Source organism: Flavobacterium phragmitis, from assembly GCF_900112575.1.
In the GTDB taxonomy this organism is placed as follows: domain Bacteria; phylum Bacteroidota; class Bacteroidia; order Flavobacteriales; family Flavobacteriaceae; genus Flavobacterium; species Flavobacterium phragmitis.
Map to the genome: position 1 here is coordinate 519,043 of NZ_FOMH01000003.1, position 53,030 is coordinate 572,072.

Annotated in this window: 51 protein-coding genes, 1 tRNA gene and 1 rRNA gene (1 of these 53 running past the window's edge); 27 read left to right on the top strand and 26 right to left on the bottom strand. The window is 33.2% G+C overall.

Translation table 11 applies throughout. The features are described 5' to 3' along the window. The 3 genes in view from BM289_RS07850 to BM289_RS07860 are tightly spaced (at most 60 nt apart) and all read right to left on the bottom strand, a layout consistent with a single transcriptional unit that may run on beyond the window. Positions 1 to 1,406 carry the 5' portion of an LTA synthase family protein gene (locus tag BM289_RS07850; RefSeq protein ID WP_091492235.1) on the bottom strand. 526 nt of this gene lie to the left of the window's left edge, so the window shows 1,406 of its 1,932 coding nt (coding positions 1-1,406); the start codon lies at positions 1,404 to 1,406; its stop codon lies beyond the left edge, outside the window. A gap of 60 nt (positions 1,407 to 1,466) precedes the next feature. Next, positions 1,467 to 1,694, bottom strand: a complete 228-nt coding sequence (locus BM289_RS07855; RefSeq protein WP_091492236.1) for a hypothetical protein — start codon at positions 1,692 to 1,694, stop codon at positions 1,467 to 1,469. Between the two features lie 53 nt (positions 1,695 to 1,747). Beyond that, complete coding sequence (locus tag BM289_RS07860) at positions 1,748 to 3,133, bottom strand: MATE family efflux transporter (protein ID WP_091492238.1); 1,386 nt, start codon at positions 3,131 to 3,133, stop codon at positions 1,748 to 1,750. Between the two features lie 190 nt (positions 3,134 to 3,323). Here BM289_RS07860 and BM289_RS07865 point away from each other — a divergent pair, with 190 nt between their 5' ends. After that, positions 3,324 to 3,845, top strand: coding sequence for a hypothetical protein (locus tag BM289_RS07865; protein WP_091492239.1), 522 nt, complete (start codon positions 3,324 to 3,326; stop codon positions 3,843 to 3,845). 169 nt (positions 3,846 to 4,014) lie between these two features. Here BM289_RS07865 and BM289_RS07870 read toward each other — a convergent pair whose 3' ends face one another. Beyond that, complete coding sequence (locus tag BM289_RS07870) at positions 4,015 to 4,893, bottom strand: PPK2 family polyphosphate kinase (RefSeq protein ID WP_091492241.1); 879 nt, start codon at positions 4,891 to 4,893, stop codon at positions 4,015 to 4,017. A 236-nt stretch (positions 4,894 to 5,129) separates the two neighbouring features. Here BM289_RS07870 and BM289_RS07875 point away from each other — a divergent pair, with 236 nt between their 5' ends. From BM289_RS07875 to BM289_RS07910, 8 genes are all read left to right on the top strand, one after another. Continuing rightward, complete coding sequence (locus tag BM289_RS07875) at positions 5,130 to 5,624, top strand: hypothetical protein (RefSeq protein ID WP_091492242.1); 495 nt, start codon at positions 5,130 to 5,132, stop codon at positions 5,622 to 5,624. 29 nt (positions 5,625 to 5,653) lie between these two features. Next, entirely contained in the window at positions 5,654 to 6,490 is an 837-nt protein-coding gene (locus tag BM289_RS07880; protein WP_091492244.1) for a DUF6929 family protein, read from the top strand. Positions 6,491 to 6,844: 354 nt separating this feature from the next. Beyond that, on the top strand, positions 6,845 to 7,345 hold the full coding sequence (locus tag BM289_RS07885) for an RNA polymerase sigma factor (protein ID WP_091492245.1): 501 nt from the start codon (positions 6,845 to 6,847) through the stop codon (positions 7,343 to 7,345). A 2-nt stretch (positions 7,346 to 7,347) separates the two neighbouring features. Then, complete coding sequence (locus BM289_RS07890; RefSeq protein WP_091492247.1) at positions 7,348 to 8,313, top strand: hypothetical protein; 966 nt, start codon at positions 7,348 to 7,350, stop codon at positions 8,311 to 8,313. A gap of 71 nt (positions 8,314 to 8,384) precedes the next feature. After that, positions 8,385 to 10,511 (top strand): vWA domain-containing protein, encoded by a 2,127-nt coding sequence (locus tag BM289_RS07895; RefSeq protein ID WP_091492248.1) that lies wholly within the window; start codon positions 8,385 to 8,387, stop codon positions 10,509 to 10,511. 55 nt (positions 10,512 to 10,566) lie between these two features. Then, positions 10,567 to 11,154, top strand: a complete 588-nt coding sequence (locus BM289_RS07900; RefSeq protein WP_091492250.1) for an LURP-one-related/scramblase family protein — start codon at positions 10,567 to 10,569, stop codon at positions 11,152 to 11,154. A gap of 114 nt (positions 11,155 to 11,268) precedes the next feature. Continuing rightward, positions 11,269 to 11,985: a 3-ketoacyl-ACP reductase gene (locus tag BM289_RS07905; protein WP_091492253.1), complete on the top strand. Its 717-nt coding sequence runs from the start codon at positions 11,269 to 11,271 to the stop codon at positions 11,983 to 11,985. A gap of 123 nt (positions 11,986 to 12,108) precedes the next feature. Next, a complete protein-coding gene (locus tag BM289_RS07910; RefSeq protein WP_091492255.1) occupies positions 12,109 to 12,615 on the top strand; it encodes a hypothetical protein in 507 nt (168 codons plus the stop codon). A gap of 164 nt (positions 12,616 to 12,779) precedes the next feature. Here BM289_RS07910 and mtaB read toward each other — a convergent pair whose 3' ends face one another. Then, entirely contained in the window at positions 12,780 to 14,114 is a 1,335-nt protein-coding gene (gene mtaB / locus BM289_RS07915) for a tRNA (N(6)-L-threonylcarbamoyladenosine(37)-C(2))-methylthiotransferase MtaB (RefSeq protein ID WP_091492256.1), read from the bottom strand. A gap of 487 nt (positions 14,115 to 14,601) precedes the next feature. On the opposite strand from mtaB, the gene BM289_RS07920 reads away from it, so the two are divergent. Continuing rightward, entirely contained in the window at positions 14,602 to 15,120 is a 519-nt protein-coding gene (locus BM289_RS07920; RefSeq protein WP_091492335.1) for a hypothetical protein, read from the top strand. Between the two features lie 68 nt (positions 15,121 to 15,188). Here the strand turns inward: BM289_RS07920 and BM289_RS07925 are convergent, their stop codons facing one another. The 12 genes from BM289_RS07925 to hisS all read right to left on the bottom strand — a co-directional run bounded on the left by BM289_RS07925 (position 15,189) and on the right by hisS (position 26,251). After that, positions 15,189 to 15,719: a GNAT family N-acetyltransferase gene (locus BM289_RS07925; RefSeq protein WP_091492258.1), complete on the bottom strand. Its 531-nt coding sequence runs from the start codon at positions 15,717 to 15,719 to the stop codon at positions 15,189 to 15,191. 6 nt (positions 15,720 to 15,725) lie between these two features. After that, on the bottom strand, positions 15,726 to 16,547 hold the full coding sequence (locus tag BM289_RS07930) for a Cof-type HAD-IIB family hydrolase (protein ID WP_244165341.1): 822 nt from the start codon (positions 16,545 to 16,547) through the stop codon (positions 15,726 to 15,728). 56 nt (positions 16,548 to 16,603) lie between these two features. Beyond that, positions 16,604 to 16,822 (bottom strand): putative signal transducing protein, encoded by a 219-nt coding sequence (locus BM289_RS07935; RefSeq protein WP_091492259.1) that lies wholly within the window; start codon positions 16,820 to 16,822, stop codon positions 16,604 to 16,606. 11 nt (positions 16,823 to 16,833) lie between these two features. Then, positions 16,834 to 17,649 (bottom strand): alpha/beta hydrolase, encoded by an 816-nt coding sequence (locus tag BM289_RS07940; RefSeq protein WP_091492261.1) that lies wholly within the window; start codon positions 17,647 to 17,649, stop codon positions 16,834 to 16,836. Positions 17,650 to 17,732: 83 nt separating this feature from the next. Continuing rightward, positions 17,733 to 18,392 carry a DEAD/DEAH box helicase gene (locus tag BM289_RS07945; protein ID WP_091492262.1) on the bottom strand — a complete coding sequence of 220 codons (660 nt, stop codon included), beginning with the start codon at positions 18,390 to 18,392 and terminating at the stop codon, positions 17,733 to 17,735. 50 nt (positions 18,393 to 18,442) lie between these two features. Then, the gene (locus BM289_RS07950) at positions 18,443 to 19,606 is read right to left on the bottom strand and encodes a sigma-54-dependent transcriptional regulator (protein WP_091492264.1); all 1,164 of its coding nucleotides are present in this window, start codon (positions 19,604 to 19,606) and stop codon (positions 18,443 to 18,445) included. Between the two features lie 203 nt (positions 19,607 to 19,809). After that, positions 19,810 to 21,126 (bottom strand): ABC transporter permease, encoded by a 1,317-nt coding sequence (locus tag BM289_RS07955; RefSeq protein WP_091492265.1) that lies wholly within the window; start codon positions 21,124 to 21,126, stop codon positions 19,810 to 19,812. A gap of 71 nt (positions 21,127 to 21,197) precedes the next feature. After that, positions 21,198 to 22,142 carry an ABC transporter ATP-binding protein gene (locus BM289_RS07960; protein WP_091492267.1) on the bottom strand — a complete coding sequence of 315 codons (945 nt, stop codon included), beginning with the start codon at positions 22,140 to 22,142 and terminating at the stop codon, positions 21,198 to 21,200. Between the two features lie 160 nt (positions 22,143 to 22,302). Beyond that, on the bottom strand, positions 22,303 to 23,409 hold the full coding sequence (gene dnaJ / locus BM289_RS07965) for a molecular chaperone DnaJ (protein ID WP_091492268.1): 1,107 nt from the start codon (positions 23,407 to 23,409) through the stop codon (positions 22,303 to 22,305). Between the two features lie 68 nt (positions 23,410 to 23,477). Next, positions 23,478 to 24,056: a nucleotide exchange factor GrpE gene (locus BM289_RS07970; protein WP_091492270.1), complete on the bottom strand. Its 579-nt coding sequence runs from the start codon at positions 24,054 to 24,056 to the stop codon at positions 23,478 to 23,480. 410 nt (positions 24,057 to 24,466) lie between these two features. Further along, a tRNA-Trp gene (locus tag BM289_RS07975) sits at positions 24,467 to 24,537 on the bottom strand. 286 nt (positions 24,538 to 24,823) lie between these two features. Further along, positions 24,824 to 26,251 (bottom strand): histidine--tRNA ligase, encoded by a 1,428-nt coding sequence (gene hisS / locus BM289_RS07980; RefSeq protein ID WP_091492338.1) that lies wholly within the window; start codon positions 26,249 to 26,251, stop codon positions 24,824 to 24,826. A 188-nt stretch (positions 26,252 to 26,439) separates the two neighbouring features. On the opposite strand from hisS, the gene BM289_RS07985 reads away from it, so the two are divergent. Next, positions 26,440 to 27,684, top strand: a complete 1,245-nt coding sequence (locus BM289_RS07985; protein WP_167365401.1) for an ABC transporter permease — start codon at positions 26,440 to 26,442, stop codon at positions 27,682 to 27,684. Between the two features lie 65 nt (positions 27,685 to 27,749). Here the strand turns inward: BM289_RS07985 and prmC are convergent, their stop codons facing one another. Both prmC and BM289_RS07995 read right to left on the bottom strand, forming a co-directional pair. Then, positions 27,750 to 28,604 carry a peptide chain release factor N(5)-glutamine methyltransferase gene (prmC, locus tag BM289_RS07990; RefSeq protein ID WP_091492273.1) on the bottom strand — a complete coding sequence of 285 codons (855 nt, stop codon included), beginning with the start codon at positions 28,602 to 28,604 and terminating at the stop codon, positions 27,750 to 27,752. Positions 28,605 to 28,689: 85 nt separating this feature from the next. Next, positions 28,690 to 29,175, bottom strand: coding sequence for a GNAT family N-acetyltransferase (locus BM289_RS07995; protein ID WP_091492275.1), 486 nt, complete (start codon positions 29,173 to 29,175; stop codon positions 28,690 to 28,692). A gap of 131 nt (positions 29,176 to 29,306) precedes the next feature. Between BM289_RS07995 and ribD the strand changes: the two genes are divergently transcribed. The 3 genes from ribD to BM289_RS08010 all read left to right on the top strand — a co-directional run bounded on the left by ribD (position 29,307) and on the right by BM289_RS08010 (position 31,754). Then, positions 29,307 to 30,356: a bifunctional diaminohydroxyphosphoribosylaminopyrimidine deaminase/5-amino-6-(5-phosphoribosylamino)uracil reductase RibD gene (gene ribD, locus BM289_RS08000; RefSeq protein WP_091492276.1), complete on the top strand. Its 1,050-nt coding sequence runs from the start codon at positions 29,307 to 29,309 to the stop codon at positions 30,354 to 30,356. Then, positions 30,349 to 30,951, top strand: coding sequence for an HAD family hydrolase (locus BM289_RS08005; RefSeq protein WP_091492278.1), 603 nt, complete (start codon positions 30,349 to 30,351; stop codon positions 30,949 to 30,951). Before ribD ends, BM289_RS08005 begins: the two co-directional genes overlap by 8 nt. A 170-nt stretch (positions 30,952 to 31,121) precedes the next feature. Next, entirely contained in the window at positions 31,122 to 31,754 is a 633-nt protein-coding gene (locus tag BM289_RS08010; RefSeq protein ID WP_091492279.1) for an IMPACT family protein, read from the top strand. Between the two features lie 24 nt (positions 31,755 to 31,778). Here BM289_RS08010 and BM289_RS08015 read toward each other — a convergent pair whose 3' ends face one another. Next, positions 31,779 to 32,192 (bottom strand): acyl-CoA thioesterase, encoded by a 414-nt coding sequence (locus tag BM289_RS08015; protein WP_091492281.1) that lies wholly within the window; start codon positions 32,190 to 32,192, stop codon positions 31,779 to 31,781. 187 nt (positions 32,193 to 32,379) lie between these two features. Between BM289_RS08015 and dnaA the strand changes: the two genes are divergently transcribed. The 10 genes from dnaA to scpA all read left to right on the top strand — a co-directional run bounded on the left by dnaA (position 32,380) and on the right by scpA (position 42,642). Continuing rightward, positions 32,380 to 33,807, top strand: a complete 1,428-nt coding sequence (gene dnaA, locus BM289_RS08020) for a chromosomal replication initiator protein DnaA (protein WP_091492283.1) — start codon at positions 32,380 to 32,382, stop codon at positions 33,805 to 33,807. An 8-nt stretch (positions 33,808 to 33,815) separates the two neighbouring features. Then, complete coding sequence (locus BM289_RS08025) at positions 33,816 to 34,283, top strand: low molecular weight protein-tyrosine-phosphatase (protein ID WP_091492284.1); 468 nt, start codon at positions 33,816 to 33,818, stop codon at positions 34,281 to 34,283. Between the two features lie 61 nt (positions 34,284 to 34,344). Next, positions 34,345 to 35,058: an SAM-dependent methyltransferase gene (locus BM289_RS08030; protein WP_091492340.1), complete on the top strand. Its 714-nt coding sequence runs from the start codon at positions 34,345 to 34,347 to the stop codon at positions 35,056 to 35,058. A gap of 12 nt (positions 35,059 to 35,070) precedes the next feature. Further along, entirely contained in the window at positions 35,071 to 35,604 is a 534-nt protein-coding gene (locus BM289_RS08035; RefSeq protein ID WP_091492286.1) for an energy transducer TonB, read from the top strand. Beyond that, a complete protein-coding gene (locus BM289_RS08040) occupies positions 35,597 to 36,724 on the top strand; it encodes a methionine aminotransferase (protein ID WP_091492287.1) in 1,128 nt (375 codons plus the stop codon). The genes BM289_RS08035 and BM289_RS08040 overlap by 8 nt, the downstream gene beginning before the upstream one ends. A 77-nt stretch (positions 36,725 to 36,801) precedes the next feature. Then, positions 36,802 to 37,683, top strand: a complete 882-nt coding sequence (locus BM289_RS08045) for an SDR family oxidoreductase (protein WP_167365402.1) — start codon at positions 36,802 to 36,804, stop codon at positions 37,681 to 37,683. 253 nt (positions 37,684 to 37,936) lie between these two features. Then, complete coding sequence (udk, locus tag BM289_RS08050) at positions 37,937 to 38,545, top strand: uridine kinase (RefSeq protein WP_091492289.1); 609 nt, start codon at positions 37,937 to 37,939, stop codon at positions 38,543 to 38,545. A gap of 202 nt (positions 38,546 to 38,747) precedes the next feature. After that, the gene (locus tag BM289_RS08055) at positions 38,748 to 39,080 is read left to right on the top strand and encodes an FtsB family cell division protein (RefSeq protein ID WP_091492291.1); all 333 of its coding nucleotides are present in this window, start codon (positions 38,748 to 38,750) and stop codon (positions 39,078 to 39,080) included. A gap of 14 nt (positions 39,081 to 39,094) precedes the next feature. After that, a complete protein-coding gene (locus tag BM289_RS08060; RefSeq protein WP_091492292.1) occupies positions 39,095 to 40,459 on the top strand; it encodes a methylmalonyl-CoA mutase subunit beta in 1,365 nt (454 codons plus the stop codon). A gap of 41 nt (positions 40,460 to 40,500) precedes the next feature. Continuing rightward, complete coding sequence (gene scpA / locus BM289_RS08065; protein ID WP_167365403.1) at positions 40,501 to 42,642, top strand: methylmalonyl-CoA mutase; 2,142 nt, start codon at positions 40,501 to 40,503, stop codon at positions 42,640 to 42,642. A gap of 110 nt (positions 42,643 to 42,752) precedes the next feature. Here scpA and BM289_RS08070 read toward each other — a convergent pair whose 3' ends face one another. From BM289_RS08070 to BM289_RS08080, 3 genes are all read right to left on the bottom strand, one after another. Then, a complete protein-coding gene (locus BM289_RS08070) occupies positions 42,753 to 43,394 on the bottom strand; it encodes a peptidoglycan-binding protein LysM (RefSeq protein ID WP_091492294.1) in 642 nt (213 codons plus the stop codon). Between the two features lie 485 nt (positions 43,395 to 43,879). Then, the gene (mltG, locus tag BM289_RS08075) at positions 43,880 to 44,920 is read right to left on the bottom strand and encodes an endolytic transglycosylase MltG (protein ID WP_091492296.1); all 1,041 of its coding nucleotides are present in this window, start codon (positions 44,918 to 44,920) and stop codon (positions 43,880 to 43,882) included. Between the two features lie 10 nt (positions 44,921 to 44,930). Next, entirely contained in the window at positions 44,931 to 45,464 is a 534-nt protein-coding gene (locus tag BM289_RS08080) for a GNAT family N-acetyltransferase (protein WP_091492297.1), read from the bottom strand. 325 nt (positions 45,465 to 45,789) lie between these two features. On the opposite strand from BM289_RS08080, the gene BM289_RS08090 reads away from it, so the two are divergent. Next, on the top strand, positions 45,790 to 47,190 hold the full coding sequence (locus BM289_RS08090) for a trypsin-like peptidase domain-containing protein (protein ID WP_091492300.1): 1,401 nt from the start codon (positions 45,790 to 45,792) through the stop codon (positions 47,188 to 47,190). A gap of 224 nt (positions 47,191 to 47,414) precedes the next feature. Beyond that, complete coding sequence (locus BM289_RS08095; RefSeq protein ID WP_091492302.1) at positions 47,415 to 48,863, top strand: glyceraldehyde-3-phosphate dehydrogenase; 1,449 nt, start codon at positions 47,415 to 47,417, stop codon at positions 48,861 to 48,863. 59 nt (positions 48,864 to 48,922) lie between these two features. On the opposite strand, the gene BM289_RS08100 is transcribed toward BM289_RS08095, so the two are convergent. Further along, positions 48,923 to 49,381, bottom strand: coding sequence for an Lrp/AsnC family transcriptional regulator (locus tag BM289_RS08100; protein ID WP_008467950.1), 459 nt, complete (start codon positions 49,379 to 49,381; stop codon positions 48,923 to 48,925). Positions 49,382 to 49,582: 201 nt separating this feature from the next. Here BM289_RS08100 and ald point away from each other — a divergent pair, with 201 nt between their 5' ends. Continuing rightward, positions 49,583 to 50,701 (top strand): alanine dehydrogenase, encoded by a 1,119-nt coding sequence (gene ald, locus BM289_RS08105; protein ID WP_091492304.1) that lies wholly within the window; start codon positions 49,583 to 49,585, stop codon positions 50,699 to 50,701. Positions 50,702 to 50,828: 127 nt separating this feature from the next. Here the strand turns inward: ald and pafA are convergent, their stop codons facing one another. Next, entirely contained in the window at positions 50,829 to 52,448 is a 1,620-nt protein-coding gene (gene pafA / locus BM289_RS08110; RefSeq protein WP_091492306.1) for an alkaline phosphatase PafA, read from the bottom strand. A 365-nt stretch (positions 52,449 to 52,813) separates the two neighbouring features. After that, positions 52,814 to 52,923 (bottom strand): 5S ribosomal RNA (gene rrf / locus BM289_RS08115). Between the last annotated feature and the right edge of the window lie 107 nt (positions 52,924 to 53,030).

Below are 53,030 nucleotides of genomic sequence, written 5' to 3' on the forward strand. Positions count from 1 at the left end.
GCGTTATTTACCGTTGCAGGCTTTTTGTCATAAGGTTTTATTCTTCCAGCAGGATATTCAAAAGGTTCATGATTAGAAGTTGAAAACATCAGAGAGAAAAATGGTTTATCTCCTTTTGACTTGAAATATTGGTTGGCTTTGGTTACTAAATCTTCATCGGAATACCCCCAAGTTCCTTTGAAAGCATATTTATTTCCATCTGATTCAAAATCTTCCTGATCAATAATATTTGTAAAACCATTTCCGTTGAAAAATGATGCCATATTATCAAAATTTGCCATTCCGCCATAAATAAAACTGGTATCGTAGCCTTTTTGTTTTAATGCTTCCGCTAAAGTAAAAAAGCCTTGTTGCGAGTTACCTAATTTGACAACACTTTCGGATGGCGAAGGTAAAAATCCAGTTACAACGGCTTCAATTCCGCGAACACTTCTGGTTCCTGTACAGTATAAATTGGTAAATAAAGTTCCTTCTTTAGATAATTTATCAAATTCGGGAGTTAATGGTTTTCCACCTAAAATTCCAACATATTCTGCACCTAAACTTTCTTGTAGAAAAATAACCAAATTATAAGGTTTTTTCATCACAGAATCTGGCTGTTGTACATGCAAAAAGGGAATGGAAGCATCTGTGAAATCACTGGGCCCAGCAATCATATATTTTTTTACACGGGCAATTGCTTCTGCCTCATCCATTTTACCGTACATCTTGGTGTTTCCTTCGTTTTTAATCGAATAAGCCGCAAATGCAACTGTGTAAAATGAATTTAACCCTAAAGTATTTGTCAATTGATCTGTAGAAAAAACAGCATTACTTGCATTGATGGGACGTTTTGAAGTTAGACTCGAACGCGCTCCAAAAAACAATAAAAAAGCTATCAACGGAAATAGCATTAATTTAAACTTATAATCTGTACTGACAGTATAAAAAAACTTTTTCCCTTTTTTGAAAGCAAAATAAAGCACCACTCCTAAAATAAGGAATGTCACAATTATGGAAGTCAGATAACTTTTTAAAAGCATTCCAACAACTTCTTTTGGATAAATCAGATAATCTAAGAAAATCTTATTGGGACGTGTATCATATTGCTTCACAAAGTCTGGCGAAGCTAATTCTACAAATAAAATTAAAAACAGAAATAAGAAACTGTAAATTACTAAAAACGTATTCGTGAATTTCAGCCATTTATTAGGTAAAAAAGTAATTAATAAGGCTGGAAGAAACGATAAATAACAAAGCAATATCAAATCCATTCGAAGACCGATTGGAAAAATATACCAGAAATTTTCAGTCTGTTCTACTCTTTCTTTAAAAATGAAAAATAAAAACAAACGGCTTAATGTGGTAATCAATAGACCGATTAAAATAAAATTGAAAATCGGTTTTAAAAAACTTAATTTTTTCATTGGAAATAAAATAAGAACGTAAAAATAAACTTAAAAGTGAAGACGCAAAAAGATGCATCTTTACTCTTCGTAACGATTTACTTCGCGATCATAAAACTCGTTAGCTTTCTCAATTAAACTTTCCATTTCTGCATTTAATTCGGCTTCGTCAAGATCTTCAGCTTCTTCTAAAAATTCAACCTCATCGTCTTTCAAATTGATGATAAACCTTGGATAATCAAGGTGGATGATAAAAATATCGTCCGGAAAATCTGTATTGTCTCCAAGTAAAAATTTAGGTAATTCCATATTTATTTTTTTTATTAATGGTTATTTTTTTGAATCTAAAATTCTATTCAAAATTAGTCATTTGAAATCGAATTTGTAATCAATTTCTTAGTTAGATAATTAAAACGTAAATAAAGCATTACTGCCGCCGCCGTTAAGCCTGCCAAAAGTCCAATCCAAACTCCTTGCGCTTTCAATTCGGTATGCTCTCCCAAATAATAGGAAATTGGAAAACCAATTACCCAATAAGCTACAAAAGTAATATACATTGGGATTTTAACATCCTGTAATCCTCTTAATGCGCCTAAAACTACAACCTGAATTCCGTCGGAAATCTGAAAAACTGCTGCAATCAATAATAATTTCGATGCAATTGCGATTACTTCTGTATTATCCGTAAGCTGAATTGTATTTTCCATATTTAAAAAAATATGAGGTAAAACGGTATGAAACGCAATAAATACTAAAGCAAAGAAAACTTCTAAAATAATCGCCAGCAGGAAAATCGATCTTGCTACAACAAGCAGTTTTTTATAATCTGTTAAACCTCTCTGGTTACTCACACGAATCATCGAAGTGACACTTAATCCCATTGCAAACATAAAAGTAAGTGAAGCCAGACTCAGCGCAATCTGATTTGCTGCCTGACTTGTTTTTCCAATATTTCCGCAAAGCCAGATCGAAGCCGTAAACAAAACCACCTCAAACAACATTTGCATGGCCGATGGAAAACCGATGCTTATGATTTTCTTTATTGTTGCTTTTTTAATTTCATTAAAACTGAAACCTTTAAAAAAGCGTTTTAAATCTTCTCTTCGCGAAAGCATAATGTGCATAAACATCACCAAAAAGATTCTCGAAATTACAGTACCAAGCGCTGCACCGATAATTCCCATTTTCGGAAAAATCCAGACTCCGTAAATCAAAACATAATTAATTCCAACGTGCAAAACATTTGCCATTACCATGGCGTACATCGAATATTTCGTCAATGACATTCCGTCTGCAAATTGTTTATAACCTTGATACATTACTAACGGAATCAGCGAAAAAGCCACCCAGCCTAAATATGGTTTTGCCAAAACAATAACATCTTCTGGCTGTTTCAGTAATTCCATTATCGGTTTTGCACACATTATGACACTAAAAAGAATCAAACCAAGAATGGTGCATAAAAACAAACCGTGATGAAATGCCGAGCGAATTTTAGTATCATTTTTCTCTGCATCTCCTTCTGCTACAATTGGTGTAATAGCAGTTGAGAAACCAATTCCAAGCGACATGGCAATAAAAATCATACTATTACCAAGAGAAACAGCCGCTAATTCTGTACTCCCAATTTTGCCCACCATAATATTATCGACAATACCTATTAAGGTATGCCCAACCATTCCTAAAATAACAGGATAGGCCAGTCTTAAATTATACGAAAACTCTTTGGTGTACTGCTTTAAATTCACTTGTAATCAATTTTAGTCGGCAAAGATAATCAGAAGCTTCGAATTCTATCCTATTAATAATATTATATACCGATTTTAAGCAAAAAATAAGACGAACTCAATATTATATAAAGATTTTTAAAAATTGTATAACAAACTCCAAATACCTCCGTTTTACTTTTACATTATTAATAATTCAAATTTATAAGCCATGAAAAAATTACAGATTATTTGCCTAGCTGCTTTTGCTTTTTTATTCTCTAACACAACATTCGCTCAAGAAACAGAAGCAACAAATTACGATCAAGGATTTAGATTAGGTTTTGGAGTAAACGGAGGTCTTCCTACTGATAACGATTACGATTGGGCACTTGGTGGAGATGTACGTTTACAATATGATCTTTCTAAAAAAACATCATTAACGTTAACAACAGGGTTTACTAATTTATTTAATGGCAAAAAAGACGCCGCAGGAAATGATATTAAAGATCTTGGATTTATTCCAGCCAAAGCAGGTTTTAAAGCTTTTGTTTTAAAAGATCAGTTTTATGTTTTAGGAGAAGTTGGTGCTGGTTTTGCAGTAACTAACGGCTACAACAACACTACTTTTTTATGGGCGCCAGGAATTGGATACGCCAATAAATTCATCGATTTAAGCGTTCGTTACGAAGATTATCATGATTTTAGAACCAATCAAGTAGCACTACGTGTTGCTTATGGTTTTAAACTATAAAAAATAGGTTTAATTTATTATTTTGTTTTTGGTAAAAATCCGACAGTCTGCATAACTGTCGGATTTTTTATTTTAATATGAATTATTTCTTTCAAAAATAAACCCGACAGGTTTTTAGAAATCTGTCGGGTTGTACGAATTATCAAATTGACTCATTTTCTAATTAAAGTCATTTTTCACCAAGCTCTTTTTTATAGAGCTCAATATTCATCGCTGTTTTTTCATCCAATTCTGGTTCTTTAATATCGGTATGTTTTTTCATTTCTTCCCAAATAATTTTGGCTACAATATAACGCGACATTTCTTTATCGTCTGCCGGAACAATATACCAAGGAGCGTGTTTAGTAGACGTTTTATTTATAGCTTCTTCATAATACTCCATATATTGATCCCAATAACCGCGTTCTTTCAAATCTCCAGACGAGAATTTCCAGTTGTGCTTTTCTTCTTCCAAACGTCGAAGCAAGCGCTGGCGCTGTTCTTCTTTACTCAAATGCAAAAAGAACTTCATCACAATTGTTCCGTTTTGAGCAATATGTTTCTCAAAATTATTGATCTGCTTGATTCGTTCTTCCCAAAATTCATCCGTAATATCATCAACAGAATTGATGTCTGGCAAATTCTCAGATAAAATATATTCTGGATGAACGCGCGTTACCAGCACATTCTCATAATGCGTTCTATTAAAAATCGCAAACTTTCCTTTTTCTGGCAAAGCAATATAATGACGCCACAAATAATCGTGTTCCAATTCACTCGAATTTGGTGTTTTAAAACTATGCACCACAACCCCACGCGGATTAAATTCTTTAAAAACTTCCCGAATCAAACTATCTTTGCCAGAAGTATCCATTCCCTGAAGACAGATTAAAACAGCGTATTTATTGTGTGCATACATCACATCCTGTAATTCACTTAATTTCGCCTGAACCTTATCGAGTTTTTCTTCTTTTTCATCATCGTCTGCATCTACTTTTAATAAAGTCGGAAGTTTACTTAACTTGATTCTATCTGTAACCTTAAAGTCTTTCGGGTCTATTGATTTCATATTTTCGAATTTTGTATCATAAATATAGTAATTTTACGAATTCCGATAGCTATCGGAACTGCTATTCATTGCAATACTTTTCAATAAATTGCTTTTTTCCAAAACCATAACAAGAGCATCCTTCGGTCGCTTTGTTCTGTCAGGAAAAAATGCCATTTCTTTTCAAAGTATTTTCATTTCTATCAGGGCTAGGTTTTCGTTTTCAAAAGAACTTTTCGAACATTTCAAAATTCATAATGACTAAAAGAATTCTATTTTTATTGTTATTTTTCATAAATCAAGCTTTCTGTCAGGATAAAAACTATTCAAATCCAGATAAAGCTTTTATTGAAGTATTTGGAAAATGTTATAATGATTTAAGCCCAATTGAAGGAACAGAAAAACTTCTTCCGAAAAATAAAAATGTAAAATTTCGTTCGTTGTATCAATGTGTTTCAAGAATAACATACGCTGAAAACGACAAAAAAATTGAAAGTTTAATTCTAAAAAGAGCTGTAGAAATAGCTGTTAGGCTATATAGCGAGGGAACTCCAGTATATTTAATTTACGGAATGAATAGTTCTAACCAAGCCGATTCGGAGAATCAAATTTTAACAGATGACAATAACTTAGTTTTTATGAGTGTTGGAGAATGTGTTGTTTTTAATCCTTTAATAAAAATTAGCGAAGCAGTAAATAATACAACAATGGAGTTAATTAACAACTCTAAATCAGTAAAAAACAAAAAATAGAATAACAAAAGTTTTCAAAACAACATTTCATGGAAAAATTCACATTAGAAATATTATTTCAAATCATAGGAATAGGTTCAGCATCAGGATTATTTTACAACAATGACGCACTTTACGTAATCGGCGACAACAGCGGATTCCTTTACGAATACAATATGCAGAATCAGCAATTGAATCAACATGCTTTAATTGATAATCCCACGCAGAACATTCCAAAAAACTTAAAACCCGACTTTGAATCCTTAACAAATCATAATGACACATTGTATGTTTTTGGTTCCGGCTCCACCGAAAACCGAAATAAAATGATTGAGTTTGATTTGAAATCGAAAACTGTCTTGCAACAAAATAATCTAGTCGATTTATATGCTCTAATGCAAAGTTTCGGCGAAATTAAACCTGAAGATTTCAATTTAGAAGGGGCAATTTTCGACGGAGAAAATTGGTATTTATTCAATCGTGGAAACGGAGTTTCCAACAAAAACACCATTTTTACGATTCATGCCAAAAAACTGGATGAAGAATTTGCCTTAATCGCGGTTAATTATAAACTTCCAAAAATAAAAGGCATTCGTTCCAGTTTTACCGATGCTGTTTTGGTTGAAGATAAAATTTATTTTCTTTCTACTGTAGAAGACACGAAATCAACTTACGATGATGGTGAAATCTTAGGTAGTTTCATTGGCCGAATCGATACTAAAACCATGAAAATCGATTTTACTCAAAAAATTACTTCAACCAATAAATTTGAAGGATTGACCTTTTATAAAAAAGAAAATAATAAAATCGAGTTTTTGCTTTGTGAAGATAATGACACGGAACTTTTAGAAACTAAAATTTATAAATTGACATTGCCTGTTAAATAAAAACTTCGTGAATCTTTGTGTTTTACTTTGTGAACCTCTGTGGAAAAATTATTCCACAAAGATTCGCAAAGATTTTCGCAGAGTGACACAAAATTTTTCAATTATGATATTAACGTAGAGACGCACCGCAGTGCGTCTACACAAAGAATGACAGAAAACATTATGACCTCTCAGACCTAAGACGCACTGCAGTGCGTCTCTACAATAGAAAACCTTTGTAACTTTGTTTCTTTGCAACTCTGAACCTTTAAAAAAAAATTTCATCCCAGTCCCAACCTTTTTATCTTTTTATCTCTCTATACAAGAAAGACAACAATTGTGATAAACGAGACTCAAATAGCAAACTGTAAAAAAATGCACCGCGATGCCCAGCGTCAGGTGTACGAATACATGGCGCCAAAGTTGTACCGCCTCTGTAAAAGATATTTAAAAAAGGAAGAAGAAATCGAAGAAGCCTTGGCTGATTCTTTCTTTACTATTTTCACCAAACTCGATCAGTTAAAAGAAGCTTATGCATTTGAAGCCTGGGCAAGACGCATAACTGTAAACCATTGTTTGGCAACGATTCGAAAAGAAACCAACTTCAACATGTATTTGGACGATGTGAAAATGCTTTCGCAACCTTCTGTCGACGAACTGAACACACTAGAAGAAGAAGATTTACTCAATTTATTAAACCATATTCCGGACGGCTGTAAAACTGTGTTCAACCTTTTTGTTATTGAAGGTTATGCTCACAAAGAAATAGCCGAAATGCTAAAGATCTCCGAAGGTACCTCGAAATCACAATTGAATGCCGCTAAGACCAAACTGAAAGAATTGGTTAATAAACTGTATTATCAAAAAGCAAAATAGTCATGGACAATCAAGATAAATTATTCGAAAAAATAAAACAAGCTTCACAAAATGCCGAGCTTAAAGACTTTCCGGGAATGGAAAAAATCTGGTCACGCGTGGAAGATAAACTGGACAAAAAAGAAGATAAAAAGACAATTGTATTATGGAAAAAAATTGCTGTTGCGGCTTCTCTTCTTTTATTAATCTCTTTGGGTTCACAATTTTTACATACAAGTAAAGAGGATGTAAACGAAACGCCAAAAGTTGTAGTTAACGAAAAAGAAAACATTGAAACTCCTGCAGCAGAGAAAAATGAAACAGTTGTTTCTTCGGATACACCATTAGTTCCAAAAGAAGAAGCTGTTAAAATTCTAGATAAACAAATTAAACAACAGGAAAAAATAGCTGTACATGAAATACAATCTGCTCCAAAAGCAATTACTCCTCCTCCTATTGTAACCGAAAGAGCTAATTATGATGCAATAATGTCTGTATCGCCAATACATGTAGCAGAAACAACAGAAGACGATAACAATATTAATTCTGAAAAAGAAGTTACTTCTCAAATGGGATATTCAAGCAATCCTAAAAGAGAATCTGCGAAAGTTGCTTTTGCTGAAAAAAGTGCGCCTAAAGCCAAAAAAAGCAATCCTTTGGTAGTTCTTAACGGAACGGCAATGGCTCATAGTGATGATGCCAAAAAAGACAAAATGATCCAAAGGGAAATTCCAAATCTAAATCCAGAAAATGTAGATTCATTGGTCGTTTTGGATGAACCATTGTACATCATTGACGGAATTTATTATTCTGAAAATGATTTATTTGGCAATAACCCAACGAGTCCGTATGCGCCTTTAGACAAACAAGACATTAAAACCATAACCATTTTGCAAGACCTTGAAGCTACCGAGAAATATGGTGAAAAAGGTAAAAAAGGAGTTGTTATCATTACTACAAAAACAGGAAAACCAACTCTGAAAAAATAATACTCTGCTTTGTCAAAGTCTGCAGCTTTGACAAAGCAAAATCCGAATATTAATTCTTAAAAATTATTATCATGAAAAGTTTAAAACTTATTTCATCAGCCATTGCTATGCTTATATGTTTCGTAACCATGGCACAAGAAAGAACAATTACTGGAACTGTTACAGATGAATCTAATTCACCACTTCCTGGTGTTCAGATAACAATTAAAGGCACCAAAATTAATACCCAAACAAACTATGATGGATATTACTCTATTAAAGCAAAAAAAGGAGATGCTTTAGTCTTTAGTTTTATAGGAATGGATTCTCAAACTATTTACATTAAAAATTCAAATACAATAAACGTTACATTAAAAGAAAATTCTAATCAACTTAGTGAAGTTGTTGTTACAGGTTATCATACTACTAAAAAACAAATGATGACCGGTTCGGTAGCAATGGTTCGAAGTACAGTTTCAGGTGTACAAGTTCAAAATAGTGTTGGATATCTTGCAAGCCCAAGTCCAACTATTGCTATTCGCGGAACCGCCACTGTTTCTCCAAAAAATGAACCTCTATACATTATTGACGGAGTTCCGGCAAAAGCCAATCAAATGGCAAAAATTAATCCGAATGATATTGATAATGTTTCGGTTTTAAAAGATCAGGCGGCAACTTCTATTTATGGCAGTAAAGCTTCAAATGGCGTCGTTGTTATTGCTACTAAAAACAACCTTTACAAAAACCTTTCAGAAAAGGAATTAGATCAAAAATTAAATATTCTACCAATTCCTACTGAACCAACTCAGGAAGATTATGATGCTTTTGTCGAAAATGCTTTCGAAAGTCCAAAAACAGCACCGCTTTCTACTTTTTCTATCGATGTTGATAATGCTTCTTACACGAATATCAGACGCTTTTTAAACAATGGTCAGCAAGTTCCAAAAGATGCCGTTCGTGTAGAAGAAATGGTTAATTTCTTCAAATACACTTATCCGCAGCCTAAAAATGAGCATCCTTTTTCTATTAATACAGAAGTGAGCGATTCTCCTTGGAATCCGAATAATAAAATCCTAAAAATTGGTTTACAAGGAAAAAATATTCCTACCGATGATTTACCAGCTTCAAATCTTGTTTTTCTAATTGATGTTTCGGGTTCTATGAGTGATTTAAACAAACTGCCTTTATTGAAACAATCTTTCAAAATATTGGTAAACGAACTACGTGCAAAAGACAAAGTGGCAATTGTAGTTTATGCTGGCGCAGCAGGAATGGTTTTATCCCCAACTTCTGGAAAAGAAAAGAAAACAATCATTGACGCTTTAGACAAATTAGAATCTGGCGGAAGCACGGCGGGAGGTGCAGGAATTGAACTGGCTTACAAAACGGCGACGGAAAATTTCATTAAAGGAGGAAACAATCGTGTAATTCTGGCAACTGACGGCGATTTTAACGTAGGAAGTTCTTCTAATACTGACATGGAAAAACTAATCGAAGAGAAAAGAAAAACAGGCGTTTTCTTGACTTGTTTAGGTTACGGAATGGGAAATTACAAAGACAGCAAAATGGAAATTCTAGCCGATAAAGGAAACGGAAACTACGCTTATATCGATAACATTCAAGAAGCGAATCGTTTTTTAGGAAAAGAATTTAAAGGTTCGATGTTTGCTATCGCGAAAGATGTAAAAATCCAGATTGAATTCAACCCAAAACAAGTGCAATCGTATCGTTTAATTGGCTACGAAAATAGAAAATTGCGTCCAGAAGATTTTAAAAATGATGCAATTGATGCTGGAGAACTAGGAAGCAATCATACCGTAACGGCTTTGTATGAAATTATTCCTACCGGTGTAAAAAGCGATTATTTAACAGCACAAACAGACGATTTAAAATACACTAAAACCGAAACCAATTCAAACAATTACAGCAATGAACTGGCAACCATAAAATTCCGTTATAAAAAGCCTGATGGCGAGAAAAGTATCGAAATGGCTCAAGTAATTGAGAATAAATCAATTGCTTTGAATAAGGCGAGTGATGACATGAAATTTAGTACTGCAGTAGCGTGGTTCGGATTGAAATTAAGAGATTCAAAATTAATTGCTGACAAATCATCAGAAGAAATTGTAAAATTGGCAAAACAAGGAAATTCAAATGATGATGAAGGTTATAAAGCCGAGTTTATTCGTTTAGTCGAAACTAACAAGCAGTATAATTAATAAATATTGTATTACATTTGGGCTTTTTTTCGAAACATTAATTTTTTATACTCGCATGAATTCAATTTTAAGCCAAAATCTATTTTTAGTAAAAGAACACATCGGAATGTTTAAAGCGGCAAACAACTACGACATTTACGATCCGCAGACCAATCAAATTATCATGAACTGTCGTGAAAACAATTTGGGATTTTTCACCAAAATGTTCCGTTTCACAGAATATAAAAGAGCTACTCCATTTAATGTTGAAATTACAACTGCTTCTGGCGAAAAATTAATTTCTGTAAGAAGAGGCGTTGCCATATTTCGTTCAACAGTTGAAGTTTTGGACGAAAAAGATCGTTTGGTTGGAACTTTCAAACAAAAATTCTTTTCTATCGGAGGAAAATTCGAAATCTTGGATAAAAATGAAAGACCTGTCGCTACTTTACAAGGAAAATGGACAGGTTGGGATTTTAAATTTTCTCATGAAAACAAACAACTAGCACAGGTAAGTAAAAAATGGGCGGGATTAGGAAAAGAGTTTTTTACGAGTGCCGACAATTATGTATTGCAAATCGAAGAAACGGTACCTGCTGATAGTCCGTTGAGACAATTAATTTTAGGAGCCGTCATGTGTATTGACATGGTTCTGAAAGAATAACAAAAAGTTGTTAAACTTAGATTAAGAAAACACTTTAAAGCATCATTTTAGTTTTCAAAAGTTTATTTTTGTAAGACTTAAAATGATGCTTTCTGCATTTCTAAAAATACAATAATGACCGACTTAAAAAATAAAAATGCCCTTATTACAGGTGCTGGAAAAGGAATTGGAAAAGCTGTTGCCATTGCATTGGCAAAAGAAGGTGTAAACCTTATTTTAGTTTCTAGAACCAAAAGCGATATTGACCAATTGGCAGAAGAAACTTCAAAACTAGGCGTAAAAACTTTGGCTCTTTCTGCTGATGTTTCTGATATCAATTCCATAAATTCTGCTGTTGAAAAAGCAATCGCAGAATTTAAAAGTATTGATATTTTAATCAATAGTGCAGGAATTGCTTCTTTTGGAAAATTCTTAGAGTTAGAACCAGAAGCTTGGGAAAGAATTATCCAAGTAAACTTAATGGGAACATATTACACCACTCGCGCCATTATCCCAAATATGATCGAAAGACAAACTGGAGACATCATTAACATTTCATCAACTGCTGGATTAAACGGAAACGCGCTAACAAGTGCTTACAGCGCCTCTAAATTTGCGGTTTTAGGTTTAACAGATTCTTTAATGCAGGAAATGAGAAAACACAATATTCGTGTTACGGCTTTAACGCCAAGTACTGTTGCGACAGACATGGCAAAAGACTTAAACCTTACTGACGGAAACCCAGAAAAAGTAATGCAGTCTGAAGACATGGCCGATTTGATTATCGCTCAGTTAAAATTAAATCGAAGAGTTTTTATCAAAAACAGCAGTATTTGGTCTACAAACCCATAAAGGCAAATCACAAATTTCTGAAATTCCAAATTCCAATCTCAAAGTAATTGAAATTTGGTATTTGATTTTTGGAGTTTAGCGTTCGGAATTTGGAATTTAATTATTGGAACTTAAAAAAACATGATGGAACAATATTTAAGACAATTGGTCGAAATAGAATTTCAGGATAAAAAAGAAATCTTCAGCGGATTTCTAATTGATTATTCTGATGAATGGATTTTGCTTCGAAATAATCCGGTAGATTTTGTTTTGGACGGTTTTGTTATTTTGAGAAATAAAAATATTGAAGCTGTAAATCGTGATCATGATTTGGCTTTTACAGAAAAAGTAATTCGTCTCAAAGGATTAAAAATTAATTCTGACGATATCATTCCAATCAAAGATTTAGATTCAATCATAAAGTTTGTTTCTGAAAAATACGGAATTTTTCAAATTGCAAAAAAATCTTCTAAATCTGCTTATTTAGGAAAACTAATAGAATTGAATGACGAAGAATTGACTATTAACTTTTTAGATACGAAAGGAGAATTTGGAGGAGAATTAGGTTTTAATCCGGAAAAAATTCGAGTTATAGAATTTGATACCGATTATATTAATTCTTTGAAATTAGTGGTTAAGGAGAATGAATAAAAAAACAAGAAAGTCCTTTTTATAAAAGGGCTTTCTTGTTTTTGTCATTTCGACCGAAGGGAGAAATCACACTAGAAACTCGACAAAGATTGGCGATTAAGCCTGTGGAATTTCTTGTGTGATTTCTCCCTTCGGTCGAAATGACAATACTCTGAGTATATTTTTTAAACCTCCGCCAATTTATTCAAAAACTCTAAACGAACACTTCCGTCTTCGTCGATTTTAGTTAAACTAATTTCTTGCAAAGTATTAACCAATTCTGGATTCCAAGGCGTTTTTACTTTTACGTAGTTTTCAGTAAATCCGTGAATGTATCCTTCTTTATTTTCACTTTCAAAAAGAACCGTTCTGTTTGTTCCTAATTGACTTTCGTAAAAAGCACGACGTTTTTTAACGGATAACCCGCGAAGCATTTTACTGCGTTTTGCTCTTACATTTGAAGGAACAACACCTTCCATATTCACTGCTTCTGTATTATCTCTTTCTGAATAGGTAAATACGTGTAAATACGAAATATCTAAATCATTTAGGAAATGATAAGTTTCTAAGAAATGCTCATCTGTTTCTCCAGGAAAACCAACAATTACATCAACACCAATACAAGCGTGAGGCATTACTTCTCGAATTTTATTTACTCGATCTGTATAAACTTCACGTAGATAACGACGTTTCATCAATTTCAAAATATCATTGCTTCCTGATTGTAATGGAATATGGAAATGCGGTACAAAAGTGCGACTTTTAGAAACGAACTCTATCGTCTCATTTTTCAATAAATTCGGTTCGATAGAGGAAATTCTTAAACGCTCGATACCTTCCACTTTGTCTAAAGCCTGAACTAAATCCAGAAAAGTATGTTCGTGTTTTTTATTTCCAAACTCCCCTTTTCCGTAATCTCCGATATTTACACCGGTTAAAACAATTTCACGGATATTCTGTGCTGAAATTTCTTTAGCATTTTTCAATACATTTTCCAGAGCATCACTTCTTGAAATCCCTCTTGCTAATGGAATGGTGCAATACGTACATTTATAATCACAACCGTCCTGCACTTTTAAAAATGCTCTCGTACGATCTCCAATAGAATAACTTCCTACGTAGAAATCAGCTTCAGCGATTTCGCAGGAGTGCACTTCACCCATATCGTTCTTGCTCAAATCATGGATATAGTCTGTGATTTTGAATTTTTCTGTAGCACCCAAAACCAAATCAACGCCATCAACCGCGGCTAATTCTTCTGGTTTTAATTGTGCATAACAACCAACAGCGGCAACAAAAGCTTTATCATTAAGCTTCATTGCTTTCTTGACAACCTGTTTAAATTGTTTATCGGCATTTTCTGTTACAGAGCAGGTATTAATCACATAGATATCTGCAACATCTTCAAAATCGACGCGGTCAAAACCTTCGTCATTAAAACTTCTGGCGATTGTAGAGGTTTCTGAAAAATTCAGTTTACAACCCAGAGTGTAAAAGGCAACTTTTTTTCTATTTTCCATAATTTGTCTTAAATTAATGAAATCGTTGTCAAAAAATTTAAGGCTGCAAATTTACAAACAATATTGATCAAAAGAAAGCGATTAATTTACTTCGAATCAATAATTTGCGCCCAATGTCAATTTAGAAACATTCCAAAAACGTTTAACATATTCTTTTTTTTTCTAAAACAGCACTTTTTAGCACTCTATTTTTAACAATTCAATAAGAATAAAATGACAAAATAATCGATTAAATGCAAATTTTATCGATTAAGTACATTTTTTAGCATTATAAATTCAAAATTTCTTACATTTACTTTTGTTATAATTCTTGGGTAAATTAAATTAAGATTTAAGAATTTTAACACGCTTAAATTAATTTAATAATAATTCAGGCATAACAATTTTGAATTTTAACCGTTATGTTGTTGTTTTGTGTTACAAAATGAAATGGGAAAGCCGAAAACCAAAGAGAGTAGGCAACAATTATAATAACAAATACCACTTTATGAAAGCATTTTTACCCACAATCTGCTTGATGTTCTTAACCATTTTTAGTTCGCAAGCGCAGACTAATGCTCCTGCAGCAAATCCATTCCCTACTATCAGTACATTAACAACTTGGGCCAGCTTCAATTCGCAGCAGCAATTTGATGTCGCTATTCGTGCAGTTGGTTTTAAATTTGAAGTTAAAGAACCAGGAGAAGGCTCTACAGCTTATACTTATATTCGTAAAGTAACTGTAAATGATGTGAACTATACAGACAGAATCGTTTATAGAATTACCAACAATAATTCTGCAAGCATCATTTCATTAGTAACTGCTTCTACAGATTTAGTAAGTTTGTATACACCACAATTGACTACTTTTAAAAACAACAACTGTAAAACAGAAATGTCTAAAGATAAAAACACAACTTGCAGCTGTTACGAAAGCGCAAACTTTGCGGTTGATCTTTGCGACGAACGTGTAAAATTAACTATGGGTGACGGAAACAAATACTTCGTTTCTGTAGCTAAAAAATAATAACAACTCTGAATTGTTTCCAAATCTTTACTGACTTTGCAAGTATGTAAAGATTTGGAATGCATTTCTTAGTTTGAGTTTGGACTTTCGAGTTCGTACCAAACTTCGACTTCTCCTTCATATTCGAAAGAATTTACAAAATGGAAACCTAGTTTTTCTAAAATCTTTCTAGAATTTTCATTTCCAGCATCTGCATAAGCATATAGTTTTTCAACTTTCATTTCGTTGAAAGCATAATCAATAAAAGCTTTTCCTGCTTCGGTTGCGTAACCTTTACTCCAATGTTTTTCAATAAAACGATATCCTAATTCGTAGAAGTTTTTATGATTATTGATTTCATTGGTAATATATTTTATTCCTGACCAGCCAATAAATTCATTTGTCTCTTTAAGAACCACAGCCCATCGGCCAGTTCCAAAATCTTTGTATTGTTTTTGAATGAATTTGATATAATCAATAGTTTCTTCAATGTGTTTTACGGGATTATTACCAACAAACAAATGAACATTCGGATTAGATTCCAATTCAAACATTCCATCAACATCCGATAGTTGTAATTCTCGTAAAAACAAACGTTCAGTTTCTATTGGATTCTTCATTTTTTTCTAATTTAAAATAAAACGTTGTACTACCTCAGCAACACCGTCATTATTATTTGAAGCTACGATTAAATCGGCTTTATCACGCAATTCAGGTGCTACATTATCAACCCAAACTCCCAGACCAGCATATTCAATCATAGTTAAGTCATTTCCAGCATTTCCTACGGCAATAATTTCACTTTGAAGAATTCCCAGCTTATCAGCCAAATATTTCAAACTTGCCGCTTTATCAATTCCTTGCTGCGCAGCTTCTAAGAAAAAAGGTTTCGACATCGAAACACTTAAATGTGGCATGGCTTCTATTAAGTCATTTTCGACTGTTTTTAAATAAGTCGGATTTTCAAGTAAAATACATTTTACCGCAGGTCGGTCTACATACTCTTTAAAGCTTGTAACCTTACGATGTGTCATTCCTGTAATTTCTTTTTCTACTTCGATATATTCAGAATCTGTCTGGCTGATAATTTCGTCATCTAAATACGTAATGATATCTGTTTTCATCTTTACACTGTAATCGTATAAAGCATAAATTTGTTCTACCGTAAGCTTTTGTTCAAATAAAACCAAATCGTCTTTTACACGGCTTATTATCGCTCCATTAAAAGAAATAATGTACGAATCGTTTAAATGTAATTCCAATTCTTTAGCGTAAGCTGTCATTGCAATTGTAGGTCGGCCGGAAGCTAAAACCACATACACCCCTTTCGCCTGCGCTTCTAATATTACTTTTTTGTTTAAATCTGAAATTCTGTGGTCGTCTGTCAACAAGGTATCATCCATGTCAAGCACTAACATTTTGTATTGCATTTTTTTTATAGTTTTCATTCGCAGTCACAGTTTTCAGTTTCTATTGTAAACTGAAAACTGCGACTGAAGACTTCTTAAAGACTCATTCTAAATTCTTCAATAACTGGATTTGCTTTTGCAAAATCAGTTTCTTGAATAAACACCTCAACAGCCAAATCTGTACCGCCAAAACCTCCTAAACGAGCCGATTGAATATTGTCTTTTTTTACGGTTTCTACACCAGCTTCTTCTAATCTTTCCTGCAAAGCAATAGCCAACACTTCACTTCCCGAAAATACTTTCATTAATCCCATGATATTCTATTTTATTCTAATATTATTTTTAATTGTTTCTGAAAATCTTCATTTTCATTAATGCCGATATGTTCCTGATTTTTCAACGGATAAAAATAAGCATTTGATTTTAAAAGCTTTTTTAACCTTACCGAATTTTCAAAAGGAATTAACTGATCGTTGGTTCCATGAAAAATATAAATAGGCGTCTTTATTTTCGGCAGATATTCATTTGTTTCCAAACTAAACTTCTTCATGAAATCAGGAAAAAATGGCACTCTTGAAGTTGATAATTCTAAAAAATTATAATATGGTGCCTGAAGAATTAATGCTTTTACTTTATTTTCTGAAGCCAATTTTGCAGCAAAACCTGAACCTATGGAATAACCTGCAATGATAACTTTATCTTCAGAATATCTTTTTAGTAAAGATTTATATACAATAGATATATCTTCTGCCAATTGTTCTTCATTTTCAATTTCACCTTCACTTTTGCCAAAACTTCTGTAATCTAAAATAAAAATATCATAGCCGTTAGAAGTATAAATTTTGGCAATCTTCCCCCAAGTTTCTAATGTTCCCGCATTTCCATGAAGATAAAAAACTAGTCCTTTTGATTGTTGGGCGCTAAACAATAATCCATTTAAAACAGCTCCATCAAAAGATTTGATATTTATTTCTTCATATTGTTGCTGAGAATCAAACTTAAAATCTTTTGGCAGTCTTGAAGCGTGAAAAACTAATCCAACTTGATTGAAATACACATAAGAAACTATTAAAACATAAATAATTATAAAAAAGCACAAAAGTACCAATGACAAGAATTTAAGCGTTTTAAGAATCTCCATTTATTATTTGCTATTAATTATAAGTAAAAGTGGCAGTTTACAACATTTTACTGTAAACTGCCACTGCAAACTGTGACTATATTTTATTCTTCTTCGATATCGTCTTCTTCTTCATCCAGTTCTTCGCCATCCTCATCCATATCAAACAAATAAGGCTCAATCATAATTTTATCTGCCAAAATTTCAATTCGTTCTGTCAGTGTTTCTGTAAAAATAATTCGCTGTACTTTGGCAATACTATTTGAAATACGCGTAATTTTTGGATCGTGGCGCAGTTTCAAAATTGGATCTGCATCATCCAAAATAAACATTTTAAGACGATTTACATTATAACCTGCCGTGCTAAACATATCGTTTAGTTTGGTTGGCGTTCCAATTAAAACATCAATTCCAGTCGAAACATAGTTTTTGTCGTAATCCATATCGCCTTTATCATGAACGCCGTAAACTTCAAGATTCGCATATTTTCCTAATTTCTCAAAAAGTTCCACCATTGCAGTCATTTTCTCTTTGTCTTCGACAATGATCAAAGCGCGCGGTGATTCTTCATTTTTCCCAGCCAATTGCTGAATTACATTCAAAACAATTGTTGTTGTTTTCCCTGTTCCTTTTGGAGAGACAATTACACAGTCGGCACCACTTTTTATGGTCGAAAAAGTTTCCATCTGCAAAGCGTTGGCTTCAGTCAAACCATTTTCGATTAATCCGTCTTGTAATTTTTCGTTTATTTTTTTTAGTTTCATTTCTAAATTTTAGATTTCAGATTTTAGATTTCAGATTGAAAACTAAATCATCATTTGCTTGCGAACATTTTCACATCACTCTCAGAGATTTCGCTTCCTCCTAGAATGATTAATCTTTCTACTACATTTCGAAGTTCACGAATATTTCCAGTCCAATCGTATTCCTGCAATAATTTTATGGCTTGTGCCGAAAATCCTTTGACAGCATTCCCTTGTTCTGAAGCAATTTTCTCTGTAAAATGTTTAATTAATGCCGGAATATCATCACGTCTTTCGTTCAATGGCGGCACTTTAATTAAGATTACAGCCAAACGATGGTATAAATCTTCTCTGAAACGGCCTTCTGCAATTTCAGTTTTTAAATCTTTATTAGTTGCTGCGACGACACGAACATCTACTTTTATGTCTTTATCAGCTCCTACTCTTGTAATCATGCTTTCCTGAAGCGCTCTTAAAACTTTGGCCTGCGCCGAAAGACTCATGTCACCAATCTCATCTAAGAAAATAGTTCCTTTGTCTGCTGCTTCAAATTTACCAGCGCGATCTTTCACTGCCGATGTAAAAGCACCTTTTACGTGACCAAACAATTCACTTTCGATTAATTCACTTGGAATTGCTGCACAGTTTACTTCGATTAAAGGAAAACTAGAACGCTCGCTTTTTTCATGTAATTGATGCGCTACTAATTCTTTTCCAGTTCCGTTTGGACCTGTAATTAAAACTCTCGCTTCGGTTGGAGCAACTTTATCAATCATTAGTTTGATATGATTAATAGATTCGCTGTCTCCAATCATTTCGTAATTTTTGCTGACTTTTTTCTTTAAGATTTTATTCTCAACAACTAATTGTTTTTTGTCTAAAGCATTACGAACCGTATTCAACAAACGATTCAAATCTGGCGGTTTCGAAATATAATCAAAAGCTCCTAAACGCATTGTTTGAATTGCCGTTTCCATATCGCCGTGACCCGAAATCATGACCATCGGAATTTCTGGTTTTATTTTTTTTACTTCTTCTAAAACCTCAACACCGTCCATCTTTGGCATTTTGATATCGCACAAAACCAAATCGTAATCGTTGTTTTTTATTTTTTCAAGTCCTGCAACACCGTCTTCTGCTTCATCTACCTGATACGAATCATTTTCTTCTGATAAAATTTTTACCAAAACTCTTCTGATCGCTGCTTCGTCTTCTATAATTAGTATTTTACTCATTTTTTTTCTAAGGTTCAAAGTTGCAAAGTTACAGAGTGACAAAGTTTAAAATCTTTGTCGCTATGCTACCTATTAACCTGTTATTAGTAATATCTCTTTTATGCTTCAATACACAATCTTAAAGTCGCTTTTGTAAGTTATAAAAAATTCAAATAAAAAAACTTTGAACCTTTGCCACTCTGTAACTTTGCAACTTTAAAGAACTAGTATTTCAGCCACTTATACAATTCCTTCCAACTTGGTTTTTTGCCGTACATTAAAATACCTACTCGGTAAATTTTTGCTGCGAACCAAACTACAAAGAAAAAAGTTGCAAACAATAATGATACCGAAATTGCAATTTGCCACCACGGCACTCCAAACGGAATACGCATTAACATTACTATTGGAGACGTAAGTGGAATCATTGAAAAGATAACCGCTATACTTCCGTGAGGATCATTTACAACTGTAAAAAATCCGATATAAACACTTAAAATTAATGGCATTATGATTGGCAATAAAAATTGCTGTGAATCGGTTTGATTGTCAACTGCTGCTCCAATTGCCGCATAAAATGAACTGTACAAGAAATAACCTCCGATAAAATAAATTACAAATCCAATTAAAATACTTGCGATTGGCAGATTCCACATTTCAGCAATATACATTTGTGCTGATCCAGAAAATTCATGTTGTGCAGTTTGCATCATTTCCGGAGAAATTCTGGCTGTTGGTCCAACATTAACGCCAAAGAATGCAGAAGCTGCAAACATTAATCCCAAACCGATAATCGCCCAAATCATAAATTGTAAAATCCCAGCTAACGAAGTTCCAACAATTTTTCCAATCATTAACTGAAATGGTTTTACCGATGAAATAATGATTTCAATAATACGGTTGGTTTTCTCTTCGATTACGCTTCGCATGACCATATTTCCGTAAATAATGATAAACATCATAATCAGATAACCAAATGCGCCGCCGATTCCAATTTTAATTTCATTTAGACCTTTTAAACTTTCTTCTCCAGAAGCTTTAACCAAATGAATATTAACTTTCGACTGTGCTTTCTGGATTGCCAGAGTATCTAGTTTCGCTTCTTCCAGATTTAATTTTGTGATTTTTTCTCCAATGATATCCTGTGTATTTTCAATAAAAGAAATACTTGGACTGTTATTTGAAATAAATTCGACTTTACCTTCCAAATCATTAACATTGGCTGTTTTTGGAATCACAATTAAACCATTGAAATTTTCTTTGGTAATGCTGTCTTTTAAAGCTTTTACATCAATTTCAGATAAATTGTAATATTTAAATTCAGCTCCTTTTTTATTCTCCTTTAAAAAATCGGTTGCAAAAATTCCGGTTTCATCATGAATAGCAATACGTTTGGTTTCTGCTTTCATTGAACTTAAATAACCAATAAAAACTGCTATAGCCACAAATAAAAGCGGACTCAAAAAAGTCATGACAACAAAAGATTTATTGCGGACTTTGGCAACAAATTCTCTTTTTATAATCAACGAGATAATACTCATAAATAATTTTAATTTTCAAATTTCAAATCCCAAATTCCAACTCTTTCAGTCTCAAATTTGGAACTTAGAATTTAATTATTGGAATTTAGTTTTTTATTTTCAGTAACTGTTTGAATAAAAATATCGTTTATACTTGGAATTTTCTCAACGAAATGTGTTACTTGTCCACGTTGTGTCAGTACATTCAACAATTCGTTTGGCGCAGCATTCCCAATTTCGATATTCAATTTTAAATCGTCATTTAAAGATCTAAAACTAGCAGGCGAAACAGTAAATTTTTGTGTAATGTCATACATCAAACCTTCGACATTATTGGTCAAAATTCCAACTTCAAAACTATTGCTTCTAAACTGACGTTTTACGTCTGCTACTCTACCTTCAATCAATTTATTTGATTTATGAATTAAAGCGATATGCTCACACATTTCCTCAACACTTTCCATTCTGTGAGTAGAGAAAATAATAGTAGAACCTTGTTCTTTCAAAGCTAAAATTTCATCTTTAATAATATTGGCATTTACTGGATCAAAACCTGAAAAAGGTTCATCTAGAATCAACAATTTCGGCTTATGCAAAACACAAACTACAAACTGAATTTTCTGCGCCATTCCTTTAGAAAGTTCCTGAATTTTTTTGTTCCACCAGCCTTGAATTCCCAAACGATCAAACCAATAATCCAATTGTTTTTTAGCTTCGGCTTTAGAAAGTCCTTTCATTTGTGCCAGATACAAGCATTGCTCTCCCACTTTCATAGAACTATATAAACCTCTTTCTTCTGGAAGATATCCAATAGTCTGTACGTGTTTTGGCTGTAGTTTTTCTCCATCCAAAATCACTTCGCCACTGTCTGGCAATGTAATTTGATTGATGATTCTGATAAGGGAAGTTTTTCCTGCTCCATTCGGACCTAAAAGTCCATATATACTACCTTTCGGCACATTTAATGAAACTTCGTTAAGCGCTACATAATCGCCGTATTGTTTTACGACATTATGTACTTCAAGTAAGTTACTCATGCTATTTTGTTGATTTACTGCGTTGCTTTGCCTGTTCTGGCTCAGCGACTGTAAAAGTAAATAATTCGAAATGAATTTATGTCATATTAAGCAAAAAACCCATTCTAATTTATGTATAGAATGGGTTTTAAAATTATTTAGACTTTTAAAAAAGTTGCGATTATGAAAACATATCTTTTACTTTTTCAAAGAACGATTTCTCAGATTTCTCTGGACTTGGAGCAAAATGTTCGTTGTTTAAAGCATTCTCAAAGAATTGTTTTTGTTCTTTGTTCAATGTTTTTGGCGTCCAAACATTTACGTGAACCAGTAAGTCTCCGCTTCCGTAACCATTTAAACTTGGAATTCCTTTTCCTTTCAATCTTAAGATTTTTCCAGACTGAATTCCTTCTTCCAGTTTAATACGAACTTTTCCGTTGATGGCTTCAATATCTTTTGAAGCTCCTAAAACTGCTTCAGGGAAACTGATATATAAATCGAAGTGAACATTTTCACCTTCACGTTTCAGGAATTCGTGCTCAATTTCTTCAATTGCCACAATTAAATCTCCAGGAATACTGTTTCCTGGCGCATCGTTACCTTTGTTAGCAACTTTTAATTGCATTCCATCAACAACTCCTGCAGGAATTTTAATTGATACTGTTTCGTCTTCTTGAACCATTCCTTGACCATCAGCCTCAGAAGGTTTTTTATCTAAAATCTGACCAGAACCACCACAAGTAGGACAAGTTGACGCAGACTGCATTCTTCCTAAAATGGTATTGGTTACACGCATAACCTGCCCTTGACCATTACAAGTGGTACAAGTTTTATAGGTTACGCCTTTAGCTTGAACTTTACGTTTTACTTTTACTTTTTTCTCTACTCCATTTGCAATTTCTTCCAAAGTCAATTTTACTTTGATTCTAAGATTGCTTCCTTTCGCACGGCGAGGACCTCCGCCTCCGCCTCCGAAACCGCCAAATCCGCCACCAAAAATATCACCAAACTGGCTGAAAATGTCATCCATATTCATTCCGCCATGACCGCCAAATCCTCCTGAACCATCAAATGCCTGATGTCCATATTGGTCGTATTTCGCTTTTTTCTGTGGATCACTCAAAACTTCATAAGCTTCTGCCGCTAATTTGAAGTTTTCTTCTGCCTCTTTGTCGCCTGGATTTTTATCAGGGTGGTATTTTAAAGCACTTTTTCTATAGGCTTTTTTAATTTCGGCAGCATCAGCATTTTTTGAAATGCCTAGTATTTCGTAAAAATCTTTTTTCATAATTAGGTTTAAATTCCAAATTTTAAAATTCCAAATTCCAAAAAGGGTTCGAAATTTCTATTTGCCTTTTAGTTTCCAACAACAACTTTAGGGAAACGAATAATTTTGTCTCCTAATTTGTATCCTTTTTCAATTACATCAACAATTTTTCCTTTTAATTTGTCAGATGGAGCTGGAATTTGGGTAATTGCTTCAGCAATATCTGCATTAAAAGCATCTCCTGCTTGTATTTCAACTTGCTCCAAACCTTTAGAAACTAAAGTGCTTTTCAATTTTTCATGAATCAATTCAACACCTTTTTTCAGATTTTCATCATCAGATTTGTTGATTTCTACTGTCGCTCTGTCAAAATCATCTAAAACTGGAAGCATTGCCAACAAAACTTCTTGGTTTGCAGTTTTAAATAATTCAAGACGCTCTTTTGAAGTTCTTTTTTTGTAATTTTCAAATTCAGCAAATAATCTTAAAAACTTATCTTTTTCTTTAGCTAAGTCCTGAGCTAATTGCTCTTCAACACTTAATTCTTCAACAATTAATTGCTCTCCATTAGCGTTAGTCTCTATCGTTGCATCATCTAATTCCTGATCGAATTCTGTATTTTCCGTAGTCATATTACTTTTATTTTTAAAAATATTTTTAAACTTCATTTTTTATTTCTTTTTGTTGGATTGCAAAAGTACTGCCAAATCTCATAAAATGTCAAATTGTCACTTTATTAATTATGAGACTTTTAAAAAGCGAAAATAGTGAATTAAATTTTAGTATAATTTTAAGACTATTACGTTATAGTTTGTTTTATCTTTGAGAGTGAAAAACAAAAATCATTACCACCAAAATTGAATTTAAGGGTTGGCCTTGGCCTCAAAATAATTATTAATTCAAATTTACCTTATATTAAAAAAAGCTTCGCCTATAGAGACGAAGCTTTTTTTTTATGCTTTCTTCACCTTTAAATTCAGTAATTACAAAAAATTTACCGCAAAGAACACAAGGTTTTTTTTCACTCTTGAGCTTTATAAAAAACCTTGTGTTCTTTGCGGTAAAATATTTTTTTTTGCACGGGCGGAGGGATTCGAACCCCCATCAACGGTTTTGGAGACCGCTATTCTACCCTTGAACTACGCCCGTAACTTGAGGTCGCAAATTAAAAGTATTTTTTCTTCTCCGACAACTATTTCTTGTAGAGATTTTAAAAGAAATTCCTTTGAACACGAGATGTCCGAAGCAAAAACCTTTATTTCAAACAGTTAACCTATATTTTTATTTCACACAGATTTTAAAAAAGATTTAGGCAGATTAGAGCAGATTATTTTATATAAAATCAATTAAATCCGCTCTAATCTGCCGAATCTGCGTGAAATACAAAAAACCTTTAAATCTGTATAATCTATGGCAAAACCTTCGTTTCAAATAGTTAATCTAACAAAGCATTTTTCAATCCTTCAAAATCTACAGAAACCTGTTCTCCTGTCACTAAATTTTTAAGTGCATAGGTATTCGAAGCTATTTCCTGATCTCCTGTAATTACCGCAAATGGAATCAAACGTTTATCTGCATATTGAAATTGTTTCCCCACTTTTACGTTATCAGGATACAATTCTACTTTTATATTTTCTTGTCTTAATTGCTGAATGGCTTTTGAAGCATACAGAGCTTCTTTGTCTCCAAAATTTAAGAATATTGCTTTTGAAGTCGCTGCAACAGTTTCAGGAAACAAGTTTAATTCTTCCAAAACCAAATAGATTCTATCTAAACCGAAAGAAATCCCAACACCGCTCATGTTTTTCAAACCAAAAATACCAGTCAAATCGTCGTATCTTCCGCCACCACCAATAGAACCAATGGAAACGGTTTTAGGCGCCGCCACTTCAAAAATAGCCCCAGTGTAGTAATTTAATCCACGTGCCAAAGTCACGTCTAAGTCTAAAACTGCTGTTGAAAATCCTAAATCGGCAACATTGTCACAAATGAATTTCAATTCTTCAACCCCTTTCATTCCTTCTTCAGATGAAGCTAATAATTCTGAAAGCTGGTTGATTTTATCCGCAAAAGTTCCTGAAAAACTAAAAAGAGGCTGTACTTTTACTAAAGCTTCTTCAGAAATTCCTTTTTCAATCATTTCTTTTTTAACACCGTCTTCACCTATTTTATCCAGTTTATCAAGCGCAACTGTAAAATCAATTAATTTATCCGAAGCACCAATAACCTCCGCAATTCCAGATAATATTTTTCTGTTATTGATTTTAATGGTAACACCTTCTAAACCTAAAGCCGTAAAAACAGTATCATACAATTGAACCAATTCTACTTCCTGCCAAAGTGACTTTGAACCCACAACATCGGCATCACATTGAAAAAACTCTCTGTAACGGCCTTTCTGTGGACGATCTGCTCTCCAAACCGGCTGAATCTGATATCTCTTGAAAGGGAATTCAATTTCGTTTTGGTGCTGTACCACATATCTTGCAAATGGCACAGTTAAATCATAACGCAATGCTTTTTCCGAAATTCTTCCTGTAAATTTATTCAGCTCAATTCTTTGCTCTAAACTGATTGTTTCTGCTGAATTGGTCTGAAGCGCTTCTAATGATTCCGGTAATTCAATTTTATTTTTATTGAAGAAAAAATTACCTGAATTTAGAATCTTAAAAATCAAACGATCTCCTTCTTCTCCATATTTCCCCATCAAAGTATCTGAATTTTCAAACGAAGGAGTTTCTATCGGCTGAAAGCCAAATTTCTCAAAATTAATCCTTATCGTCTGAATAATATATTGACGTTTTGACACCTCTGCAGGCGAAAAATCTCTTGTTCCTTGTGGAATGCTTGGTTTTGAAGCCATCTTCTTTATTTTAGATTTTAGATTTCTGATTTTAGCTTTTAGATTCCTTGAAATCATAAAAACTAAAACACTTTGACATTATTTCTTTTTAACTTAAATCGCCTGCAAATATCTTACTTTTTGAAATAAATAATAGCACATCGAAAGCAAACTTGTAACAAAAAACGTATTTTCGTGACAAATTGGTCATGATGCTAAAATTATTTAAAGAAAATATCCGAATTGCGTTTGGTTCCATCAAAACACAATTACTGCGTACTATTCTTACCGTTTTAATTATCGCTATTGGTATTACCGCTTTGGTCGGAATCCTTACTGTAGTTTCTGCTTTAGAGAATACCATTTCTACTAATTTTGCTTCAATGGGAGCCAACACTTTCAATATTAATCAATACGAAAACAATGTTCGTAATCGCGGTGGAAAAGAACGTGAAGTGATTAATCCAATTATTTCTTATCCGGAAGCAGTTGCTTTTAAAAATAAATACAAATATCCATTTACAGAAACTTCGCTTTCCTTTACAGCGACTTCAAAAGCTGAAGTAAAATATTTAGACACCAAAACAGATCCAGAAATTACAGTTGTTGGTGTTGACGAACACTTTATTACTAATTCTGGTTTAGAAACCACTTTAGGACGTTCTTTTAACCAATTTGATATTGACAACAATACATACTCTTGTGTTGTTGGTTCTGATTTTGAAAAGGGACTTTTGAAAGATGTAAATCCTATTGATAAAGTAATTTCAATTCGCGGTGCACGATTTAAAGTTATTGGTGTTTTAAAAGAAAAAGGATCCACTTTTGGAAATAGTCAGGATTTACGTGTTTTGATTCCAATTCAGGTTGCAAGATCTTTATTTACTGCTCCAAACATCAATTATACTGTTAGTGTCATGGTTTCAAAAAAAGAACTTTTAGACGAAGCTGTTGACAATGCGACAAGCACCATGAGAAGAGTTCGAAAACTGAGTCCGGTGCGCGATAATAATTTTGGAATTGGTCGAAGCGACGATTTAATCAACAGAATCCTAGGAATCACCAAATATTTAGGCTGGGCAGCGTGGATTATCTCCGTTATTACCATTTTAGGATCTTCTATCGCTTTGATGAATATTATGATTGTTTCAGTTACAGAACGTACTCGCGAAATTGGTGTTCGTAAAGCTTTAGGCGCAAAAAGATCTACTGTAGCTTTTCAGTTTTTTATCGAAACTCTATTGATTGGACAAATTGGCGGTTTGGTTGGAATCTTTCTTGGAATACTTCTTGGTTTCGGAATAGCAACCGCAATGAGTTTTGTATTTGTAATTCCGTGGATGGCCATTTTTGCCGCTTTTGCAACTAGTTTTTGTGTGGCTTTGGTTTCTGGTTTATATCCGGCTATAAAAGCATCGAAGTTAGATCCGATTGAAGCTTTGCGATATGAGTAATTTTAGTATTCAGTCGCAGTCTCAGTTTTCAGTTGGTACTGAGACTGAAAACTGAGACTGAAAACTTAAACATTCGCTTTCATCATTCGGTCGTTATCGTAAATGTCTTTTCGTAATTCTATATTTTTAAAATCCATATTTTCTAATAAATCGGTCATTTCTTTTCCCAGATATTGATTGATTTCAAAATATAATTTTCCAGTTCCAAAAAGAGCTTTTTTCGCTAGTTCGGCAATTTTTCTGTAAAAAATCAAAGCATCGTTATCTTCTACAAAAAGCGCTAAATGCGGTTCGTAATCCAGAACATTTTTCTTGATTTCCACTTTTTCTAAATTACGAACATAAGGCGGATTTGAAACAATAATATCAAACTGAAATCTTAATTCTTCTTCTTTGAGAATATCCGCCAATACAAAAGTCACATCAACATTATTTCTGACGGCATTTCTTTTAGCTGTTTCGATTGCTTTTTTAGAAACATCAATCGCCACAACTTCTGCATTGGGTAGATTTTTAGCCAGTGAAATGGCGATGCACCCACTTCCAGTACCAATATCAAGAATTTTTATTTTTTTAGATTTTTCTGAGCCTGCATTTTCGTTAATAATCCATTCAACCAATTCTTCGGTTTCCGGTCTTGGAATTAAAACATTTTCATTTACTTCGAAATCCAAACCGTAAAAATGTGTTTTACCCAGTAAATACTGAATTGGGACTTCTTTCTTTAAATGTTTCACTAATTCATCCCATATAATAAAGTCATTCTCTTCAAATGCCAGTTCATGATTCAATGCTAAATCAATCTGACGAAGCTTATGTTTCTCTTCCAGAATTAAATAAAAAAAACTCTCCGCTTCGTACGCATCGTAAAAAGGCGATAATTCTTTAATAAATTGAGTGCGGTATTGTTTAATTTTCATTTCAGTTTTTTAAACATTATAGAATCAGTTTAAACTGATTTGTGAGTTCAATAAGTCTCGTCTCTACAATTTTGTTACATCTTTTCTACAAAACTTTCAACATCCATACCGGGCAAGAATTATGCCCAGTGCAACCTAATGGAGCATCTAAATATTCAAAACCGGATTTTTTATAGAGCTTTTGCGCGGCATGCATAAAAGGCATCGTTTCGATGTAACATTTTTCAAAACCAAAAGCTCTTGCTTGCTCCAAACATTTTTCCATCATTTTGGCTCCAATTCCTAAACCTCTTGTTTTTGGCAGGAAATACATTTTTTGCAATTCACAAATACCAGAACCTCCATTTTCTAAAGGCGCAATTCCAGCACAGCCAACAATTTCTCCATCATTTTCAACGACAAAATAAGCCGATTTTGCTTTACCATATTCCTCAAACATAAAATCCAGACAAGGATCTTCGTATGCAGTTCCTACTTTTGGGATTTCCATTTCGTCAAAAACAGATCTAATCAAACTCGCAACTGATTGATTGTCTTCTTTTTCAATTGCTCGTATAAGCCAATTTACCATTTTTTTTATTCTAAATCATTATACATACAAAAGTATATATAGTTTTTCGATACTATTATAACTAAGCGTATTGTTTCACAACTTAACCGTTTTCAGTTAGAGATAACTTCAAAAATAATTACTTTTGCACTGTGAATATACATGAAAAACACATAAAACGCTGTATAGAACTGGCACAAAATGGGCTTGGAACAACATATCCAAACCCAATGGTTGGCAGTGTAATTGTTTACGAAGGCAAAATTATTGGCGAAGGATGGCATAAAAAATCCGGTGAACCACATGCAGAAGTCAACGCTGTAAGATCCGTAAAAGATAAATCTCTTTTAAAGAAAGCTACTATTTATGTGAGTCTAGAGCCTTGTAGTCATTTTGGCAAAACACCACCTTGCTGTGATTTGATTATTGCAAATGAAATTCCGAATGTTGTTGTTGGAACGGTTGATCCAAATGAAAAAGTAGCAGGAAAAGGCATTTTAAAATTAATCGAAGCCGGAGCAAATGTTACTGTTGGCGTTTTGGAAGAAGAATGCAACAAACTGAATAAACGTTTTTTCACTTTTCATCAAAAGAAACGTCCTTACATCATTTTGAAATGGGCAGAAAGTCAGGACGGATTTTTAGCTCCTGAAAAAGTTTCAGATCAGGAACGAAAACCAATTTGGATTACAAATCAATATTCAAGACAATTGGTTCATAAATGGAGAACTGAAGAGCAAGCCATTTTAACGGGAACACAAACTGTTGTCGATGACAATCCGAAATTGAATGCAAGAGATTGGAGCGGGAATAATCCAGCAAGAGTGATTATAGATCGTAATAACCGAATTAATCCAGACAGTTTTGTTTTTGATGATTCTGTTAAAACCATTGTTTTTGTGAGTGAGAATATAAAATCATCAACTGAAAACACTCAGTTTGAAATAATCGATTTTAGTAAAAACATCATGCCGCAGATTTTGGAAGTTTTGTATCAAAACCAAATTCAGTCTATAATAATTGAAGGTGGAAGACAAACTTTACAATCTTTTATTGATGAAAATCTTTGGGATGAAGCTCGTATTTTTAAAGGAAAATTAAATTTTAATAACGGCACAAAAGCTCCCATTATTTCAGGAAAAATTAGCAACACAACTAATATAAAAGGTGACGAACTAATACAGATTAAAAATCATGATTAACGCTATAATTTTTGACTTTGGTGATATTTTTATCAATTTAGACAAACAGGCTACCATTTCTGGTCTGCAAAAATTAGGAATGAAAGAATGGAACACAGACTTTGACCAGTTAAATTTTTCGTTTGAAGTTGGAGGTATCTCACCGGAAGATTTTATTGGCGGTTTTCAGAAACAATTGCCTAACGCTTCAAAAGAAGAAATTCTAAAAGCCTGGAATGCTGTTTTGGCAGACTTCCCTTTTTATCGTCTGGAGTTTCTTCAGGAGTTATCAAAAAAATACCGTCTGTTCTTATTAAGTAATACCGACTCTATTCACATCAATACTTTCGAACAGAAAAGTGGTGTTTCTTTCTATAAAGATTTTTATGCTTGTTTTGAGAAAGTATATTTTTCATTTGAAATGGGACTAAGAAAACCTGATCCAAAAATTTATCAAACTCTTTTAGACAAACACAACTTAGTTCCAGAAAACACTTTGTTTGTAGACGATAAAAAAGAAAATACAGACAGCGCCGCCACTTTAGGAATTAAAATTTGGAATCTACAAGTTGGAAAAGAAGATGTTGTAGATTTATTTACCAAAGGATTATTATAAAAAAAATATTTTAGCCACTCCCGATAGCTGTCGAGATATACTAGAAAAGGATTAAAAAATATGTTGCCACGAATTACACAAATTTTCACTAATTGAATTGGTTTAAAAATTAAAGCTAAAATTCGCGGAAATTTGTGTAATTCGTGGCAAAAAAATTAAAAGCTTAACATTTGGAAATCAACGATACTTATCAAACTATTGCAACTGCATCTGAAGAAATACTGTTCAAAGAAAAAGGCAGTAAATTCTTTGGATATGCATTTCCGATAGATCATGAAGATGAAGTAAAACCCATTATTGAGGATCTTAAAAAGCAACATCCGCATGCAGTACATTATTGTTATGCGTATCAATTAGGAGTCGGAAATAAAATTTCTTATCGTGCCAATGATGATGGAGAACCAAGTAATACAGCCGGAGCACCAATTTATGGGCAAATACAATCTTTTGGATTAACAAACGTTTTGGTTGTAGTGGTTCGGATTTTTGGAGGTATAAAATTAGGAGTTGGTGGTTTGATTTCGGCTTACAGAACTACAGCGCAACAGACTTTAGAAGTTTGTGAAATTGTAGAAAAAACCATAGATGTCGAATTTTTAATTTCTTTTGATTATAAAAACATGAATAAAGTAATGCGAGTAATCAAAGAAAAGAAACTGGAAATTACCTCTCAGGAAATGGAAATGAATGAAGATTCAGGACTACCAATTGGTAAAATTGTGACCAAAACACGAAAAAAAAATGCCGAAGCAGTCTTCAGCATTTTTGATTTAATGTTCGAAATTGATATTAAAATTATATAAATTAACACAAAAACAAACGTCATTTTAACACTTTTCTTCAAGTGATTTGAATATGTCTAAAATGTACTCTGGAGGGGCAGTTGGACGACCTGTTTTTAACGCGACAAATACCAAAATAAACGTGGCAGTTGTTAATAACTCATTTGACTCATTATAGATTGCGCAGTCAAATTCAATCTTAACCGAAGAGTGACTTTTGAAAGTCGTGTGAATTGTCAAAAGCTCATCATATCTTGCCGATTTTTTGTAATTGATATTCATGTTCACAATTGGAAGACCAATTCCGCTTTCTTCCATGCTTTTATACGAAACCCCTTTATTTCTAAGCCATTCCACGCGTCCAATTTCAAAATAAGGCACATAATTTCCGTGATAAACGACTCCCATTTGGTCGGTTTCTGAGTAACGAACTCGTACTTGAGTCTGATGATTTTTCATTTATAAAATATTAAAAAAATTCGAATTTAAAAAGCCCTATTACAACTTTTTTTTATAAAATTAGATACCAAAATATTTTTTTTTACAGAAATTTGTTCACATATTTGTTATCCCGAAATAAGGAATAAAATCGCTCCTTTTTTATTAGGAGAATCTTTATCAATAATATAAAAATTTATTTGAATCTATGACTAAAACTGCTCAATCGGTATGGGAAAACTGTTTGTCCTTTATAAAGGACAATATTCAAGACCAAGCATATAAAACTTGGTTCGAACCAATCAAATCAGTTGAGCTAACCGACAACGCATTATATATTCAAGTTCCAAGTAAATTTTTCTACGAATGGCTCGAAGAGCATTACGTAAAATTATTGAAAGTTGCGCTTACCAAAGAACTGGGAAAAAACGCAAAGTTACTCTATAAAATTAAAATGGAGAACACTTATGGAAATAAACAACCGTTTACCGAGCAGTTGCCAAGTTCCAACAGAGTTCCGATGAAGCCGCAAGAAGTTGATGCTCCATTTAAAAATTTAAATCCTGAATTAAAAAATCCGTTTGTAATTCCTGGGATCAGAAATTTAAAAATTGAGTCTCAGTTAAATCCGAACTACAGTTTTGATAATTTCTTAGAAGGAGATTCAAACCGTTTGGCTCGTTCTGCTGGTATGGCTGTTGCCAACAAACCTGGAGGAACTTCATTTAATCCGTTGTTGATTTTTGGAGGAGTTGGTTTAGGAAAAACACACTTGGCACATGCTATAGGTGTAGAAGTAAAAGATAAATATCCGGAAAAAACGGTTTTATATATTTCTGCTGAGATTTTTACACAACAATATATTGATTCGGTAAAAAAGAACAATCGTAATGATTTCATTCACTTTTACCAATTAATTGACGTTTTAATTATTGACGATGTTCAGTTCTTATCTGGAAAATCAGGAACGCAGGATGTATTTTTCCATATTTTCAACTATTTACACCAAAACGGAAAACAAGTAATCTTAACTTCAGATAAAGCTCCTGTTGATATGCAGGATATTGAGCAAAGATTATTATCTCGTTTTAAATGGGGATTATCTGCAGAATTGCATCAGCCAGATTATGAAACTCGTATTTCGATCTTAAAAAACATCTTATATCGTGATGGTGTAGAAATGCCGGAAGATATTTTAGAATATGTTGCCCGTAACATTAAATCTAATGTTAGAGAACTTGAAGGAGCCATTATTTCCTTAATTGCTCAATCTTCTTTCAACAAAAAAGAAGTTACGATTGAATTAGCGAAAAGTGTTGTAGAGAAATTTGTTAAAAATGTAAAAAGAGAAATCTCTATCGATTATATCCAAAAAATCGTTTCAGATTATTTCCAGTTAGACATTGAAACACTTCAATCTAAAACCAGAAAGAGGCACGTTGTACAAGCCAGACAATTAGCTATGTTTTTTGCTAAAAAATTCACTAAAGCATCTTTGGCTAATATTGGTTCACAAATTGGAGACCGTGATCACGCAACTGTTCTTCACGCTTGTAAAACAGTCGACAACCTAGTTTCTACAGACAAACAATTTAAAAAGTTTGTAGAAGACATTAATAAAAAACTAACGCTTTAAGACGCATCATGCCTGTAAAAATCTTAATGGTTTGTTTAGGGAATATCTGTAGATCTCCTTTAGCAGAAGGAATTTTAGCTTCTAAATTACCTAAAGATAAATTCTTTGTCGATTCGGCAGGAACAGGTTCTTGGCATGTGGGTCATTGTCCAGACAAACGTTCTATTGAAGTCGCTAAAAAATACGGCATCAATATCGGCGAACAAAAAGGAAGACAGATTAAAACCAGTGATTTTGATGAGTTCGATTATATATATGTAATGGACAATTCGAATTTCAACGATGTAAGTCATTTGGCAAAAAGACCTGAACACAAAAACAAAATTCATTTGATTCTTAATGAATTATTTCCAGACGAAAATGTAGATGTTCCAGATCCTTATTATGGCGCTACAAACGGATTTGAAAATGTTTATCAAATGCTTGATGAAGTAACTGATATCATCGCGGATAAACTAATCAAAAAATACGTATAACTTCAATTCAATTGTTTCTAAAATAGAAATGATTGAATTTTTTAATTTTAATCCAATACAAATGAAACTTCTAGGAAAACTATATTTAATTCCAACTACAATGGGCGAAAGCGATCCGATGGACGTTTTACCACAAACTGTAAGAAGAACTATAGAAGTTATTGACCATTATATCGTGGAGAACGACAAAACTGCCCGAAAATCAATAAAAGCAGTATATCCTGAAAAAAAACAATCTGAATTAGTTCTATTTACTTTAAATAAAAGAACCGAAACTCATGAACATTTAGAATTCATAAAACCTTTATTAGAAGGAAAAAATATGGGTTTAATGAGCGAAGCCGGTTGTCCAGGCGTTGCCGATCCCGGCGCTGTAATTGTAAAACTGGCCCACGAAAAAGGAATTCAGGTTGTACCGTTGGTTGGTCCTTCTTCTATCCTATTGGCTATGATGGCTTCTGGGATGAATGGCCAGAGTTTTACTTTTAATGGTTATTTACCAATTGATAAAGATGAGAAAAAATCAGCTTTAAGACATTTTGAGAAATTGTCTTACGATAAAAACCAATCTCAAATTTTTATTGAAACACCATACAGAAACAATAAACTGATTGAAGATTTGGTTCAGATTTTAAATCCTTCAACACATTTATGTATTGCTGCAGATATTACCTTGCCAACAGAATTTATCAAAACAATGAAAATTTCAGATTGGAAGAAATTAAAAATTGATATTGATAAACGTCCTGCGATTTTTATTATTCATAAAATGTAATTGATCTAGGTAATGAGAAAGTCTCTAATTTTGATCTTGATTTTAATCTGTTTCACACAATGTAATTCTGCAACAGAAACTAAAGTTTCAAAAGACAAAAGAACAGAACAAACTATTTCTCAAGACAGTGCTACTGAAATTTCTACGGATAGCGCTACTGAAATTTTTGTTCCAGAAATCGATTCAACTCTTAATAAAGATATTGTTGAAATAAAAATAGACACTACAATATATGGTATTGACTCCATAGATGTAAAACCAGATTTCAAAGGAGGAATTGAAAAGCTCCATAAATTCATTAGACAAAATTATAAATATCCAGCCGAAGAACTTCAAGTAAAGGGCATAGTCGATGTGAATTTTGTAGTTGAGAGAAATGGCGAACTAACCGACATAAAAGTCACTAAAGATGCTGACTATGGAACAGGGGAAGAAGCAATTCGCGTTTTGAAAAAATGTCCAAAATGGCTTCCTGGCAAACAAAATGACTCACTTGTGAGAGTTCGCTACTATTTAACGATACCAATTGATGTACATCATGAGTAAACTCCCAAATGTAACCACAAGCATTTTCACGGTAATGTCTAAAATGGCCACCGAATACAATGCTATCAATCTTTCGCAAGGATTTCCAAATTTCCCTGTAGATGAAAGATTGACAGATATTGTAGCGAGATTAGCAAAGGAAAATGTTCACCAATACACACCAATGGCAGGTTATCCTCCGTTGATGAATAAAATTGCAAAACTAACTCAGGATTCTTATAACAGAACAATCAATCCTGACACAGAACTTTTGATAACAGCGGGTGCGACACAGGGAATTTTCACTACGATTCTGGCTTTAGTAAAAGAAAATGATGAAGTAATTATTCTCGATCCAAGTTATGATTCTTACGAATCTCCTGTTTTACTATGTAAAGCAAAACCTGTTCGAGTTGCCCTAAACGATGATTATACGCCAAATTGGGAAAGAATTGAAAAAGCTTGTTCTGAAAAGAGTAAAATGATCATCATCAATAATCCGCACAATCCAACGGGAAAAATTTTAACGGAAGCCGATTTTCTCGAATTAGAGAAAATCCTTTCTAAATATCCAGAACTCATCATTTTGTCTGATGAAGTTTATGAATATATCACTTTTGAAGAAAAACATATTTCAGCACACACCAAAAACTTTCTTTTAGACCGCTGTGTAACGGTTTCTTCTTTTGGAAAATCATTTCATATCACAGGCTGGAAAATTGGTTACACGATTGCACCTGAATATTTAATGAAAGAAATCAAAAAAGTGCATCAATTTTTAGTTTTCAGCGTCAATAGCATTTCGCAGTTTGCTATCAACGAATATTTAGATGTTGTTGATGTAAATCTGTTAGGAAAATTCTATCAGGAAAAAAGAGATTATTTCCAGAAACTGCTTCAAAACAGTCGATTCGAATTAAAACCTTGCGAAGGAACTTATTTCCAAGTAGCTTCTTATGCAGACATTTCAAATGAAGACGATGTGACTTTCTGCAAAAACTTAATTATCAATCATGGTGTCGCCGCAATCCCTATTTCAACTTTTTATTCCGACCACAAAGACCAGAAATTAATCCGTTTTTGCTTTGCTAAAGATAACTTGACATTAGAGTCTGCAGCAAAAAAAATATGTGAAATATAAAATTTATTGAAATTTTATAACATTATTATGCATGCATCCTATTTTATTTAATTAATATTGCAAAAAAAAGAAAAAGTATGAGCTATACAGATAAAATGTTGCGTGATGATGCTTTAAAAGGCAAAGTCATTGTCGTTACAGGCGGCGGAAGCGGTTTAGGCAAAGCTATGACCAAATATTTTCTCGAATTAGGAGCTCAAGTAGCGATAACTTCTAGAGATTTAGAGAAGTTAAAAACTACAGCTACCGAACTGGAAAGCCAGACTGGAGGTAAATGTTTGCCACTGCAATGTGATGTCCGTCATTACGAAGAAGTAGAAAACATGCTTCAGGAAACTTTAAAAGTTTTTGGCAAAGTTGATGTTCTTTTAAATAATGCCGCAGGAAATTTTATTTCACCAACCGAAAGACTATCTGCAAATGCATTTGATACTGTTATAGATATCGTACTAAAAGGCTCTAAAAACTGTACGCTAGCTTTTGGAAAACATTGGATAGACACCAAACAAACTTCGGCAACGATTTTAAATATAGTAACTACTTACGCGTGGACAGGATCTGCTTACGTAGTTCCTAGCGCAACGGCCAAAGCCGGAGTTCTAGCCATGACAAGAAGTCTTGCTGTAGAGTGGGCAAAATATGGAATTCGTTCTAATGCAATTGCCCCTGGCCCATTCCCTACAAAAGGAGCTTGGGACAGATTATTGCCTGGAGACTTGTCTGAGAAATTCGATATGGCTAAAAAAGTGCCATTAAAAAGAGTTGGAGATCATCAGGAATTAGCCAATTTGGCTGCTTATCTGGTTTCAGATTTTTCATCTTATATCAACGGAGACGTAATTACAATTGACGGAGGAGAATGGCTGAAAGGCGCGGGACAATTCAATTTATTAGAAGCAATTCCAGAAGAACTTTGGGATCAGCTTGAAATGATGATAAAAGCAAAAAAGAACAAATAATTACAAGTGCTTACTAAATTCAGAATATTTTTTTAAAACTATACTGATTGCACGAAATCCCGAAGGTTTACTTTCGGGATTTTTTTTATATTTTTCACCATATAAGTAATATAAGTTCAGTTAAGTGACATTTTATTTAAATATCTTATAACTTAAATTTACTTACATTACTTATATGGTTAAATTTTATTACATGTTTAGCAATTCAGTTAAATTATTATTTTTGCGTAACAAATAATCAAACAAAAAATTTATGCTCATTATTGGAATCGCAGGAGGAACTGGAAGCGGAAAAACGACAGTAGTACACCAAATCATGAATGAATTACCACATACAGAAGTTGGCGTAATTTCTCAAGATTCTTACTATAAAGAAACAACTAACTTGTCTTTTGACGAAAGAGCATTAATCAATTTTGACCATCCTCGTGCGATTGATTTTGATTTATTGGTAAATCATCTTAAAGCTTTAAAGGCAGGAGAAACTATTGATCAACCAGTTTATTCTTTTGTGCAACATAACAGAACAGACGATACGGTTTCAACTCATCCAAGAAAAGTAATGATTGTGGAAGGAATCTTAATTCTAACCAATCCGGAATTACGTGATATGTTCGATATTAAAATTTTCGTTCACGCAGATTCAGACGAAAGATTAATCCGTCGTTTGAAAAGAGATATTTCAGAACGCGGACGTGATATTGATGAAGTTTTAAACCGTTACCAAACGACCTTAAAACCTATGCACGAGCAATTTATAGAACCATCTAAAGCTTTTGCAGATATCATTATCCCAAATGACAAATACAATACAGTAGCAATTGATGTGGTTAGAGCTGTAATTAATCAGCGAATTTCATAATTTTTGTTGTAAATTTAAACCATAGAAATTAGGAGCTATTTCCCGCTATTCGTTTCAAACGAAGTTCACTGAACTCCGCTTGAAATAAAAATTAAGTGAAGTAATCTTTTGTGTCTCGTTAAAGAAACGAGACACAAAAGGATTTCCACTACTATCGGGGCTAGAAAAGACCAATCATATTCAAAAGAAATATTCGTTTAAAATGAAATTTAAAAATCCATACAAAGACAAAAAATGGTTTAAATACCTAGGCAACAAATACGTTTGGGTTTTGCTCTTTTTTGTCGTTTGGATGTTATTTTTAGACAATTACTCCTATTTTGATCATCGTTTCCTGGATGAACAAATACATGAGCTTGAGGATAATAAAAAATATTATCAAGAAGAAATCAAAAAAGATCAGGAACAGATCAAACAATTAAAAAATCCAGAACAAATTGAGAAATACGCCCGCGAAAAGTATTTCATGAAAAAAGACAGCGAAGATATTTATATCATTCAATTTGAAGGAGACACAATTCAAGAAAAAGAATAATCAAAAAAAATACAATGGCCACTAACCTATTCGACGATTTTAATCCGATTTCATCCAAACAATGGAAACAAAAAATTCAGTTTGAATTAGATGGAGCCGATTATAACCAGACTGTTATCTGGAATTCTCTGGAAGACATTCAGGTAAAACCATTTTATCACAGCGACGAATTTTCGAAAGCTGCCACTGTAAACACACAAGCTGCTGATTTTAAAATCTGCCAGAATATCTTTGTTTTTGATGTTAACAAATCTACAGAAAGAGCTTTAAACACTTTAGAAAGAGGTGCAGAAAGTCTTCGTTTTACCATTCAAAATGATAAAATTGAAGTTCAAAAACTATTGGAAAATCTTCCTTTAGAAAACAAAATTGTTTACTTTCATTTAAGTTTCATTTCAATCGATTTCGTAAAATTATTAGATACTATTTCGATTCAGAAAAAGGCTGTTTTTTACTGCAATTTTGATCCAATCGGACAATTAGCAAGAGAAGGAAATTGGTTTGCAACTTCAGAAAAAAATAATTTTGAAACTTTAGATTTACTTTTTAAAAATACCACAAATTTAAATCTGCTAAGTGTTGATTTAGGTTTATATCAAAATTCAGGTGCTAATATAACACAGCAAATTGGATATAGTCTTGCTCATGCAAATGAATATTTGAATCGTTTTGCGAATCAGACAAAATCTATAGTTTTTCAAATTTCGGTTGGAAGCAATTATTTCTTTGAAATTGCAAAACTTCGTGTGCTTAGAATGTTATTTGATTTAATTGCTGGAGAATATAATTCCAATATCAAATGTCATTTTTTGGTTACGCCAACCAAACGAAATAAGACAATTTACGATTATAACGTCAACATGCTTCGCACTACAACCGAATGTATGTCGGCAATTTTAGGCGGTGCAGATGCTATTGCTAACCTTCCTTACGATGCTTTATACCATAAAGACAACGAATTTGGAGATCGCATTGCTAGAAATCAGCTTTTGATTTTAAAACATGAAAGTTATTTTGATAAAGTAAATAATCCGGCTGACGGAAGTTATTATATCGAAAGTTTAACAATGCAGCTGGCTGAAAAAAGCTTGAATTTATTTAAGGAAATTGAATCCAACGGAGGTTTCCTAAAACTCTTGAACGAAGGAACAATCAAAAAGAAAATACAGGAAAGTGCCAATAAAGAACAAGAACTATTTGATTCTAAAAAGGAAATTCTTTTGGGCACAAATAAATATCCAAACAAAGAAGACCGAATGAAACATGATTTAGAATTGTTTCCTTTTGTAAAAATTAAACCTAGAAAAACATTAATTACACCAATTATCGAGAAAAGATTGGCAGAGAAAATGGAGCAGGAAAGACTGGAACTTGAATAATCTCAAACGTAATTAATTACAAATTCAAATAAAGTGTCTCGATGATAAGAAAAGACCTTAAACATATAAAGCTAAAAGTTAAAAGTGAGACGTTAAGCGATTTGATGCATAACTCAGAACTTTTAACTGAAAACTTCACTACAGCAGAAGGAATCGAAATCAAAAAAAACTATTCAGAGAAAGATATAGAAGACTTAGAATTTCTTGATTTCGGAGCTGGTTTTGCACCGAATTTACGTGGCCCATACGCTACTATGTACGTAAGACGTCCGTGGACTATTCGTCAGTATGCAGGATTTTCGACAGCCGAAGAAAGCAATGCTTTTTATAGAAAAAATTTAGCAGCAGGTCAAAAAGGGCTTTCCATTGCTTTTGATTTACCAACGCACCGCGGTTACGATTCAGATCATGAAAGAGTTGTCGGCGATGTTGGAAAAGCAGGAGTTGCAATAGATTCTGTTGAAGATATGAAAATACTTTTTGATCAGATTCCGCTTGATGAAATGTCGGTATCAATGACCATGAACGGAGCTGTTCTACCCATTATGGCTTTTTATATTGTTGCTGCAGAAGAACAAGGCGTTAGTCCAGAGAAATTAGCTGGAACAATTCAAAATGATATTTTAAAGGAGTTCATGGTTAGAAATACGTATATCTATCCTCCAACTCCGTCAATGAAAATAATTGCTGATATTTTTGAATTTACAAGCAAAAAAATGCCAAAATTCAATTCCATTTCCATTTCTGGTTATCACATGCAGGAAGCTGGAGCAACGGCAGATATCGAATTAGCTTATACTTTAGCCGATGGTTTGGAATATATCAGAACCGGGTTATCAACAGGAATGACCATTGATGAATTTGCTCCGAGACTCTCTTTCTTTTGGGCAATCGGGATGAATCATTTTATGGAAATTGCCAAGATGAGAGCCGGTCGTATGATTTGGGCAAAATTATTAACACAGTTCAATCCAAAAAGTGATAAATCTTTAGCACTAAGAACACACTGTCAAACCAGCGGATGGAGTTTGACCGAACAAGATCCATTTAATAATGTAGCCCGAACTTGTATTGAAGCCACTGCAGCTGTATTTGGAGGAACGCAATCCCTTCATACCAACGCATTAGACGAAGCTATTGCGCTTCCAACAGATTTCTCGGCCAGGATTGCACGTAATACACAAATCTATCTTCAGGAAGAAACTAAAATTACCAAAACGGTAGATCCGTGGGCAGGAAGTTATTATGTGGAAAGTCTAACAAACGAAATCGTAGAAAAAACCTGGAAGCTCATTGAAGAAGTCGAAGAATTAGGCGGTATGACCAAAGCTATTGAGGCAGGAATTCCAAAACTTCGAATTGAAGAAGCCGCAGCGAGAAAACAAGCAAGAATTGATAGCGGACAAGATATCATTGTCGGCGTAAATAAATATCGTTTAGAAAAAGAAGATCCTTTAGATATTCTGGACGTAGATAATCAGTCTGTTCGAAGACAGCAGATAGAACGGTTGGAAGAAATAAAACGAACTCGAGATACTGAAAAAGTAAATAATTCACTGGAAAAAATAATCCTTTGTGCACAAACAGGAGAAGGCAATTTATTAGAAAATGCTATTGAAGCCGCCAGAAACAGAGCAACATTAGGCGAAATCAGTAATGCATTAGAAACTGTTTTTGGTCGTTTTAAAGCACAAATTAAATCTTTTAGCGGTGTGTACAGTGCAGCAATAAAAAATGACGAAAATTTTGAAAAAGCAAAACAACTAGCTGATGTTTTTGCTAAACAAGAAGGAAGACGTCCAAGAATTATGATTGCCAAAATGGGGCAAGACGGTCACGATCGTGGTGCAAAAGTAGTGGCAACAGGTTATGCCGATGTTGGTTTTGATGTGGATATTGGCCCTTTATTTCAAACTCCTGCCGAAGCGGCAAAACAAGCTGTCGAAAATGATGTTCACATTTTAGGAGTTTCTTCGCTAGCTGCTGGTCATAAAACATTAGTGCCTCAGGTTATAGAAGAACTAAAAAAACACGGAAGAGAAGATATAATGGTTATTGTCGGAGGTGTAATTCCGTCTCAGGACTATCAATTCCTGTTTGATGCAGGAGCTTCAGCGGTTTTTGGCCCAGGAACCAAAATTAGTGAAGCAGCGATAAAAATATTAGAAGCTTTAATAGATTGAGTTTACGGTCTCAGTTCTCAGTCTCAGTCTCGGTTTTCAGTTATTAGCGACATGGAAAATGAATATAGAAAAAGAGGTTGTTTCACTGTTGCGAAACAACCTCTTTTAATTTAGTCGTTAACTTTAGCGTCACTATCTGCCTTTATAAAAGACAAATCGTAACCTGCAAAATCTCTCATATAGCTTTTCAGAGAAGTTCCGAAAGCATCTCTAAAATGTCTGCCTCCATTATTCTTGAAAAAATTCTTTACAGAACCTGCACCACCTAAATGCGCTGCAGCTAAAATTCCAGATTCGGTAATTTCAATACCATTAATAATTTTGCCTTCATACTTTTTGATTTCGTAGCGTAAAATCCATTTGTTTTTAGCTAACAAAGTAAGAAATGCTTTTTCTTGTAGAGCAGGATCTTTTAAAAAGGCTTTGTTATCATTAATTCCAATTGCTCTTAAAGCTTTAGAACCAAATTGATATTTACCCATATAACCAAGAGTGTTTACTAGCCTGTACTGCCCTTGTGATTCTTTAAAAGCAACTGCTTCTTTGAATCCTATAAGACGATTTCCTGTGAATGGGACGTTGGTGATTTTTGGATAATCCTCTTTTTCTTTCGATGGAAAAATGTATTCTGATCCATCTGTTTTTTCAATTAAAAACCAAGGTTTGGTTTCGTGATCTGAGGGAATAAATCCCAAACTTAAAAATGTAATAATAACGACTAAACTCGCATAAAAATACCATTTCTTTATCATAAATTGTTTTTCTTCAAAACGCTGTCACCCTCTTGAAATTTCTACGGTGCAAAGATAAGACATTTTAAAAATATACTATAAATCAACGATTTAGCATTTTTGCAAGAAAAACAAAAACAGCTTTAATCCCAGTTATACTAATGGATTCCAAAAGATTTCGAAAGAAAAAAATGGGCTTCGAAAATCAAAATTTAAAGGCAAAAAAAATTGAATTTTATATTATTTTTAAGCAAAAAACAACAAAAAGAAAGAAAAAGACTACATTAAAATAGCGTTTTTTTATGTAAATCTTGAAAAGCAGTTTTCTAATTCTGTAAATTTTCACACTAAAAAATGTTTAATTTTTCATTACTTCAATCTAAAAATTGTCCAAAATATTAATTTGATAATTTTCTATGTTTGAGACATTTTTTATCTAGAAAAAAGTAACAAAAAAACCGAAGCAAAAATTGACTTCGGTTTTTATTCTATAATAGAAATAAATCTTATCTCGTTACACCTTGACTAGCGATCCAGTCAGAATATTTTTTTGCATTTACATTATGCTCTGCCAAAGTTGCAGCGAATTCGTGATATCCAAAACGATCTACACTTGCACAGAAATAGATATAATTGTTCTTTTCCGGATTTAAAACGGCTTCCAAAGCTGTAATATCAGGCATTGCGATTGGCCCTGGAGGAAGTCCTTTGTTGACATAAGTATTATACGGAGATCTCATAACCAAATCGTTATAAAAAACTCTTTTAATTACTTGATCAAAATTATTATCTCTAAGTTTCAATGCATAAATCACGGTTGGATCTGCTTGTAAAGGCATTTCTAAACGCAAACGGTTTAAATAAACACCAGCAATACGAGGTCTTTCGTCTTTTTTGACTGATTCTTTATGCACAATTGAAGCCAATATTGTAGCCTGAACTGGAGTTAATCCTTGCGCTTTTGCTTTAGAGATTCTTTCCTCCGTCCAGAAATTATGATATTCTTTTATCATTTTATCTCGGAATTTCTCTGCGGAAGTATTCCAGTAAATTTCATATGTATTTGGAATAAACATGGCAAAAACGTTTTCTTCATTAAATCCGTTTGCTGCTAAAAAAGTAGAATCTTTTATGGCTTTCATTAAGGATAAACTGTCAGCTTCGATTTCTGAACCAATTCTTCCCGCAAAATTCTCCAAACGTTCTTGATTGTTAAATACTAATTTAACTGGAACATTCGAACGCATTGCTCTTACCAAATCAATATTGTTCATGTCTTTCTTTAAAAGAAAGCGACCCGATTTTACATTTTCAGGATAGTCTCTTTTTTCAGCGACCAATTCAAAATTGTCAAAGTTTTTTACATAGGGAGCTAATATCTTTTTTACATCTGAATAGTTAGCGCCGGTAGGAACATAGACGTATAATTCTTTTTCCTCGAATTTAGTATTAGAACTAAAAATTTTACTGATTAAAATAAAACCATAAATCAATAAAACTGAAATTATGGCTACGGCACTTATTGTGATTATTTTCTTTAGACTCAAAGCTTAAAATTTAAATTTGTTTATTAATTAGTTGAAAAACGGCTTCATCTTGATATTTATTATGAAGCAAAATCCAATCTTTTTTTATTCCGATTTTTTCAAAACCAAATTTAGTAAAAAGTGCGATACTAGCTGCATTTTCAACTCCTATATTTGCATACAGCTGATGAAGGTTTAAATTGTAAAAAGCATATTTAATTAAAAGCTCTAAAGCCTCAGAACCAATATTTTGCCCTTTATTTTCTTCTTTTTGAATTACAATCCCAATTCCTGCCCTACTATTTCGCGGATCAAAATCGAATAAATCTATCAATCCAAGTGCAGGAAAATCTTCGTCCTGACAGATTGCCAGACGAAGTTGTTTTGCCTCATAAATATCCTGATGGGCATTTTCTAAATACTGTTTAATTAAAAAACGACTATATGGAGTTTGTGTATTACTGACTTCCCAAATATTCTGATCATTTTCGATTGCATAAATAAATTCCAAATCCTCAGGTTCAAGAGCTCTTAAATAAATGGATTCTCCTTTTAATGTTATCATCTATACTATTTCTTTTTTTATTACTCAAAAGACAAATTTTCAATCAATTTGCCAATTTATTTTATTTGAAGATATAATCAATAAATCTATAATTGTATCAAATAAAAACATCGATACTCTTAAATTATTACAAATACCTTTATTAATCATAAAACTACAGCTACATTCCGCTCATTTTAAAAGACAAAAATACGAACTAATAATTAAGGAAATGTTAATCATTGTTAAAGAGCGTTAAACCGTTTTTACAAATAATTTTTTGAAGTAATTTTACGTTAAATAAAACAAGAACATAAACTCTAATAACTTAATTACATATTTTAATATGAAAAGATTTTCAGCCTTATTTATAGTGTCATTATTAAGTGGTGCTATTACTCTTGGTGCTTACAAGTTATTATTTGAAAGCAACAATTCTCTTTTTGGAAAAGGAAATTCTGTTGTAACTCTTGCCCCAAACTCTTATGGAAAAAATGTTGGTTTGGGAGCTGAAACAGTCGATTTTACCGAAGCCGCAGACAAAACAATCCACACTGTTGTTCACGTTAAAAACGTTTCTCGAAGAACTGTTAGCAACCCAATGCTTGAATTTTTCTATGGTTATGGCGGACAGCAACAGCAAGAACAGGTAGGAACTGGTTCTGGCGTCATTATTTCTGAAGACGGATACATTGTTACAAACAATCACGTAATTAAAGATGCTACAGAAATCGAGATTACTTTAAACAACAAAAAATCATACAAAGCAAAACTAATTGGAACTGACTCAAAAATGGACATTGCTTTGTTGAAAATAAATGCTGACGAAAAATTACCTTACACTGCCTTTGCAAACTCTGATAGTGTAAAAGTGGGAGAATGGGTTTTAGCAGTTGGTAATCCATACAATTTGACTTCAACCGTTACAGCCGGAATTGTTTCAGCAAAAGCTAGAAATTTAGATCAAAGTGGGATTCAGTCATTCATTCAAACAGACGCGGCGGTTAATCCAGGTAATAGCGGTGGAGCGTTAGTAAATGCAAGAGGAGAATTAATTGGTATTAATACGATGATTTCTTCTATGACAGGTTCTTATGTTGGATACTCTTTTGCAGTTCCATCTAACATTGCCAGAAAAATTATTGAAGATATAATGGAGTATGGAAATGTGCAGAGAGGAATTTTAGGAGTTGAAGGAGGCGAATTGAACGCTACTGCTTCTAAAGAGTTAGGTGTAACTGAAACTCAAGGTTTTTATATCAATAGAGTTTCTAAAAATTCTGGTGCAGAAAAAGCTGGTTTAGGAAAAGGCGATATCATTGTAAAACTAGATGATCAAAATATTTCTACTTACGCAGATTTATCAGGATACATTAATACAAAACGTCCAAATGATGTAGTTAAAGTAACTTATATTAAAGACGGAAAAACGAAAACAGTTCCAGTAACTTTAAGTAAAAATGAGTTTTACAGCGCCGAATTCAAAGGAATTGAATTGGAAAATATTGATGCTGCTGATAAGAAAAAATTCAGAATTGATTATGGTGTAAAAATCAAAAATATCACCAATGAGAATTTGATGCAATACCAAAATGAATTGCAAGGAAATATCATTCTTAGCATCGACAATGTCAAAGCAACAAATGTCGAAACTGTTTCAAAACTATTGAGCAAAAAAGATGAAGGACAAAGTGTTCGAATAGAAATGATCAATAGAAACGGGGAAGTTTTTAGAATAATTATTTAAGCCAATAGATTTAGTCACAGTTTTCAGTCACAGTTTTCAGTTTTTAAAGACTGAATACTGTGACTGCGACTGAAAACTCATAAAAAAAGCCATCTTAAAAAATTAAGGTGGCTTTTTCATTTTCAAAAATAAATGCTAAAATAGTTTACGAAATCGATTGAAATAGATACTTTTGCGCCAAATTATAAAATAAGTGAGCGTTTTATTATTTCAATTTAACAATTATGAACAACAAATCTTTGTACCAAAAAGAGGTATCATTACAAGTCGACCGAAGAAGAGCTGGTGTCGAATTAATCAAAATTATTAGTGATTTATGGTATGACAAATCGATAGAAATGGTTTTATTTAAAAACCAATTACTAGATAAAAATGTCAGCGATATTATCAACCTTCATCAATATGCAGGTGAATTTGTCGGCAAGCCCATTACTATTTTTGACTCTGTTGAAATCGCAAAAGTCGTTTTATCTTTAGATCTTCCGCCAGCGAAAATTGATCTTGGTAAATTAACTTACGAATATGGTCTAGAAGACGAAAAATATCCTGATGCAAGGTATTTTGTTATTGATAAATTAAAAAAAGCAAAAACATCAAAGGAAATCCATCCGAAAGATGTGATTCTTTATGGTTTTGGAAGAATTGGACGTTTATTAGCAAGAGAGTTAATGTCTAAAACTGGAAAAGGAAATCAATTGCGCCTTAGAGCTATTGTGACACGAGATAAAAATGACGCAACTACTTTAGAGAAACGAGCTTCTCTTTTGCGTTATGATTCCATTCACGGGGACTTTCATGGATCCGTAATTGCTGATCCTAAGAATAATGCTTTAATTATCAACGGAACTACTGTTCATATTATAACCGCAAATTCTCCTGAAGAAATAGATTATACCCAATACGAAATTAGCGATGCTTTATTGATAGATAATACAGGAGCCTATACAACTGAAGAAGCTTTAAAGAGACATTTAAAATCAAATGGTGTTGAAAAGGTTCTATTAACAGCACCAGGAAAAGGCGTGCCTAATATTGTTTATGGTGTAAATCAAAACGATTATAATCCTGATGAAGTTGATATTTTTTCTGCTGCATCCTGTACTACAAATGCCATAACTCCTGTTTTAAAAGTAATCGAAGATACTTTAGGCGTTGCAAAAGGACATTTAGAAACGATTCATTCTTATACAAATGATCAGAATTTGGTAGACAATATGCATAAAAAATACCGTCGTGGAAGAGCTGCTGCTCTAAATATGGTGATTACGGAAACAGGTGCAGGAAGTGCTGTTGCAAAAGCGTTGCCTTCATTGGAAGGAAAATTGACTTCAAATGCTATACGTGTTCCTGTTCCAAACGGATCATTGGTAGTTTTAAATTTAGAAGTAAAAAAAGCGACATCAATTGCTGGAATTAATAAAATTATGAAGAAATATGCTCTTGAAGGAGAACTGGTAGAGCAAATTAAATATTCATTGAACAATGAGCTGGTTTCTTCTGATATTGTGGGGACTTCTGCTCCAGCAATTTATGACAGTAATGCTACGATTGTTTCGAAAGATGGAAAAAATATTGTTCTTTATATCTGGTATGACAACGAATACGGTTATAGTCATCAAGTAATTCGTCTTGCAAAATATATTGCAAAAGTAAGACGTTATACTTATTATTAATTCAACCAAACTAACCCAATTGAAAACCATCAAGACTTCTTGGTGGTTTTTTTATGGTTTTAAATCGGTAAAACAGTAGTACTTTTTACTTCAGAAATTACAAAAACCGTATTGATTAAGGAAACTTCGGGTAATACAGATAATTTTTTTTGATGAAAATGATGATAACTTTCCATATCAGGAATTATAATCTTAAGCATATAATCAAAATTTCCCGATACATAATTACATTCCACAACCTCTGGCAGATTTAAAATCGACTGATTAAAGCCTTCAGAAGTATCGTAAGTCTGTTTTGTTAAGGTAACTTGACAATAAACCGTAAGATTATTTCCTAATTTTTTCTTATCTAAAAGAGTAACATATTTCTCTATAATTCCATCTTTTTCAAGACGTTTTACGCGATCATGAACAGGAGTCAAAGACAAGTTTATTTTGTTTGCGATATCTTTTAAAGTGTAGTGCGCATCTTCCTGCAAAAGACGTAGGATTTTTTTGTCAATTTCATCTAAAGCCATAACGAAAACGTTTTATTAAAAACAGTCAGATTCAGTCATTTTTTCTTTTTGAAGAATATTTATTGGCTTCAAAGAGAATATTTTTCTGTAAAAATAAAAAATAAAATAATATTTTCTTATTTATCGAGCATTAAACCATAATTTCTTCTCTATCTGTAGATTTGTAAAAACAATTTCAACAAAACAAAAAAATATAACAAAATGATAATAGGTGTTCCAAAAGAAATAAAAAATAATGAGAACAGAGTTGCTTTAACTCCTGCAGGTGTATCAGAAATGAAAAAACATGGGCATACAGTTTATGTTCAAGCAACTGCTGGTTTAGGTAGCGGTTTTGCTGATGAAGAATACGCTCAAGCTGGTGCAGTAGTTTTACCAACTATTGAAGAGGTTTACGCAATTGCAGAAATGATTATTAAAGTAAAAGAGCCAATTGCTTCTGAATACCCATTAATCAAAAAAGATCAATTATTATTTACATACTTCCACTTTGCATCTTCTGAAGAATTAACTCATGCAATGTTAGAAAAAGGAGCTGTTTGTTTAGCTTATGAAACTGTAGAAAAAACGGACAGAAGTTTACCTCTTTTAGTTCCAATGTCTGAAGTTGCAGGTCGTATGGCCATTCAACAAGGAGCAAAATACCTTGAAAAACCATTAAAAGGAAGAGGAATTCTTTTAGGTGGTGTACCAGGTGTTCCGCCAGCAAAAGTATTAGTTTTAGGTGGAGGAATTGTGGGAACTCAAGCTGCAAAAATGGCTGCAGGTTTGGGAGCTCAAGTAACAATTATGGACTTAAGCTTACCTCGTTTACGTCAATTAGACGACATTATGCCGGCAAATGTAAATACAGAAATGTCAAACCACTACAACATTACAAGAGCAATTAAAGATGCTGATTTAGTTGTTGGTGCAGTTTTAATTCCAGGAGCAAAAGCACCACACTTAATTACTCGTGACATGCTTAAATTAATGCGTCCAGGAGCAGTTGTTGTTGACGTTGCTGTTGATCAAGGTGGATGTATCGAAACTTGTACTCCAACAACACACGAAAACCCAACTTTTATTATCGATGATATCGTTCACTATTGTGTAGCTAATATGCCAGGAGCGGTTCCTTACACTTCTACATTAGCTTTAACAAATGCAACTTTACCTTATGCTGTACAATTAGCAAACAAAGGATGGGAAAAAGCATGTGCTGAAAACGAAGAATTGAAAAAAGGATTAAACGTAGCTAATGGTAAAATCCTTTACAAAGGAGTTGCTGAAGCTTGGAACCTTCCTTTTAACGAAGAAATAGTATTAGCAAACGCATAGTGCTACTACTACTATAAGTGTTTACAAATCACTATTAAAAAGGCTTTTCTTAACTGAAAAGCCTTTTTTTTGGAATATAAAAAAACCTGTCCTTAAAAGAACAGGTTTACAAAATATATAAAGAATATTATTTTTTCGAATCCAAAACTTCCTGCATTACTTTTGCTTCAGTTCCGTTAGGAAAAGTAACTTTTATTTTCTGCGCAATTGTTGGAGCAATCTCAGTAATTCCTTTTTTATCATAAGACTCACCTTTCTTTATTCCCCAACCATAAAAAATTGCTGGAACATGAGTATCATAACTCCAAATTGTCCCATGAGATGTTCCTGTTGAAGTATATTCAATATCTCCAGGTTTATCCACAATTACTAAATCACCATTTTGAGTAACATCATAACCTTTGGCAACAAAATTTAAAGCATAATCATTACCTGCGTTAGCCAAAATCTCTTCCTCTGTATAAACTCTTTTAACTTGAGGTTGGGAAATTAAAAAATCTTTGAAAGCTTTTTTAACTTGCGCTAATTCTAAGCCTTTATCTTTAATGATTTGTTTATTGAAGAAAACATTGAAATTCGAGTAATTTTGAATTAAATCTACTCCAAAAGCTTTAACTGAAAAATCCTGTAAACTTTTCTTAACCTCTTTAGAAGGATAATTATCTACATTATATTTACGATCTTTCAAGTAAATTACATTTTCCGCTCCAGCATGATCAGCTGTTAAGAATAACAGGTAGTTTCCTTTACCAACTGTTTTATCCAAATAATTTAAAAAGTCAGCTATTGTTTCGTCTAATCTTAAATAAGTATCCTGAAGTTCCATAGATCTTGGCCCAAGCAAGTGACCTACATAATCTGTAGAAGAAAAACTAACAGTCAAAAAGTCTGTAATATTATCTTTACCTAATTCTTCTTTCTCAATAGCCCTTTTTGCAAACTCCGCTAATAAATCATTTCCAAAAGGAGTTGAACGAATTACACCAGCATCATTTTTCTCATACATTGATTTTAGATCATATGGAAAAACCGGCGCTGCACTTCCATACAACTTACCCTCATAAGGATTATTATCGGGTAGACTCTCATTATAAACTGAAGCAGGTTTAAATAAATCCCAACCTTTATTTAGGTATTTAAGATAGTTTTTTTCGCTATTGAATTCAGATACCCATTCAGGTAATTTTTCACCATAAAAAGTACTTGAAATAAACGATCCTGTTTTACTGTACCAAAAAGCCCAATTAGCAAAATGTCCCGCTGGTAAAATCGCTCCACGATCTTTTAAACTGATTCCGATTACTTTTCCGTTAAAATTAGTTGCCATTCGAACTTCATCTGTAATCGTGGTGCTTTGAAGATTTTTAGGAGACATTGCACCTTCTGCTGCTGTACCGTCACCTACTGTTTTCACGCCAGCATCGTCAGTACAATACATTTCTTTGCCTAAAGTTCTGCTGAACCATTCATTACCAACAATTCCATGAGTAGCAGGAGTTGTACCAGTGTATATAGAAGCATGCCCAGGTGCAGTGTAAGTTGGCATATAATTGTAATGCATGTTTTGAAAAACAAAACCATTGTTCATTAACCTCTTAAAACCATTTGGGGAAAAATCATCTGAAAATCGATATAAATACTCCATTTTCATTTGATCGACAACTATACCTACAACTAATTTGGGACGTTGTTGTGCACTTAAATTTGTAATAACAAAAAGTGCAAACAGTAAAATACTTTTCTTCATGTTTAATAAATAATTTAAACACAAAAATACTCATTCAAATTCTAAAATTCTAAAGTATTGATATCGAAGACAGACAATTGACTATAATTTAACAAAAATTGAATGAAGAAAATCCAAAAGCAACCAATCATCTCTTTTCCCTGCGGGTCGGGCTGTCCGCTGTATTCCCTATTAATAAAAACTACGGCTGAAAAAGCCTTGTTTTTCTAAATCGGGAGATGTCGCTCCCATCCCTAACGCATCGGTTTTGGAAGAACGTTTTTGCATAATCCCCAACTTTTGAACCTGATCCTTGTTTTCCTTATAAAAACCCAAAAGTCTATAAAACAAAAAACCCTGCTTCTAACGAAGCAGGGTTTTCAAAAGAAAGGCGACGACATACTCTCCCACAATACTGCAGTACCATCTGCGCAGGCGGGCTTAACTTCTCTGTTCGGGATGGGAAGAGGTGAGCCCCGCCGCAATAACCACCTTAAGGTTTTCAGTTAATGGTTTGTAGTTTATAGTTTGTAGTTTTTCAACTCATAACTTATAACAAACAACTTTTAACTTTCCGCGTGCGGACAATATCTTAACATACTG

Coding starts and splice junctions, on each gene's coding strand:
- BM289_RS08045 (WP_167365402.1), top strand. CDS start 36,802: ATGAGCTATACAGATAAAATGTTGCGTGATGATGCTTTAAAAGGCAAA.
- BM289_RS07875 (WP_091492242.1), top strand. CDS start 5,130: ATGACTAAAAGAATTCTATTTTTATTGTTATTTTTCATAAATCAAGCT.
- BM289_RS08025 (WP_091492284.1), top strand. CDS start 33,816: ATGCCTGTAAAAATCTTAATGGTTTGTTTAGGGAATATCTGTAGATCT.
- udk (WP_091492289.1), top strand. CDS start 37,937: ATGCTCATTATTGGAATCGCAGGAGGAACTGGAAGCGGAAAAACGACA.
- BM289_RS08030 (WP_091492340.1), top strand. CDS start 34,345: ATGAAACTTCTAGGAAAACTATATTTAATTCCAACTACAATGGGCGAA.
- BM289_RS08005 (WP_091492278.1), top strand. CDS start 30,349: ATGATTAACGCTATAATTTTTGACTTTGGTGATATTTTTATCAATTTA.
- scpA (WP_167365403.1), top strand. CDS start 40,501: ATGATAAGAAAAGACCTTAAACATATAAAGCTAAAAGTTAAAAGTGAG.
- BM289_RS07865 (WP_091492239.1), top strand. CDS start 3,324: ATGAAAAAATTACAGATTATTTGCCTAGCTGCTTTTGCTTTTTTATTC.
- BM289_RS07855 (WP_091492236.1), bottom strand. CDS start 1,694: ATGGAATTACCTAAATTTTTACTTGGAGACAATACAGATTTTCCGGAC.
- BM289_RS08040 (WP_091492287.1), top strand. CDS start 35,597: ATGAGTAAACTCCCAAATGTAACCACAAGCATTTTCACGGTAATGTCT.
- BM289_RS07995 (WP_091492275.1), bottom strand. CDS start 29,175: ATGGTAAATTGGCTTATACGAGCAATTGAAAAAGAAGACAATCAATCA.
- prmC (WP_091492273.1), bottom strand. CDS start 28,604: ATGAAAATTAAACAATACCGCACTCAATTTATTAAAGAATTATCGCCT.
- dnaJ (WP_091492268.1), bottom strand. CDS start 23,409: ATGAAAAAAGATTTTTACGAAATACTAGGCATTTCAAAAAATGCTGAT.
- BM289_RS08035 (WP_091492286.1), top strand. CDS start 35,071: ATGAGAAAGTCTCTAATTTTGATCTTGATTTTAATCTGTTTCACACAA.
- pafA (WP_091492306.1), bottom strand. CDS start 52,448: ATGAAGAAAAGTATTTTACTGTTTGCACTTTTTGTTATTACAAATTTA.
- BM289_RS08090 (WP_091492300.1), top strand. CDS start 45,790: ATGAAAAGATTTTCAGCCTTATTTATAGTGTCATTATTAAGTGGTGCT.
- BM289_RS08055 (WP_091492291.1), top strand. CDS start 38,748: ATGAAATTTAAAAATCCATACAAAGACAAAAAATGGTTTAAATACCTA.
- BM289_RS07960 (WP_091492267.1), bottom strand. CDS start 22,142: ATGAGTAACTTACTTGAAGTACATAATGTCGTAAAACAATACGGCGAT.
- BM289_RS07940 (WP_091492261.1), bottom strand. CDS start 17,649: ATGGAGATTCTTAAAACGCTTAAATTCTTGTCATTGGTACTTTTGTGC.
- BM289_RS07945 (WP_091492262.1), bottom strand. CDS start 18,392: ATGAAACTAAAAAAAATAAACGAAAAATTACAAGACGGATTAATCGAA.
- BM289_RS08060 (WP_091492292.1), top strand. CDS start 39,095: ATGGCCACTAACCTATTCGACGATTTTAATCCGATTTCATCCAAACAA.
- BM289_RS08080 (WP_091492297.1), bottom strand. CDS start 45,464: ATGATAACATTAAAAGGAGAATCCATTTATTTAAGAGCTCTTGAACCT.
- BM289_RS08015 (WP_091492281.1), bottom strand. CDS start 32,192: ATGAAAAATCATCAGACTCAAGTACGAGTTCGTTACTCAGAAACCGAC.
- BM289_RS07885 (WP_091492245.1), top strand. CDS start 6,845: ATGCACCGCGATGCCCAGCGTCAGGTGTACGAATACATGGCGCCAAAG.
- BM289_RS07890 (WP_091492247.1), top strand. CDS start 7,348: ATGGACAATCAAGATAAATTATTCGAAAAAATAAAACAAGCTTCACAA.
- hisS (WP_091492338.1), bottom strand. CDS start 26,251: ATGGCTTCAAAACCAAGCATTCCACAAGGAACAAGAGATTTTTCGCCT.
- BM289_RS07930 (WP_244165341.1), bottom strand. CDS start 16,547: ATGAAAACTATAAAAAAAATGCAATACAAAATGTTAGTGCTTGACATG.
- BM289_RS07900 (WP_091492250.1), top strand. CDS start 10,567: ATGAATTCAATTTTAAGCCAAAATCTATTTTTAGTAAAAGAACACATC.
- BM289_RS07925 (WP_091492258.1), bottom strand. CDS start 15,719: ATGAAGAATCCAATAGAAACTGAACGTTTGTTTTTACGAGAATTACAA.
- BM289_RS07870 (WP_091492241.1), bottom strand. CDS start 4,893: ATGAAATCAATAGACCCGAAAGACTTTAAGGTTACAGATAGAATCAAG.
- ald (WP_091492304.1), top strand. CDS start 49,583: ATGATAATAGGTGTTCCAAAAGAAATAAAAAATAATGAGAACAGAGTT.
- BM289_RS08070 (WP_091492294.1), bottom strand. CDS start 43,394: ATGATAAAGAAATGGTATTTTTATGCGAGTTTAGTCGTTATTATTACA.
- BM289_RS08095 (WP_091492302.1), top strand. CDS start 47,415: ATGAACAACAAATCTTTGTACCAAAAAGAGGTATCATTACAAGTCGAC.
- BM289_RS07910 (WP_091492255.1), top strand. CDS start 12,109: ATGGAACAATATTTAAGACAATTGGTCGAAATAGAATTTCAGGATAAA.
- BM289_RS07935 (WP_091492259.1), bottom strand. CDS start 16,822: ATGGGATTAATGAAAGTATTTTCGGGAAGTGAAGTGTTGGCTATTGCT.
- BM289_RS07920 (WP_091492335.1), top strand. CDS start 14,602: ATGAAAGCATTTTTACCCACAATCTGCTTGATGTTCTTAACCATTTTT.
- BM289_RS07950 (WP_091492264.1), bottom strand. CDS start 19,606: ATGAGTAAAATACTAATTATAGAAGACGAAGCAGCGATCAGAAGAGTT.
- BM289_RS07880 (WP_091492244.1), top strand. CDS start 5,654: ATGGAAAAATTCACATTAGAAATATTATTTCAAATCATAGGAATAGGT.
- mtaB (WP_091492256.1), bottom strand. CDS start 14,114: ATGGAAAATAGAAAAAAAGTTGCCTTTTACACTCTGGGTTGTAAACTG.
- BM289_RS07955 (WP_091492265.1), bottom strand. CDS start 21,126: ATGAGTATTATCTCGTTGATTATAAAAAGAGAATTTGTTGCCAAAGTC.
- dnaA (WP_091492283.1), top strand. CDS start 32,380: ATGACTAAAACTGCTCAATCGGTATGGGAAAACTGTTTGTCCTTTATA.
- BM289_RS07905 (WP_091492253.1), top strand. CDS start 11,269: ATGACCGACTTAAAAAATAAAAATGCCCTTATTACAGGTGCTGGAAAA.
- BM289_RS07895 (WP_091492248.1), top strand. CDS start 8,385: ATGAAAAGTTTAAAACTTATTTCATCAGCCATTGCTATGCTTATATGT.
- BM289_RS08100 (WP_008467950.1), bottom strand. CDS start 49,381: ATGGCTTTAGATGAAATTGACAAAAAAATCCTACGTCTTTTGCAGGAA.
- BM289_RS07985 (WP_167365401.1), top strand. CDS start 26,440: ATGATGCTAAAATTATTTAAAGAAAATATCCGAATTGCGTTTGGTTCC.
- BM289_RS07970 (WP_091492270.1), bottom strand. CDS start 24,056: ATGAAGTTTAAAAATATTTTTAAAAATAAAAGTAATATGACTACGGAA.